The sequence below is a fragment of the Streptomyces atriruber genome, from assembly GCF_001418325.1.
Taxonomy (GTDB): Bacteria; Actinomycetota; Actinomycetes; order Streptomycetales; family Streptomycetaceae; genus Streptomyces; species Streptomyces atriruber.
This window is the reverse complement of sequence record NZ_LIPN01000261.1, coordinates 1-42,669: the sequence shown is the minus strand read 5'-3', so window position 1 is coordinate 42,669 and position 42,669 is coordinate 1. Positions and strand designations below refer to the sequence as shown.

Annotated in this window: 36 protein-coding genes; 16 read left to right on the top strand and 20 right to left on the bottom strand. The window is 69.7% G+C overall.

The features are described from left to right. Together AOK03_RS25930 and xylB are read right to left on the bottom strand one after the other, a co-directional pair. On the bottom strand, nt 1-357 hold a 357-nt coding region (locus tag AOK03_RS25930), incomplete at its 3' end, for a MarR family transcriptional regulator (protein ID WP_157869082.1). 7 nt (nt 358-364) lie between these two features. Next, entirely contained in the window at nt 365-1,825 is a 1,461-nt protein-coding gene (gene xylB, locus AOK03_RS25925) for a xylulokinase (RefSeq protein ID WP_055567759.1), read from the bottom strand. 123 nt (nt 1,826-1,948) lie between these two features. Here xylB and xylA point away from each other — a divergent pair, with 123 nt between their 5' ends. Both xylA and AOK03_RS43555 read left to right on the top strand, forming a co-directional pair. After that, on the top strand, nt 1,949-3,115 hold the full coding sequence (gene xylA, locus AOK03_RS25920) for a xylose isomerase (protein ID WP_055567758.1): 1,167 nt from the start codon (nt 1,949-1,951) through the stop codon (nt 3,113-3,115). 294 nt (nt 3,116-3,409) lie between these two features. Continuing rightward, complete coding sequence (locus AOK03_RS43555) at nt 3,410-3,997, top strand: hypothetical protein (protein ID WP_208609596.1); 588 nt, start codon at nt 3,410-3,412, stop codon at nt 3,995-3,997. A gap of 19 nt (nt 3,998-4,016) precedes the next feature. On the opposite strand, the gene AOK03_RS25910 is transcribed toward AOK03_RS43555, so the two are convergent. The 3 genes from AOK03_RS25910 to AOK03_RS25900 form a co-directional block, all read right to left on the bottom strand. Further along, nucleotides 4,017-5,366 (bottom strand): esterase-like activity of phytase family protein, encoded by a 1,350-nt coding sequence (locus tag AOK03_RS25910; protein WP_055567757.1) that lies wholly within the window; start codon nt 5,364-5,366, stop codon nt 4,017-4,019. Between the two features lie 501 nt (nt 5,367-5,867). Then, a complete protein-coding gene (locus tag AOK03_RS25905) occupies nt 5,868-7,187 on the bottom strand; it encodes an SWIM zinc finger family protein (RefSeq protein WP_055567756.1) in 1,320 nt (439 codons plus the stop codon). Further along, nucleotides 7,184-10,057, bottom strand: coding sequence for a DEAD/DEAH box helicase (locus AOK03_RS25900; protein ID WP_055567755.1), 2,874 nt, complete (start codon nt 10,055-10,057; stop codon nt 7,184-7,186). Before AOK03_RS25900 ends, AOK03_RS25905 begins: the two co-directional genes overlap by 4 nt. A gap of 247 nt (nt 10,058-10,304) precedes the next feature. Between AOK03_RS25900 and AOK03_RS25895 the strand changes: the two genes are divergently transcribed. Together AOK03_RS25895 and AOK03_RS25890 are read left to right on the top strand one after the other, a co-directional pair. Further along, nucleotides 10,305-11,357, top strand: coding sequence for a fatty acid desaturase family protein (locus AOK03_RS25895; RefSeq protein WP_055567754.1), 1,053 nt, complete (start codon nt 10,305-10,307; stop codon nt 11,355-11,357). A gap of 165 nt (nt 11,358-11,522) precedes the next feature. Next, complete coding sequence (locus AOK03_RS25890) at nt 11,523-11,705, top strand: hypothetical protein (protein ID WP_055567753.1); 183 nt, start codon at nt 11,523-11,525, stop codon at nt 11,703-11,705. 86 nt (nt 11,706-11,791) lie between these two features. Here AOK03_RS25890 and AOK03_RS25885 read toward each other — a convergent pair whose 3' ends face one another. Both AOK03_RS25885 and AOK03_RS25880 read right to left on the bottom strand, forming a co-directional pair. Further along, the gene (locus tag AOK03_RS25885) at nt 11,792-12,616 is read right to left on the bottom strand and encodes a hypothetical protein (RefSeq protein WP_055567752.1); all 825 of its coding nucleotides are present in this window, start codon (nt 12,614-12,616) and stop codon (nt 11,792-11,794) included. A gap of 128 nt (nt 12,617-12,744) precedes the next feature. Next, nucleotides 12,745-13,050, bottom strand: coding sequence for a hypothetical protein (locus tag AOK03_RS25880; RefSeq protein ID WP_055567751.1), 306 nt, complete (start codon nt 13,048-13,050; stop codon nt 12,745-12,747). Between the two features lie 102 nt (nt 13,051-13,152). On the opposite strand from AOK03_RS25880, the gene AOK03_RS25875 reads away from it, so the two are divergent. Next, nucleotides 13,153-14,058, top strand: coding sequence for an oxygenase MpaB family protein (locus AOK03_RS25875; RefSeq protein ID WP_055567750.1), 906 nt, complete (start codon nt 13,153-13,155; stop codon nt 14,056-14,058). Here the strand turns inward: AOK03_RS25875 and AOK03_RS25870 are convergent. Continuing rightward, on the bottom strand, nt 14,035-14,568 hold the full coding sequence (locus tag AOK03_RS25870) for a PadR family transcriptional regulator (protein ID WP_055567749.1): 534 nt from the start codon (nt 14,566-14,568) through the stop codon (nt 14,035-14,037). The genes AOK03_RS25875 and AOK03_RS25870 overlap by 24 nt on opposite strands. A 136-nt stretch (nt 14,569-14,704) precedes the next feature. Between AOK03_RS25870 and AOK03_RS25865 the strand changes: the two genes are divergently transcribed. After that, the gene (locus AOK03_RS25865; RefSeq protein WP_055567748.1) at nt 14,705-15,460 is read left to right on the top strand and encodes an alpha/beta fold hydrolase; all 756 of its coding nucleotides are present in this window, start codon (nt 14,705-14,707) and stop codon (nt 15,458-15,460) included. A gap of 118 nt (nt 15,461-15,578) precedes the next feature. Here the strand turns inward: AOK03_RS25865 and AOK03_RS25860 are convergent, their stop codons facing one another. Continuing rightward, on the bottom strand, nt 15,579-16,178 hold the full coding sequence (locus AOK03_RS25860; RefSeq protein WP_055567747.1) for a class I SAM-dependent methyltransferase: 600 nt from the start codon (nt 16,176-16,178) through the stop codon (nt 15,579-15,581). A 152-nt stretch (nt 16,179-16,330) separates the two neighbouring features. Here AOK03_RS25860 and AOK03_RS25855 point away from each other — a divergent pair, with 152 nt between their 5' ends. The 5 genes from AOK03_RS25855 to AOK03_RS25835 are packed head-to-tail and all read left to right on the top strand — an operon-like array spanning nt 16,331 to nt 21,249. Continuing rightward, entirely contained in the window at nt 16,331-17,104 is a 774-nt protein-coding gene (locus AOK03_RS25855; protein WP_055567746.1) for an MHYT domain-containing protein, read from the top strand. Nucleotides 17,105-17,162: 58 nt separating this feature from the next. Beyond that, on the top strand, nt 17,163-19,799 hold the full coding sequence (locus AOK03_RS25850) for a sensor histidine kinase (RefSeq protein WP_055567745.1): 2,637 nt from the start codon (nt 17,163-17,165) through the stop codon (nt 19,797-19,799). Beyond that, entirely contained in the window at nt 19,796-20,230 is a 435-nt protein-coding gene (locus tag AOK03_RS25845) for a roadblock/LC7 domain-containing protein (protein WP_055567744.1), read from the top strand. The genes AOK03_RS25850 and AOK03_RS25845 overlap by 4 nt, the downstream gene beginning before the upstream one ends. A gap of 19 nt (nt 20,231-20,249) precedes the next feature. After that, a complete protein-coding gene (locus tag AOK03_RS25840) occupies nt 20,250-20,663 on the top strand; it encodes a DUF742 domain-containing protein (RefSeq protein WP_055567743.1) in 414 nt (137 codons plus the stop codon). After that, on the top strand, nt 20,644-21,249 hold the full coding sequence (locus AOK03_RS25835) for a GTP-binding protein (RefSeq protein ID WP_055567742.1): 606 nt from the start codon (nt 20,644-20,646) through the stop codon (nt 21,247-21,249). Before AOK03_RS25840 ends, AOK03_RS25835 begins: the two co-directional genes overlap by 20 nt. Before the next feature lie 69 nt (nt 21,250-21,318). Here the strand turns inward: AOK03_RS25835 and AOK03_RS25830 are convergent, their stop codons facing one another. Further along, entirely contained in the window at nt 21,319-21,747 is a 429-nt protein-coding gene (locus AOK03_RS25830) for a PPOX class F420-dependent oxidoreductase (protein ID WP_055567741.1), read from the bottom strand. A gap of 114 nt (nt 21,748-21,861) precedes the next feature. On the opposite strand from AOK03_RS25830, the gene AOK03_RS25825 reads away from it, so the two are divergent. Beyond that, nucleotides 21,862-22,275: a roadblock/LC7 domain-containing protein gene (locus AOK03_RS25825; protein WP_055567740.1), complete on the top strand. Its 414-nt coding sequence runs from the start codon at nt 21,862-21,864 to the stop codon at nt 22,273-22,275. Nucleotides 22,276-22,385: 110 nt separating this feature from the next. Then, nucleotides 22,386-23,372 carry a DUF6397 family protein gene (locus tag AOK03_RS25820; RefSeq protein ID WP_055567739.1) on the top strand — a complete coding sequence of 329 codons (987 nt, stop codon included), beginning with the start codon at nt 22,386-22,388 and terminating at the stop codon, nt 23,370-23,372. Nucleotides 23,373-23,405: 33 nt separating this feature from the next. On the opposite strand, the gene AOK03_RS25815 is transcribed toward AOK03_RS25820, so the two are convergent. The 4 genes from AOK03_RS25815 to AOK03_RS25800 all read right to left on the bottom strand — a co-directional run bounded on the left by AOK03_RS25815 (nt 23,406) and on the right by AOK03_RS25800 (nt 28,833). Further along, nucleotides 23,406-23,915 carry a tetratricopeptide repeat protein gene (locus AOK03_RS25815; protein WP_055567738.1) on the bottom strand — a complete coding sequence of 170 codons (510 nt, stop codon included), beginning with the start codon at nt 23,913-23,915 and terminating at the stop codon, nt 23,406-23,408. A gap of 176 nt (nt 23,916-24,091) precedes the next feature. Continuing rightward, the gene (locus tag AOK03_RS25810) at nt 24,092-25,282 is read right to left on the bottom strand and encodes a winged helix DNA-binding domain-containing protein (RefSeq protein ID WP_055567737.1); all 1,191 of its coding nucleotides are present in this window, start codon (nt 25,280-25,282) and stop codon (nt 24,092-24,094) included. A gap of 28 nt (nt 25,283-25,310) precedes the next feature. After that, a complete protein-coding gene (locus tag AOK03_RS25805; protein WP_055567736.1) occupies nt 25,311-26,213 on the bottom strand; it encodes an acyl-CoA thioesterase in 903 nt (300 codons plus the stop codon). 46 nt (nt 26,214-26,259) lie between these two features. After that, nucleotides 26,260-28,833, bottom strand: coding sequence for a DEAD/DEAH box helicase (locus AOK03_RS25800; protein ID WP_208609595.1), 2,574 nt, complete (start codon nt 28,831-28,833; stop codon nt 26,260-26,262). 61 nt (nt 28,834-28,894) lie between these two features. Between AOK03_RS25800 and AOK03_RS25795 the strand changes: the two genes are divergently transcribed. Then, nucleotides 28,895-29,689: a metal-dependent hydrolase gene (locus AOK03_RS25795; protein WP_055567735.1), complete on the top strand. Its 795-nt coding sequence runs from the start codon at nt 28,895-28,897 to the stop codon at nt 29,687-29,689. A gap of 59 nt (nt 29,690-29,748) precedes the next feature. Here AOK03_RS25795 and AOK03_RS25790 read toward each other — a convergent pair whose 3' ends face one another. The 4 genes from AOK03_RS25790 to AOK03_RS25775 form a co-directional block, all read right to left on the bottom strand. Next, nucleotides 29,749-31,584, bottom strand: a complete 1,836-nt coding sequence (locus AOK03_RS25790; protein WP_055567734.1) for an ABC transporter ATP-binding protein — start codon at nt 31,582-31,584, stop codon at nt 29,749-29,751. Beyond that, nucleotides 31,581-33,377 (bottom strand): ABC transporter ATP-binding protein, encoded by a 1,797-nt coding sequence (locus AOK03_RS25785; RefSeq protein ID WP_079074962.1) that lies wholly within the window; start codon nt 33,375-33,377, stop codon nt 31,581-31,583. Before AOK03_RS25785 ends, AOK03_RS25790 begins: the two co-directional genes overlap by 4 nt. 84 nt (nt 33,378-33,461) lie before the next feature. After that, a complete protein-coding gene (locus AOK03_RS25780; RefSeq protein WP_055567733.1) occupies nt 33,462-35,243 on the bottom strand; it encodes an ABC transporter ATP-binding protein in 1,782 nt (593 codons plus the stop codon). Further along, nucleotides 35,240-37,162: an ABC transporter transmembrane domain-containing protein gene (locus tag AOK03_RS25775; protein ID WP_055567732.1), complete on the bottom strand. Its 1,923-nt coding sequence runs from the start codon at nt 37,160-37,162 to the stop codon at nt 35,240-35,242. Before AOK03_RS25775 ends, AOK03_RS25780 begins: the two co-directional genes overlap by 4 nt. 203 nt (nt 37,163-37,365) lie before the next feature. Here AOK03_RS25775 and AOK03_RS25770 point away from each other — a divergent pair, with 203 nt between their 5' ends. After that, nucleotides 37,366-38,106, top strand: a complete 741-nt coding sequence (locus tag AOK03_RS25770) for a L,D-transpeptidase family protein (protein ID WP_055567731.1) — start codon at nt 37,366-37,368, stop codon at nt 38,104-38,106. An 84-nt stretch (nt 38,107-38,190) separates the two neighbouring features. Beyond that, nucleotides 38,191-39,792, top strand: a complete 1,602-nt coding sequence (locus AOK03_RS25765; RefSeq protein ID WP_208609594.1) for a peptide-N4-asparagine amidase — start codon at nt 38,191-38,193, stop codon at nt 39,790-39,792. Nucleotides 39,793-39,879: 87 nt separating this feature from the next. Here the strand turns inward: AOK03_RS25765 and AOK03_RS25760 are convergent, their stop codons facing one another. Both AOK03_RS25760 and AOK03_RS25755 read right to left on the bottom strand, forming a co-directional pair. Then, entirely contained in the window at nt 39,880-41,358 is a 1,479-nt protein-coding gene (locus AOK03_RS25760; RefSeq protein WP_055567729.1) for a Gfo/Idh/MocA family protein, read from the bottom strand. 489 nt (nt 41,359-41,847) lie between these two features. Further along, on the bottom strand, nt 41,848-42,669 hold an 822-nt coding region (locus tag AOK03_RS25755; RefSeq protein ID WP_482256237.1), incomplete at its 5' end, for an alpha/beta hydrolase.

Here is a 42,669-nt window from a genome sequence, read left to right as displayed (position 1 = left end):
GATCTCCCCCCGCAGATCGACCGCGCACACCGAGAGATGGTCGACCCCCACCTCGGCACCGACTCCGACGGGCCCCAGCGCGCTGACGGCCAGGGCCGACCCCGGGCGGCCCACCCGCCCCGGACGCTCCGGCCCCAGCTCGTCCAGAAGCCCGGCACGGATCAACTCGTCCACCAACGTGGAGACGGCAGCCCGCGTCAGCCCGATGCGAGAGGCCACCGCAGCGCGGGACAGCGGGCCGTGCGTGGCCACGGCGTGCATCACCCGGGACAGATTGCGGCGGCGCATGCCCTGCTGGGTGTCGGGCAGCCGCGCGCCGGATGTTCCCCGTCGCTCGTCGTGCTGCGGTGCGGTCATTCCTCGGTCAGTCCTCACTCCCCATGGGGCCCCTGTCCAGGAGCGGCGCCGCGTCGGAGAGTACCCCGGAGATCCTGGACAGTGCCGCCTCGTCGCGTTCCACGGGGTCGAGTACTGGCCCCCGAGCAGTGTCCCAACGCCTCGCGATGGCGCTCGGGTCCTCCCCGGTCAGCAGGCCGGCTGCCTGCGCCGCGGCGCCGAGTGCCACCAGCTCCTGGGCTTCGGGCACCTGCACGGGACGTCCCGAAAGGCGCCGCACCGTATGCTGCCAGGCCTTGCCCCGTGCCCCGCCTCCGATGAGCAGCAGTGGGGACGAGCGGTCGGCGTCCGGATCCAGGACCACGTCGAGGGCGCCGAGCAGGGAGTGCACGGCTCCGTCGTACGCGGCCTGCAGCAACTGCCCGGGCGTCGTGTCGTGGCGCAGGCCGTGCAGTACTCCGGAGGAGCGCGGCAGGTTCGGCGTGCGCTCACCGTCCAGGTAGGGCAGGAGCGTGACCGAGCCGCCCGGTTCCACCGCCTCACGCTCCAGGTGGAGCAGCGCGGCCACTCGGTCGACGGCCTGTGTGCAGTTCAGGGTGCAGGCCAGCGGCAGCCATGCGCCGCGCGCGTCGGCGAAGCCCGCGACTGTGCCGGTCGGGTCCGCGGGGCGGCGCTCCGAGACGGCGTACACCGTGCCCGACGTGCCAAGGCTCAACACCGGTGAGCCGGGACGCAGCCCGAGCCCCAAGGCGGCCGCCGCATTGTCGCCGGTTCCGGGGGCGACCAGCGTGCCCTTGGAGAAGGGCAGTTCATCGCCGTCCCGGACCGTTCCGACGATCTCTCCGGGGCGTGCCACGCGGGGCAGCAGGGCCGGGTCGAGCCCCACCATGTCGAGAATGCCTTCGTCGTACTGCTCCGATCCTGATGCCCACCAGCCCGTTCCGGAGACGTCGCCGCGGTCGGTGGCGCCGAGGCCGGTCAGTCGTTCCGTGAGGTAGTCGTGCGGCAGGCGCACGGCCGTCGTGGCGCGGGCCGAGGCGGGCTCGTTCTCGGCGAGCCAGGCCCATTTCGTCACCGTGAAGGAGGGCCCCGGAACGCTCCCGACCCGATCGGCCCACACTTTGGGGCCGCCGAGCCGCTCCACGAGGCTCTGGGCCTGCGGGGCCGACCGCACGTCGTTCCAGAGCAGCGCCGGCCGTACCGGGTTGCCGTCCTTGCCGAGGGTGACGAGTCCGTGCTGCTGCCCACCGATGGACACGGCGGCGGCCTCCCGGGCCGAAGGGCCGCACTGTTCGAGGGCCGTGCGCAGAGCGTCCCACCACTCCTGGGGGTCGCTCTCGCGGTGCTCACCGGTGCTGACGTGGTGCGGAGCCTGCCCACGTGCGACGACCCGGCCGGTGGCCGAGTCGACGACCAGAACCTTGGTGGACTGGGTGGAGCTGTCCACCCCGACGACGAGGGGCCCCTGGGCAGTGGGTGCTGATGACATCACGGTCTCCGTTCCTGCGGCTGTCCCCGGGTGCGCTCCGGAGTTCACTCCTCGACCTTCCCAGCAGCGCCCTCGGATACTAATTTGTAAAGTGCCATGACGAAATAGGTGAGGGAGTCGCACATGAACTACCAGCCCACCACTGAGGACAAGTTCAGCTTCGGCCTGTGGACCGTCGGCTGGCAGGGCCGGGACCCGTTCGGAGAGGCCACCCGGGCCGCGCTCGACCCTGCCGACTCCGTGCGGCACCTCGCCGAACTGGGCGCCTACGGAGTGACGTTCCACGACGACGACCTGATCCCCTTCGGGTCCTCCGACTCGGAACGGGAGGGGCACATCAAGCGTTTCCGGCAGGCGCTGGACGCGACGGGACTGGTCGTGCCGATGGCCACCACGAACCTCTTCACGCACCCCGTCTTCAAGGACGGGGGGTTCACCGCCAACGACCGCGACGTGCGGCGCTACGCGCTGAGGAAGACGATTCGCAACATCGACCTCGCGGCAGAACTGGGCGCCCGCACCTATGTGGCGTGGGGCGGCAGGGAGGGGGCGGAGTCCGGCGCGGCGAAGGACGTGACCGATGCGCTCGACCGCATGAAGGAGGCCTTCGACCTGCTCGGCGAGTACGTGACCACGCAAGGCTACGACCTGCGTTTCGCGATCGAGCCAAAGCCGAACGAGCCGCGCGGCGACATCCTGCTGCCCACCGTCGGCCACGCCCTCGCGTTCATCGAGCGCCTGGAGCGCCCCGAACTGTTCGGCGTCAACCCCGAGGTGGGGCACGAACAGATGGCGGGCCTGAATTTCCCGCACTCCATCGCGCAGGCGTTGTGGACGGGCAAGCTCTTCCACATCGATCTCAATGGCCAGACCGGCATCAAGTACGACCAGGACCTGCGGTTCGGGGCGGGGGACCTGCGCAGCGCCTTCTGGCTGGTGGACCTCCTGGAGAGGGGTGGTTACGAGGGTCCGAGGCACTTCGACTTCAAGCCGCCGCGCACCGAGGACTTCGAGGGAGTGTGGGCGTCGGCTGCGGGGTGCATGCGCAACTACCTGATCCTGCGCGAGCGCTCGGCCGCCTTCCGGGCCGATCCCGAGGTGCGCGAGGCGCTGCGTGCCGCGCGCCTGGACGAGCTGGCCGTCCCCACGGCGGATGACGGGCTCGCCGGCCTGCTCGCCGACAGGAGCGCCTACGAGGCGTTCGACGTGGCGGAGGCCGCGGCACGCGGGATGGCCTTCGAGCGCCTCGACCAGCTGGCCATGGATCATCTCCTGGCAGCTCGGGGCTGAGCGCCTTTCCGGCTCCGGCTTCGTTCAACTCGCGCAGGGGGGTCGCCATGTGACCGGTTCGAGGCGACTCTTGATGGTATGGCCATGCCGCCCGTACCGCCGCAGCCGCCTCCACCGCCGCCCAGCGGTCCGCCGCCCGGCGGAGGCGGGTTCGGGCCCCCGCCCGGCGGCTACGGGCCGCCTCCGGGGAACGGGGGCTGGCAGCCGGGTCCGCCTCCTGGTGGGCCGCCAGGGCGGCGCACCGGTCTGTTCGTCCTGCTCGCGGTCATCGTGGCCGTGGGGGCCGTTGCCGCGGTGGTTCTGGTGGTCACCGGCGGCGACGGCAACGGCGACGACAAGAAGGAACCAACCGAGTCCAGCAGGAGCACGACACGCGAACCCACGCCTTCCTTGAGCATCCCGTCCCAGATCCCGAGCGAGCTGCCCACCGGTTTGCCGAGCGGTGTCCCGTCGTTGCCCACCGATTTCCCGACCTTGCCCACGGGCTTCCCGACTGACCTCGGCTCCGCCGTGCCCTCGCCGGCCGATGAGCAGGTCCCGTACTACCTGTTGAAGACAGGTGACTGCTTCGACGTCGACAGCAGCGAGCCGGGGCAGGCCGCGAAGAGGTCGTGCGACGCCCCGCACGACGCCGAAGTCGTCGAGTTCGCCGAACTGAACGGCTCCTACACGACCGACGCGGCCCTGAAACGGGCGGCGGCCGCGCTCTGCGACCGGCCGCTGGAACGCAAGGCGCGCAGCCAGCCGTCCGGAACGGTCCGAGGAACACTGGTGCAGTACCCGGATGCCACGGGCTACAAGGTCGGTATCGACAACGTCGCGTGCAGCCTGGCAGGGGACAGCGGACCGGGCAAGCACAAGCTCACCAAGCCGTTGTCCTGACCGTTCGGCCTCTCCGAAGTCAGTACTTCCGAGGGAGTCGTACGTACGTCACCGTGGTCTCCGTGCCGCTGTCCACCAGTCGGCCGTCCTTGTCGAAGGCCGCAGGCCCGTCGCTCATCCCGAAGTCGTTGTCGTTGATGAGGGCCAGAGTGCGACCGTCGACCCGGGCGACGCCCTCGATCTTGTCGGGCACGCCGTCGATGGTGTTCAGGTCGACCACCAGTCGCTTGTCGAGGACGGGCACTCCGGAGGCGGCGGGGTCGTCGAGCTCCTCCAAGGAGGGCCGTGTCGCGCTCTTGTCCCACTTGCCGCCCAGGATGTTCGCCTTGCGATCCAGTGTGACGGCCTGGAGGCGGGCGGCCTTGTCGGTGCGTTCCTGGACGAGGAGCTTGTCGCGCCCGATGGCGACAACGGACGAGATCTTGAGTTCGGAGGTGTCCTCCTCTCCGGGGTCGACGACGCCCACGGGGTCGAACCGGTAGGCGTACTCGGCGGTGACGGCCTGCTTCTTCGGCGAGAAGCGCAGCAGCCTCGAGGTGCGCGAAGCGTCGCCCGCGTCCTCGTCGGGCAGAGCGAGCGGGCTCTGCACGGCCATCACGAGTTCCCCGCCGGGGAGTTGGGTCAGCCCTTCGAAGCCGCGGTTCGTCTTGCGGTGCAGAAGGACGCCCGGCAGCGTCTCGACGACCGGGTAGTCGGCGCCGCGCAGCTTCAGCCCGCGCGGAACGTAGCGCTTGATGACCTTCCCGCGCGCGGAGACGTGGATCAGGGACGGCCCGTACTCGTCGACCAGCCAGAAGGAGCCGTCCGGGGCACGCACGAGCCCCTCCGTGTCGAGCCCGTTCGGGTTGTACGAGAGGGGGGTTTTCGCGTCGTACGAGTACGGCGCCTCGTCGCGCCCTTCCTGGTTCGGCAGGCCGGTGACCGGCTTCCCGGACGAGGTCGTGAGCGGCAGCGCGGAGAGGACCTTGACCTTGTCCCCACGGACCCGGATCTTCACGATCGCCGGGTCGAAGCCGGGGACCGGGAAGGTGCGGCGCTTCTTGCCGTCCACCTTGATCTGCCCGTTGGGCCCTCGGTCGGTCACCGTCCAGAACTCACCCTTGCGGCCCGCCGGGTAGAGGTCGCTGCCGATGCCACCGAGATCGACACCACGGTCGTTCTTCACCGTGCCCGGAAGCAGCGCGTTGCTGAAGGTGCCGAGCGGAACGTCGCCGAGAGTCGCGGTTGAGGTGACCCGCGCCTCGCCGTGTCCGCCGGTCGTGCGGCCTGTCGCGGTGCCGGCCACCGCAAGAGCGGCGATCAGGGCGAGCGGCAGACCAACGGCTGCAGAGCGGCGGACACGGCCCCTACGGGCGGCGTGCGGGGACATCGGGGCCTCCTGGTGCACGGATGCGTTGACAGCGGTCAGACTTCGCCGCCGCCACGAACGTGAGGGGACCTCTTGGTGAACTGCGGGAGACGTGCCGACGGCGCCTCCTGCGAGGGGCAGGAGGCGCCGCCGGCGACTACCGGTCCATCAGTACCCGTGCGGGCGCAGCGCCCCGGTCAACCCCCTTCAGATCGGTCACGCGAGCAGAGCTGACGAACCCGATGTCCCCGCTGGTGAGCTCGGGAAGGCCTGTGTCGGACCTCCCTGAACCGACGTGACCCACGATCGTGGACGGCTTGTCCGCGCTCAATCACCGGGCTGAGGGAGTGCACGCGCCGGTGTTCCCGGCGCGCGTGGACCGGACGGGAACGCGCCGGTGAGCGCTGGCCGGGGCCAGCCGTCACCACCGTGCAGACCTGCTCGATCTTCGTGATCACTGGCTGCGTCACTCTTCGGGATGATGTCCCACATCTCTACGGGACACGGGACAGACAGGCTCTGTCACTCGCTTCCGCTCGCCACGGCCAACGCCGTCGCAGGGTCGTGGGCCGCGGGCCCTGCGGGAGCCCAACGGCCGTGTTCCTTCCGGTAGGGCCACCAGCGGCCGTCGTGTCCGTGGCGGAGCTGCACATCGGAGCCGACCACGGTCCAGCGGTTGCGGGCTGCGCGCAGCTGGGGCTGCTCGTCCGCTTCCCAGGCCGTGTCCAGTGCGGCACGCGCGCGTGCCAGCACTTCCTCCTTCGGCGTCCATACCTCTTCGAGGACGTGGAGCGCGGCCCGGCCCCCGTACCTCCAGGCCCGGACGGCAAGAGCGAGGCCGTCGTGACCACGCTCCGATGCCACCGCGAGCCGTGCTTCGACTGCGGTTCCGGGCTGCGCGGCGGCCAGCCGCACAGCGTCCTCGCTGCCGGTCAACTCGTCCTCGACAGGGCAGTGTTCGTGACCGGGAGCGAGCGCGTCGGCGAGTATCCGGTACGCCTCGACGGCGGCCTGCGCGGCCAGGAACTCGACCGCCTGCACGTCTAGCCCCGGAGCGGGTTCAGCGTCCGTGTCGAGCGTCGGCGGCAGACCGGGTTCCGCGGGCAGCGGAGGGAGGGCAGGCAGCGGCGGGAGGATCGCGCCGTCTGCGTAGGCCTCCGCTGCGTCGACACCCGCTGGACCGCCCTCCTGGGTGCCCTCCAGGGCCTCTGGCGTGTCAGCCCTCGAAGCGCTGCGTTCCTGCAACTCGTCGAGGAGCATCCGCTCTCCGCGCCCCCGCATCAGCAGCAGCACGAAAGGGTCCTCATCGAGGAGACGTGCCACCTGGTAGCAGAGCGCGGCCGTGTGCCCGCAGTGGTCCCATGCCTCACAGTCGCACTCGGGCTCCAGATCGCCGATGCCGGGCAGCAGTTCGACGCCCGCCGCCGCGGAATCCTCCACCAAGTGCGGTGGCATGTCGCGGTCCAGGAGCGCGGCGATGTGCCCGGCCCGCTCGATGGCCATGTCCAAGAAGCGGTCCCATGCCTCCGGGCTCAGCTCCTGCAGCAGGACATCGGAACGGTGCGGTGTGCCGTCCCGGTCCTTGACCACTGCCGTGATGCGCCCGGGGCGTACGGAGACCGCGCCCACCGCACCCGCGCGCGCGAGCCTGCGGCCGGACTTCAGCTGCTGCAGGTCCAGAGCGGTGTCCTCAAGGGCCTTCAACCAGGCCTGGCCCCACCAGCTCTGAGCGAATCCCCGTCCGTGTGCGGGCGGCAACGCCGCGAACGTGCGTTCCTGCTCCTGCGCGCCCCCGTGCGCGTTGTCCGCGTGTTCGTACGTCTCGTCGTGGAATTCACTCATCGCGTGCCCCCTCGCAGCTCCACCAGATCCGACAGTTCGGCATCGGTCAGCTCGGTGAGAGCTGCCTCGCCCGACCCGAGGACTGCGTCCGCCAACTCCCGCTTCCGAAGCAGCATGTCGGCGATCCGGTCCTCGATCGTCCCCTCCGCGATGAGCCGGTGCACCTGCACCGGCTGTGTCTGCCCGATGCGGTACGCACGGTCGGTTGCCTGCGCCTCGACAGCGGGGTTCCACCAGCGGTCGTAGTGCACGACGTGCTCGGCGCGGGTCAGGTTCAAGCCCGTGCCTGCGGCCTTGAGTGACAACAGGAAGACGGGCACGTCGCCGTCCTGGAAGCGCTGCACCATGGCTTCCCGCTGCGCCACAGGGGTCCCCCCGTGCAGGAACTGCGAGGGAACCCCACGCGCCGACAGATGCTGCTCAATGAGGCGCGCCATCTGAACGTACTGCGTGAAGACGAGCACGCTCGAGTCCTCGGCGAGGATCGTGTCGAGCAACTCGTCGAGCAACTCCAGCTTTCCGGAGCGGCCAGGGATCCGGGGCTCGTCCTCCTTGAGGTACTGCGCGGGGTGGTTGCAGATCTGCTTGAGCCCGGTGAGGAGCTTGACGATCAGGCCCCTGCGCGCGATTCCGTCGGAGCCGGAGATGTCCGCGAGCGTCTCCCGCACGACTGCTTCGTAGAGGCCCGCTTGCTCCGCGCTGAGCGAGACGGCGCGGTCGGTCTCCGTCTTCGGCGGCAGCTCGGGCGCGATCCCCGGATCCGACTTGCGGCGTCGCAACAGGAACGGTCGCACGAGCTGTCCGAGCCGCTCGGCAGCGGCGGGATCCGTGCCGCCCTCAACGGCTTGGGCGTACCGCGTACGGAAGGTGCCGAGCCGGCCGAGCAGGCCAGGCGTCGTCCAGTCGAGGATGGCCCACAGCTCGGAGAGGTTGTTCTCCACAGGCGTGCCGGTGAGCGCCACGCGCGCGCGTGTGCCGATGGTGCGCAGCTGTTTGGCTGTCGCCGAGTACGGATTCTTGACGTGTTGTGCTTCGTCGGCAACGACCATGCCCCAGGAGGTCTGACCGAGCCTCTCCGCGTCGAGCCGCATCGTGCCGTAGGTGGTGAGGACGAACTCGCCGTCCACCAGGTCCTCTAGGTTGCGCTGGGAGCCGTGGAAGCGACGTACGCGCGTGCCCGGCGCGAACTTCTCGACCTCACGCTGCCAGTTGCCCATCAGTGATGTCGGGCAGACCACCAGCGTGGGCCCGGCCGACTCCTCCTGGGTCTGGCGGTGCAGATGCAAGGAGATCAGTGTGATCGTCTTGCCGAGCCCCATGTCGTCGGCGAGACAGCCACCGAGGCCGAGCGACGTCATCCGCGCCAACCAGTTCAGGCCGCGCAGCTGGTAGTCGCGCAACTCTGCCGCCAGGGCCTCGGGTTGCCCGACGGGCTCCATCCCCTCCGGGTCGGCCAGCCGCTCGCGCAAGGTGGCGAGCCAGCCCGTCGGCTGTACGTCGACTCGCTGCCCCCCGACCTCGGCCGTGCCGGTCAGCGCGGCGCCGAGGGCGTCGATAGGGGTGACCTTGTGATCCTGCTGTGCGCGGGCGCGCCGGATCTCCGAGGGGTCGACCAGCACCCACTGGTCGCGCAGCCGCACCACCGGACGGTTCGACTCCGCGAGCCGGTCCAGCTCTGCCCGGGTGAGCTGCTGATCACCCAACGCAAAACGCCAGTTGAAGGCGAGGAGGGCGTCGGCCGAGAGGAAGGACGGCGTGCCAGAGGAGAGCTTGTGCGGGCCCTTGTGGTCGTTCTCGCTGTCGTCGTCCGTCGGGCCGATGACCGCGTGTGCGGTGAGATTGCGCGCCAGCTCCTTGGGCCAGTGCACATCGACGCCAGCGGCCGCCAGCAAGCGGGCGCCCTCGCCGAGGAGCGCGGTGACGTCCTCGTCGGCCAGCTCGATCGCGTCGGGGACGGTGGCCGACAGCAGTGGGGCCAGCGGCGGCCACGCGCGCGTGGCACGACGCAGTGCGAGCAGGGCATCCATGCGTGCACGGGGCCCGAACGCCTGGCCCGAGGCACCGGCCCACACCTCGGCGGCATCCGCGACGAGCGAGGGATCGCTGACACTGTGCAACTGCAGTACGGCACGGAACGGCAGTCGCGTGCCGTCATCGGCGACCGTCGCGAGGCCGGGAATCTCCAGACGCAGCGAGATCCGCACCCCGGCGTCGTGTCCAGCGGCGACGTCCAGCGCCCAGGCACGCTGCTCCGGCACGTGCTGGGGCTCAGGAGCGGCGAAGACAGGTCCGCCCGAGGCCAGTGGCGCGGCGGGGGAGCGGGGGAGCGTGTCGGCCACGGCGTCGAGGAATTGACGCAGCAAACGCTCGGGCTCGGGCAGCCGCAGTGGCAGGTTGTCGTCCAGCGGCAGTGCGTGAGCGGCAGGCGGCATCGCCGCGGCAAGCTCCCGCAGCCGTTGCAGGTCCCCGGAGGTCAGCGGGCCGGTACGCCACGCATCGTGATCGCTCACGGTAAGTCCCGGCAACAGCAGGCCGCGAGCCGCCAATTGCAGGGCCAATACCCCTGCCGTACCCCAGAAGACACCCGTCGGATGCGTCTCCGTAGCGGCACGCCCGCGCGTGAGGACCGGCAGAGCGGCGCGGACGGGGATCAGCACTGCCGGCACGGTCGCGAGTTCGACACCCTCCTCCCCAGGCACGACGAGGGCCAGCTCTTCGTGCTCACCCGCAGCTGTGTCGGGGGGCTCGGTGCCGTCGGTGCGCCAGAAGGCGACACGTCCGTCACGCGGCGGGTCAGCAGGCACGAAGAGAACGGAACAGCGCGACAGTTCGGAGATCTCGGAGGGGGACACGACAGGGAGTCTGTGCACAGCGATGGCGCATTCCTCAAATTTGACTACTGAGACCGGAGCGGCCGAGAGTACAGCACGGTGAGGGTTCTGCGGGAGTGAATCGGTGGTGATCCGGGTCACTTCACCTCGGGGGGTGGAGCCAGCCCCCCTGTCGGGCGGTGCTGGCACCCGGTCGGACACGGGTGGTGCCGCCATGGTTGCCGAAGGTCACTGATCCGTACGTTCTATCAGGTCAGCCCGTCGTCATGAAGACCGGAGACCCACCATGTCCCAGGCCGCCGCAGTAGCGGAACGCTCCCCGTCCAGCACTGGCAAACCGAGTGCCGGAAGTGATTTCGCCCCTCTGCTGCGCACGGTCAAGGGGCAGGGCCTCCTGGAGCGGCGCATCGGTTGGTATACGCGAACCATCACGGTCAATGCCTTCGCGCTGGCGGCTGTGGGCGTGGGGATGTTCCTTCTGGGCACCTCGTGGTGGGTGTTGCTGCTTGCCCCGGTGCTGTCCGTCCTGTGCGCCCGCACGGCCTTCATCGGTCATGACGCGGGCCATTCGCAGATAACGGCGAACCGGTTCGTCGGCCGCGCCATCGGCCTCGTGCACGGCAATCTCCTGCTCGGTATGAGCTCGGCCTGGTGGAACGACAAACACAACAGGCACCACGCCAACCCCAACCACGTCGACAAGGACCCCGACGTCGCCGCGAACGTCCTGGTGTGGACCAGTAGGCAGGCCAAGGTCCGGGTCGGCTTCCGACGTTGGCTCACCCGCAACCAGTCCTGGCTCTTCTTCCCGCTGACGCTCCTCCAGGGCGTCGCCATGAAGATCTACGGCTTTCAGGATCTGCGGCGCCAGGCCCCGCGCGAGCGCGTCGTCGAAGGCCTTTTGCTGGTGGCCCACCTCGCCGGTTACACGACGCTGCTCCTCGTGGCCATGCCCCTCGGGCATGCAATCGCCTTCGCCGCGATCCACCAAGCGCTGTTCGGCCTGCACCTCGGCCTGGCCTTCGCGCCCAACCACAAGGGCATGGAAATGCCGGATCCGAACGGCGAGCGATGGGGACACCTGCAGCGCCAGGTGCTCACCTCTCGCAACATCCGCGGCGGCCCGGCGACCGACTGGTTCCTCGGCGGGCTCAACTACCAGATCGAGCACCATCTGTTTCCCAGCATGCCCCGGCCCCACCTGCGGCTCGCCCAGCCTGTCGTGCGCGCCCACTGCGCGGCTGTGGGCATGTCCTACACAGAGGCCGGATTCGTCGATTCCTACCGGCAGGTGCTGCGGCACATGTACGAAGTCGGTGAGCCGCTCCGGGTCGAGTAGGCCGGAGGCCCCTGGTCGAGCAGCTCGGCGCCGAGGCCGAGCAGGTCAGGGACCATTAGGGGTAGCGACTCAGGGGTCTCTCAGGGTTGCGACCAGGAACCGTGGGAGAGCAGTCCCCGTTTTCCAAGACAGAGAGCGGCACACGCCGCGAAGGAGGCGACGCACATGTCGAAGAAGGCGAAGATCGCCGCAGGTGGTGTGGCAGCCGGAATCATTCTGCTGTTCTGGTTGCCCTGGTGGGCCACACTCCTGATCGTGCTCGGAGTCCCCGCGGCGGCCTATCTCACGCTCGACTCGGGACAGCGGCGCCGACTGCGCCGCGTCACGCGCAAGGAGATAGGCCACTGAGCCAAGGAGACAGGGCGCCACTGAGCCCTGAAGTCGGTACGCGGCCGGTCGGACGGGTGGGGACGACGGGTGATCCGTCGGCCGACTCAGGAAGGACGGACCGCCATCTTGTCGAGGGCCTCCAGGAGCGCGGGAAGTTCGGGACCGCGGCCCACGGGAAGCACTTCTCCCGGCGCCTCGTCCAGCAGCACGAATGCGATGTCGTCGGTCCTGGCGACCAGTGACCAGCCAGGGCCGTCGGCCCGCAGGGTGCGTGCGTCGCCCGAGGCGAAGGCCGACCGCACCCGGCCCAGGGGCGGCGGCGTATCCACATAGGCGCGGGCTTCCGCCAGGACGCGCCTGACGCCGGTCAGGGGCGCTGCCCCGGCGTCTGTTGGGGGTGCCTCCTGGGTGCCGTCCGTCGCGAAGTCGCCGTCGTCGATCTGCCCCCGCCAAGCCGCCCACTGCAGCGCTATCTCGTCCGCTCCCAGCCGCCGCTGTGCCGGGCCCCAGGCGCCGGCCTCCGGTGGAGCGAGCGGCGTCCGGCTCGCGTCCTCGGGGGCGGGCTCCGGATCGTGCGGAGCGGGCACTCCCGGCGCCGCCACCGCGACCGCGAGGGGCCAGCCGGGCAGTGCGGCGACCACAGTCCGTTCATCGGGAGACAGGTCGTACTCCATGCCGCAGTCCCAGGAGGCGATCGCCACGGCCACGAGCGACACATCGTCGACGACGACCGTCCAGCGCGCGCCCTGGCCGTCCTGGCCGAGCACCAGTCCGTACCCAGCGGCCAGCGGCGCCAGGTCCAGCGTCGCGCAGGCCTCCGGATAGTCGTCTCCCAGCACGCTGGGGAACTTCGCGGGCGTCAGGAGCACCGCCGTGAGTACGTACAGCGCGTCGTCATCGGCGGCGACAGCGTCGTCCGTCCCGGCCATGCCAGCCTCCCCATCGCTTCATCCGTCGGCGCACCCTAACCACTGGCCCCAGAGATCGTCGAGAGGGGGATGACCAGGAAATTCACCAGCGGACCGCCCGGGGTGACGGGCACGCAACGGAAGCGTGCTCAGGCGGCGGGCAGCCCGAGGAGCAAACGGGCCACATCCCGTGGTGACTCGTCGCGCTCACGTGCCAGGGCTATGACAGCGCGGCACGCGAGCTCATTGACACCGAAGGACAGCGCCTCCGGAGAGACCCACTCCCTGGCTTCGTCCATTTTGGGTTGATCGTCCTCTGCGCACGCCGCCACATAGACGGCGGCCGCTTCGAAGAGGTTGTGGGGGCGCCCGTGCTTGTCGGGGCTGCTCGCGTTCCCGTCCGTGACCGTTGGGGGCTTGTCGGCTCGCCAGAACTTTCGGAGTGCGTCAAACATGCGGTCTACCTTCCCCCGGTGCGTGCCAACCACCGTTGATCCCTGCATCTGCCGTTCGTCAACGTAGAGTTAATGCTCCGGTGACAGAAGGGGGACCGCGCGGTGAAGCGTTTCGAGCGGCTCGAGCAGATCAGGCGCCTCGATCCGGAGCGGGACTTCCTCGAGATCTACCGGCTCACCACGACATTCGAGTTTCCGTGGGACTATACGCGCGCACTCGAACTCGCGCTCTACCGCACGTACGCGGTGCCCAGCATCGGTCGACTGCTCGCGCAGACAGCAGAGCTGACGGACCGTACGCAGAAGAGGTACGACGACACGGCCCTTCTGCTCGACACCATCGTGGAGCACGGTTTCGGCAGCGACGAGGGCCGCACCGCCATCCGTCGCATCAACCAGATGCACCGCAGCTACGACATCAGCGATGACGACATGCGATACGTGCTGTGCACGTTCGTAGTGGTGCCGAAGCGGTGGATCGACACCTATGGCTGGCGCAGGCTCTCGCGTCACGAATCGTCCGCCGCTGCCGCGTACTACCGCACACTCGGGCAGCACATGGGCATCAAGGAGATTCCGGGGTCCTACGAACAATTCGAGAAGTGCCTCGATGACTATGAAGAGGCCCACTTCGACTGGGACCAAGGGGGTCGTAGCGTGTCCGACGCGACCCTGGACCTGATGGCTTCCTGGTACCCGCGCCCGCTGGCGCCCATGCTGCGCAAGGCCACCGTCGCGCTGCTGGACGAGCCTTTGCTGCGGGCGTTCCGTTACGACGAGCCGGACGCCGTCACGCGATCTGTGGTTCGGGGTGCGGTGCGATTGCGGGGGCGCGCGGTGCGCCTCATGCCACCGCGCCGGACGCCGCACTACGCACGACAGAACCGGGAGATCAAGGGCTACCCCGACGGATACGAGATCGCCGAGCTTGGTTCCTTCCCCGCGCCGGGCGTTCGTGCGTGCCCGGTGCCGCACAAGGGCCGGTCAGCGGCGACGCCCGTCGAGTGACGCCAAGGTCTCCCGCAGCCACGTGAGTTCGGCCTGACTCGTCGCGCGGGCAATCGTGAGGATCCCGCGCCGGAAGGGGTCGTCGAGCTCCTCTGCGCTCATGGGCCGTTCGCCGTCGTAGAAGAAACTCGCGGGCTCCTCCAGGAAGGCCAAACGCCGCCGCAGCACTGCGGCCTGCGCACCTGCGTCGTCGAGGTGGCGCAGGAAAGCGAGCAGCGTGAACCAGCGGTTCTCGTCGGTGATGTCCCCGCGTGCCGGTTCCGCGAGCCGTTTCTGCAACTCCTGCCTTCCGGCCGGAGTCAGGGTCAGGACGTGGCGCGGCGCGGCCACGGCGCCGGGCTGGGTCTCCCTGGCCAGCAGCCCGGCCTTTTCGAGCCGCTTGATGGCGGGATACAGCGTGCTCTCCGCGACAGGGCGCACGTGCCCGGTCAGCGCCGTGATGCGCTTACGCAGTTCATAGCCGTGCAGGGCGTCGTCGTAGAGGAATCCGAGGATGGCCAGTTCGAGCATGGGCTGCATTCTGCCGTATCCCGACTCCTCACCCGCTGTACCACGTATGCGCAATACATCGGCACCGATGTATTGTCTCTGGAGTCCGCTCACGGCGGGCGAGAGGGACGACGCGACGAGGAATCGAGGTACGGCGATGAAGGAGGCGCGGTTCGATGCGCGAGGCAGCCGTGTGCGGTGGACCGAGGTGGACGGGGACGGGCCGGCGCGGGTCTACGTCCACGGCCTCGGAGCGGCGTCCACCGTCTACCACGCACACATAGCCGCCAGACCGGAACTGGCGGGCAGGCGCTCGCTGTTCGTGGACCTACCCGGACACGGACTCAGCGACCGGCCGGCCGACTTCGCCTACTCCCTGGAGAGCCACGCCTACGCACTGGCCGCCGCCCTCGACGAGGCCCGGGTGGTCGGGGCGGAGATCGTCGCGCACAGCATGGGCGGCTCTGTGTCCATCGTGCTCGCGTACAGGCGCCCCGAGCTGGTGGCGAGGCTGGTCCTCACGGAGGCCAACCTCGATCCGCGTCCTCCTGCCACGGCGGGCAGTAGCGGCATCGCCGCGTACACGGAGGAGGAGTTCGTCGCGGGCGGTTACGCGCGCGTGCTCGAGAACATCGGTGCCACCTGGGCGGCCACCATGCGTCTCGCGGGCCCCCTCGCGCTCCATCGGAGCGCGGCCGGACTCGTCGCGGGTACTCGCCCGACCATGCGTCGGATGCTGATGGAACTCCCGATCGACCGCGTCTACTTGCAAGGTGCTGCGAGCGGAGACCTCGCCGGGTGCGATGAACTGGTGGCGTCTGGGGTGCGCGTGGTGACAGTGCCGGGAGCGGGGCACAACGTCATGTTCGACAACGCGGACGCTTTCGTCGCCGCGATCGCCGACCACGTCTGACCGGCCGGTCGGACCTGCCCGGTGGGTCGGACCTGCCCGGTCGGTCGGCTGTCGTCCGTCGCGCCTGTCACGTCTTGTGCGTCTGATGCGTCCGTTGCATCTACCGAAGGGCGTGGGCTCAGCCCTGGCGTACCGCCAGGGCGAGGAAGCGGGCGTCCTCGTCGACGTACGAGGTCATGTGCCAGCCGGACACCGCGAGCAGCGGGCCGAGGTTGGCCTCCGCCCTCAGGTCGTCCGGAGTGATCTGCCGCCCCTGACGCGCCGCGAGCGCAGCCCTGCCGATGGGGTGGAAGAGCGCGAGCAGCCCTCCTGGGCGCACGATCCGCCGCAACTCCCTGAGGTTCTCCGCGGGATCGGGCAGATGCGAAATCAGCCCGGCGCCGAACACGGCGTCGATTGACTCCGTGCGCACCGGCAGACGGGTCACGTCGGCGAGCAGGAGCTGTCCGTCAAGGCCTCTGCCCGCTCGTGTCGCGGCTTCCAGCATGGCCGGTGTGAGATCGGCGCCGAGCACCACGCCCGAAGGGCCCACGGCGTCCCTGAGCGCAGGCAGAGCCCGCCCCGTTCCGCACCCGGCGTCGAGCACGGCCGAGCCTGGGCTGAGGGCGAGTTCGGCGACGGCGGCCCGATAGGCCGGCCCGTCATCGGGGAAACGGGTGTCCCAGTCGGCCGCGCGGGCCGTGAAGAACTCCTGGACCTGCGTGTGATCGTCGCTCATACGACCCATGATCCCGCAAAGTGCCGCACGTGCGTTGGGTGCACTCGTTCGAGCGTGACGCGATCGTTCAAGGCCGTCTCTCTGTCACATTGCAGCAGCTTTCGAAATGCGCCCCCGTCGTGCGCCCTCCGTCGGACTAGCGTCCCGGGGCCATGGGACACCTGGACCACGCCACCTTCGGCTGGCTGACCCCCGTGCTGTCGTACGCGATGGCCTGTATCGGCGCCGCACTCGGGCTGCGTTGCACCGTCCGCGCCCTGGGCACCTCGGGCCGATCGCGGCGCAACTGGCTCATCACCGCCGCCTCCGCCATCGGCACCGGCATTTGGACGATGCATTTCGTCGCCATGCTCGGCTTCGGCGTCACCGGGACGGAGATCCGCTACCACGTGCCCCTGACCTTCCTGAGCCTCCTGGTTGCGATGGCTGTCGTCGGCGCCGGTATCTTCGCTGTCGGATACGGCCGCGATCGAAGGGGAGCCCTGGCGCTGGGCGGGCTCACCACGGGGCTCGGCGTCGCGAGCATGCACTACCTCGGGATGGCGGCGCTGCGCCTCCACGGCGACGTGCGGTACGACCCCTTACTCGTCGGGCTCTCCGTAGTCATCGCGGTGGTCGCGGCGACCGCAGCCCTGTGGGCCGGTCTCAACATCAAGTCCCCACTCGCGGTCGCCGTGGCCTCCCTGGTCATGGGTGGCGCGGTGACAAGCATGCATTACACCGGAATGCTCGCGGTCAGCGTGCGCGTGACCCCCTCCGATGCCGCTCTGTCCGGAGCCGCCACGATGCAGTTCATCTTTCCCCTCGCAGTCGGCCTCGGGTCCTATCTCTTCCTGACCTCGGCCTTCGTGGCGCTGTCCCCGACCAGGGGCGAGCGTGAGGCCTCCGTTTCGGCCCAGCGACCGGTGGATGGTGTCGCTTCCTGAAGAGGCCCCGGGTACGGCCGGGACACCCCCCACCCGCAGCAAACCGAGCGAGGAGGCCATGGACACCACCCGAAGCACCCCCGATCCCGCCGCAGGCGCCGCACCTCGGCCTCGATCTCCGGAGCACCCGGCGCGTGGCCGCCGTGCCCATGCAGGCCCGCCCGCCGACGAACGCTCGGACCGAGAGGACCAGTTCGCGGGACCTCCGACGAACACGGGCTCAACGCGCGCGGGGTGGTGGAGGCTGCGTCCCCGGACCGTGCGGGCCAAGATCGTCTGTCTGCTGATGGTGCCGGTCATCTCGCTGCTCGCCCTATGGGGGTACGCGACCGTCAGTACGGCGCAGGACGTGGCGCGCCTGCGGCAGGTGCACCGTGCCGACACCGATGTGCGAGGCCCGGTCGAAACAGCCGTCGCAGCACTCCAAGCCGAACGCGTCGCTGCCGTACGCCACGCGGTCGACCCCGGAGCCCGCCACAGGGACGCGTTGGAGCGGCAGGCGAGGAGGACCGACCGCGCTGTGGCCGAACTGCGCCTGGGGGAGAAACAGACCGTCGCCGCAGGAGCGGGGCTCCCCGAAGGGGTGGCCGACCGACTGGAAGCATTCGTGGCCGGAGCCGAAGGACTGGGATCCCTGCGCGGCGAAGTGCTGCACGGGCGGACGGGCTGGGACACGGCGTACGGCCAGTACACGAGGACGATCTCCCAGGCCTTTGCGGTGTGCGGTGCCCTGACCGGCATGCAGGGTGCCACGCAGGGGTCCCACGCGCGCGTGCTGCTCGAATTCTCCAGGGCGGGCGAAATGTTGGCCCGCGAGGACGTAGTGCTTGCCTCGGCCCGGAAGTCCGGCGGCCTGGACGGCGAGCGGCTGCGGTTGTTCACCGGCGCCGTCGACACACGCCGGACCCTGACCGAAACGGCCGTGGAGGACTTGCGCGGTCCTGAGCGAGCGGCCTGGCGCGAACTCGAGGAGGCAAGGGCGTACGGGAACGTTCGTGCAGCCGAGGACAAGGTCCTTGTGGCCGAGCCCGGCCGAAAGGCCCTCGCCGCGGTCCCGGCGCAGACCTGGGACGGGTCCTACACGGCGGTGAGGGACGAGCTCCATGCGATCCAGAAGGGGGCGGACCGAGGTGCCGCAGACCGTGCCGACCCCTTCACCCACGGGGTGCTCACCCCGGCGGGGGCCGCGGTTCTCCTCGGACTGGCAGCCGTCGCCGCCTCACTCGTCATCTCCGTACGCATCGGGCGAGGCCTCGTCGTCGAGCTGGTGAGCCTTCGTAACGGAGCCCTTGAAATCGCACGACGGAAGCTCCCGCACGCCATGCACCGGTTGCGCGCGGGCGAAGAGATCGAGATCCGCGCCGAGGCACCGCCGGGGCCACCTGCGGAGGACGAGATCGGACAGGTCACCGAAGCCCTCGGCACGGTCCACCGAGCGGCCTTGCGCGCCGCGATCGAGCGTGCGCAGCTCGCAAGCGGCGTCTCCGGAGTGTTCGTCAATCTGGCCCGGAGGACCCAGGTACTCGTCCACCGTCAGCTCAGCCTGCTCGACAGCATGGAGCGCAGGGCCGACGACCCCAACGAGCTCAGCGACCTCTTCAGGCTGGACCACCTGACCACCAGGATGAGGCGTCACGCGGAGAGCCTGATCATCCTCTCCGGAGCCGCACCCGGCCGGGCTTGGCGGATGCCCGTCTCCCTGACGAACGTCGTGCGCGCGGCAGTCTCCGAAGTCGAGGACTATGCGCGCGTGGAGGTGCGACAACTCCCGGAGGCATCGGTCGTCGGGACCGCGGTGGCCGACCTCACCCACCTCTTGGCCGAACTCGTTGAGAACGCCGCCCAGTTCTCGCCCCCACACACCAAAGTCCGCGTAAGCGGCGAGCCGGTGGGCAACGGCTATGCCTTGGAGATCGAAGACCGCGGGCTCGGCATGGGCAAGGAGATGCTCGTGGAGGCCAACCGTCGCGTCGAGCAGTCCGAGGCTCTCGACCTGTTCGACAACGATCAACTCGGCCTCTTCGTGGTCAGCAGGCTCGCGGCACACCACGACATCAAGGTGCATCTGCGCACGTCCCCCTACGGAGGGACCACTGCGGTCGTGCTGCTGCCCACGGCCCTCCTGCACAGCGGCACAGCGGACAGCCAAGAGGCCCACACCGGCGAGGCCCGCCTCTTGGCGCGTGGTGCCGCCCTCGCCAAGGAGCACGCGCGCGTGCAGGGAACGACAGGCCAACACATGAACGCCCACTCCATTCCGGACGCCTCCTCCCGCCCCGTTCTGGCCGCCGCGGTCGAAGCCCCGGCGCCACCCGGTGTCACCACGTTGCGGTTGCACCACGGCCGGGACGCCGCCGACAACCCGGGCGCGCCGCCCACACACACCGGCGCCCTCGACGTCGCCGGTGCCGATGCCGAGGACACCTCGCAGGACGCCGCGAACGCCCTGCCGCGTCGAGTACGCCAGGCGAGCCTCGCCCCGCAATTGCGCGAATGCCACCCCTCGAACAGCGGTGGTGAGGCAGCAGACACCGGGAGGGGCGAGCGCAGTCCGGAGCAGGTGCGCGACCGCATGACCGCCTATCGCAACGGCTGGGCACGCGGGGGCGGTCGGCTCCCGGGCACCGGCGGCTCGGCCCCCGCACCTTCGGGGCCCGTACCGGGCAGTGACAGCATCGAAGGAGATCCCGCATGATCCAGGACCAGAGCATCCCCACCGGACGGACCGGCGAACTCGACTGGTTGCTGGACGACTTGGTGCTGCGCGTCGGCGAGGTGCGGCACGCCGTGGTGCTGTCCAACGACGGACTGCCGGTCGGCGCGTCGACTGCCCTCAGCCGCGAGGATGCCGAGCACCTCGCCGCCGTGGCCTCGGGCTTCCACAGCCTCGCCAAGGGCGCGGGCCGACACTTCGGTGCGGGGGGCGTGCGCCAGACCATGGTCGAAATGGATGACGCATTCCTGTTCGTGGCGGCCGCGGGCGACGGCTCCTGCCTCACCGTTCTGACTGCGGTGACAGCCGACATCGGCCTGGTGGCGTACGAGATGGCCCGCATGGTCAAGCGGGTGGGCGAGCACCTCTCCACTCCGGCGCGCTTCGCGGAGCGACCGCCGGCCGTCGGATGACCGAGGGCCGGTGGTACCCATGACGCAGGACACGAACGGCTGCCCGGAGCAGCTGGGCAGCCAGTGGTACGACGACGAAGCCGGTCCACTCGTCCGGCCCTACGCGATGACGGGTGGACGGACCAGGCCGGGACCCCGTGGAGTCCGCTTCGATCTGATCGCCCTCGTGACGCTGGACGAGGGTGCTCCAGGACCCGGCGACAGCACGGCACTCGGCCCCGAACACCGTGCGCTGATCGAACTGTGCCGTGGCGAGACGCAGTCCGTGGCCGAGCTCGCCGCGGGCGCGGACCTGCCCGTCGGCGTGGTCCGGGTGCTCCTCGGCGACCTGCTGGAGATGGGGTGCGTCAGAGTCAGCAGACCCGTGCCGCCCGCACAGCTTCCCGACGAAAAGATCCTCCGAGAGGTGATCGATGGGCTCCGAGCACTCTGACGCCGTGGGCGCCGACACAACGGCCATGGCGCTGAAGATTCTGGTCGCGGGCGGCTTCGGGGTGGGAAAGACCACCCTGGTCGGCGCGGTGAGTGAGATCCGCCCGCTGCGCACCGAAGAACTGCTGAGCGAGGTGGGCCAGTCGGTGGACGACATCGAGGGCGTCGACCGGAAGACCACGACGACCGTGGCCATGGACTTCGGCCGCATCACCATTCGGTCCGGCTTGGCGCTGTACTTGTTCGGCACTCCGGGGCAGGACCGGTTCTGGTTCCTGTGGGACGAGCTGTCACAAGGTGCCCTCGGTGCCGTGGTCCTCGCGGACACCCGGAGGCTCGAGGACTGCTTCCCCGCCGTGGACTACTTCGAGCACCGACAGATTCCGTTCGTCGTGGCGGTCAACTGCTTCGCGAACGCACGTGCGTACGGCGCGCAAGAAGTGTCACGAGCCTTGGACCTCGACCGCGGAACGCCCGTGGTGCTGTGCGACGCCCGCGATCGCGATTCGGGGAAGGAGGTGCTGGTACGGCTGGTCGAGTACGCCGGGCGGTTCCACACGGCCCGGCTGCTCGACTCCGTCGGATGAGCCATCAGCTGACGAGCGGTGGGTGGGGCGCATGAGCCCCATCGCGGCGACATCCGTGGCGTGGATTCGTCAGTCGGAGACTCCGGCATACGCGAGTACTTTGCCGATCGGCACGCGGACCAGGAGCTCTCCAGCGACGCCGTTGCGCTTGCCGAACTCCTCGGCGCGGTCCTCGCCCATGTAGCGTGCGGCGATCCGGCCGGCCCAGTGCTGGAGCTGGTCGACGTCCTCGCTCAGCTCCGCGCGCCCTTGCAGCACGACGAACGCGAACGGCGGCTGATCGTCGTCGACGCACAGGGCCACCCGCCCGTCCCGTGCGAGGTTGCGTCCCTTGACGGTTTCCTTGCCGGTGTTGAAGACCAGGTCGTCCCCATCGAGAAGGAACCAGATCGGCGCGATGTGCGGGCTGCCGTCCGCCCGGACGGTCGAGAGCTTGCCGGTGCGGGTGCCGTGTGAGACGAACGCCCGCCATTGGTCATCGGTCATCTTCTGTGCCATGTCCTCATCATGCTTGCCGGGGCGCCGGTCGTGGGGAAGGCTGGCAGGTCAGATCCTCCAGCCAGGCGGATCAGATCCTCCAGCCAGGGGGACCGGACACGGGGAGACGGGAACATGGGGCAGAGCACGGGGCTCGGCTGGCTGCTGGACGACCTGACCCAGCGGATGGAACACGTACGACACGCGCTGGTGCTGTCCAACGACGGCCTGGTGACGGGCGCGAGCTCGGACTTGAAGCGAGAGGACGCGGAGCATCTGGCTGCGGTCTCATCGGGGCTGCACAGTCTCGCCAAGGGATCAGGGCGCCACTTCCACGCCGGTAACGTCCGGCAGACGATGATCGAGTTCGACGACGCGGTTCTCTTTGTCACCGCGGCGGGCGACGGCAGTTGCCTGTGCGTCCTGAGCTCGGCGGAGGCGGATATCGGCCAGGTCGCCTATGAGATGACGCTGCTCGTGAACCGTGTCGGAGAGCACCTCGGCGTGGACGCCCGGCAGCCGGAGCGCACTCCGGTCGTGGACCTCTGACCTGCACTGACGCTGTCACGTCAAGAGTTATCCACAGGCTCAACGCGGATCGTGGTGATCGGTCTACGGTTTTTCCCGAGAGCAATCACATCTCACGGGGGAGAGCCACCATGACCGGTGACACCATCACGCAAGACGTCGGGGCGACGACCGCCCGGCCGACCGTCACGCCGGGCTGGGCAGCCAGAGAACTGGGCCTGAAGCGCGGGGAGTTCGACCTGGCGGTGATGCTCGGGCGCATCCGGACGGTCGGGGAGACACCGGGTGGCCGACGCCGCGTCACCCGGGAAGAGATCGACCGCGTGCGCGGGAGTGACGGCAGTGTCGAGGCGTTGCGCGAAGGCGTCAGAGCTGTGGGCACCGCGGAGGGCGCGGAGCTCATGCACATCAGCTCGGCTCGCTTCACCCGACTCGCCCGCGCCGGATTCCTGACGCCCGTGAAGTTCTACCTGAATCGGTACAGGGCCGTCGTCTGGCAATATCTCGCCGAGGAGCTGAAGCACTTCGCTGAATCCGAACTTCACGGCGCACTCCTCAAGGGACGCATGCCCGAGACGATGCGAGGGCAGCTCCAAGAAGGCCAGGACCTGCGAGCACGCAACTGGCGGGGGCGGCACGCCGGATTTCTGCTGCGCCAGTCGGAGGACGCATGGGAGCGCGCCGCGACCATGGCTTCGCTGCTCGACCCGGTCCAGATCGCGGAGATCGTCAGGGACCCCTACGAACGTGCCTATCTCAACCGGCTCAGGCCCGTGCCCCGCAGCAGCCAGGGCGGATCGGACTCACCCGGAGCGCACATCGTGGAGAAGATCATGACGGCGGACGACCCCGACGAGATCCGATGGCTGCGCTCCAGCCTCCTGATCGGTCTCGTTCAGGCCCGCGCAGAACGCCCTGCGCCGCGACCGGCACCACGAACTGCCCCCGAACCGGTCACTCCCGCGATGGAATGGAGGTCCCCGAGCGACGCCGCGGCGACAGACACAGGAGCGGCCCCGTCCCCAGCAACCGCCGCGGCCGTGGCCATGGCTTCTGCCTCTGATTCTGTGCATGAGCCGCGCGGCCTGATGAAGTGGTTGCGTCGCCGGAGGCCGTAGGCGGTACGGGCCGTCCGATCCGCGACGATGCCATCACATCGTCGCGTCCAGGTCCTTGGCGTACTCCTCGATGGCGGGACGGTAACCCGCGATCTCTGGGTCCTTGGTCGTGGTGACGAGCAGCGTCAGAAGGATTTCCATGGCGTCGTGTGTCCGGCCGATGTTGTACAGGGCCATGGCCAGGAACGTCTTGAGTCCGCCGTCGTCGGGGAACTCTGCTGCCCCGCCCCTGAGGGTGGCCACGGCTTCTTCATGGCGCCCCAGGATTCGGTAGGTGCTGCCCAGGCCCAGAAGTGCTCCGCGACGGTCGTCGTCCGACAGTCCCGACCCGGCGAGGGCGCGCTCGTAATACGGCACGGCTTCGGCTTCCAGGCCGAGCGTGTCGTGGACCCACGCGGCCTGGTACGACACCTCCGCATCCAGAGGAAGTTCTGCAGAGAGGGCGACGAGTCGCTCCCTGGCCTCTTCGCGCCGACCCGTCTCGCGAAGCCGCACGGCCTCCGCCAGCAGCCGATCCCTGTCCACAGCCGAATGCCCGCTCAATTCCCCGTCCCCTTCGAAGCATGCGCAGCCGTGCCGATCGTGCTGTCAGCCCAGCTCACGCCCGCACCTGTACCCGCTCCTGGCCTCTTGCCCATGCGGGTGTGCGTGTCCGGAACATATCCCGAACGGAGACCCAGATGCCCGTCGAATACCACCGCGTGCCTGCCCTGCGGTCCTCAGCCCGCCAGTTCGTCCTCGAGCCACGTCCGGCCCCTGGTGCGAGCAGTGAGCCGTACGGACCCCAGCCGCACGGCGAGGCGCTCGGCTTCCGCCTGCACCGCGGCCCGCGCATCAGCGCCCACATCGTCGAGGAACCTGCACACGATCTCGCCCGTACTGTCCTGGGCCCAGCCACCGACGATGCGACCGTTCCACCAGAGGGACGGGCCGATGTTGCCGTTCCTGTCGAAGAGGCGCGGGCCGTGCTCCCCGAGAAACCAGCCGCGGTACTGCCAGCCCATCGGGGTGGAGTCGAGCGCCGGCAACAGAGCCGCCCAAGGGGCAGGGGGAGACGTCTCCTCGGTGTCGTCGCGGAGCAGCACCCCAGGGACTCCGTCCAAGTCGACCTCAACGGGGCGCAGTTCGGTCAGCGCCCGCTTCGTCTGGGTCTTGGTCCACCCGGCCCACCAGCGCAGATCATCCGCGGTGGCCGGACCGAACGCGCGAAGCCACCGTCGGGCAAGCTCCGTCTCGGCCGCCTGGGTGTCCCAGTCGGCGAGCCCATCGGGAAACCAGTCGGTGAGTGGCGCCCAGCGGTACTGGTGGGACGTCCACGTGCCACGAGGCCTTGCACGCACCACGCGTCCCTCGGCGGCGAGCAGCAGAAGGAGCCGACTGGCCAGCTTCTGCCGACCCTCGTAGCTCTTGCCGCGCGCCATGACCAGTTCGGTCGCCAACCGTGGGTCGTCGCTCGCAAGCTCGGCCGCCGTCGCTTCGCCGCGCCCCTTGAGAGCCCGCAGCGCCACATCCTCCGCCTGCGCGAGCCAAGCCTCCACCCCGGCGGCGTCATCCGCTGCACCGGACTCGGTGAGCATCTTCAGGACGAGGCGGCGCTCCCGAGCAGCGACGGCGCGCGAGCAGGCCGCCTGCAAAACCGGGGCCACATCCAGGGACGTCACGAAGACCGTGCGTCGCATCCCCATCAGACGGATCAGCGACCGATCCTCATACAGGGCACGCTCCACATCCGCCACGCTGCCGTCCCGCATGCGCGCCCAGGCGCCGACGTACACGGACGACGGGTCCGTGCCGTGCAGGGCCAGCACGGACCGCGCCACTTCGACCGGATCGTCCGACTTGGTGTCCGCCGTCAGCCGATGGCGCAGCGCCAGCCGCGCTCGCCGCTCCGCCGCATCAATCCGTCGCATCGCGCTCCCCGTCCAGTGCCTGCGCCGGTCACGCGCCGGCTGTCGGACCGTCCATGTGGTGCTCCCCGTACGGACGGAACAGCCCCTCCTGGACCACCGACACCAGGAGGCGTCCCTCGGTGTCGTAGATACGGCCCCGGGCGAGGCCGCGGCCCCCCGTGATGATCGGGGACTCCTGGTCGTAGAGGAACCACTCGTCGGCGCGGAAGGGGCGGTGGAACCACATGGCGTGGTCGAGCGATGCCATGTCGAAGCTGCGCGGGCCCCAGAGCGGTTCGACCGGGATGCGGACGGCGTCCAGGAGTGTCATGTCGCTCGCGTAGGTCAGCGCGCACGTGTGCACGAGCGGATCGTCGCCCAGCGGTCCTACGGCACGCATCCACACCGCGCTGCGCGGCTCGGCGTCCTTGATCTCCTCGGCGGTCCAGCGCAGCCGGTCGACATAGCGGATGTCGAACGGCTGGCGTCGGGCCATCCGTTCCAACTGCTCGGGGAGCGCGCCGAGGTGTTCCTTGATCTCCTCGGCGACCGTCGGCAGCGACTCCGGGGCGGGAGCTGCCAGGCGCGGCGGCAGCTGGTGTTCGAAGGCGCCCTGCTCGGGCTGATGGAAGGAGGCGGTGAGGTTGAAGATGGTGCGACCCTGCTGGACAGCGGTGACGCGGCGCGTGGTGAAGGAGCGCCCGTCCCTGACCCGCTCGACCTGGTACACGATCGGCACGCCCGGGCGCCCCGGGCGCAGGAAGTACGCGTGCAGCGAGTGCACCGGGCGGTCGCCCTCAGTGGTGCGGCCCGCAGCCACCAGGGCCTGGCCGGCGACCTGCCCGCCGAACACACGTTGCAAGGACTCGTTCGGGCTGCGGCCCCGGAAGATGTTGACCTCGATCTGCTCCAGGTCCAGCAGATCGACCAACTTGTCGGCGGGATTGTTCATGGCAGTTCCTCGACTCCTGTCCGGGGCACGCGGATCCTCGGGGCCCTCAGAGCTGACCGACGTCCGTGACCCGGATGACGGCGAGGCCCTCCTCGTCGGAAGCGGCGAGATCGACCTCCGCGCTGATGCCCCAGTCATGGTCGCCGTTCGGGTCGGCGAAGGTCTGCCGGACGCGCCACAGACCGTGCTCGGGATCCTCCTCGATGAGCAACAGCTTGGGGCCGCGGGCGTCGGGACCGGTGCCGAGATCTTCGTACTCGTCCCAGTACTTGTCCATGGCCTCACCCCAGGCATCCGCGTCCCAGCCGGACTCCGAGTCGAGCTCGCCCAGCTCCTCGACGTGGTCGAGGGCGGCCAGCTCGACCCTGCGGAACAGCGCGTTGCGCACCAGGACGCGGAAGGCGCGGGCGTTCGCCGTGACCGGCTTGACCTGGTCGGCCTTCTCCTGGGCTTCCTCGGCCGTCATGACCTCGGGGTTGGCCAGCTGCTCCCACTCGTCGAGGAGGCTGGAGTCGACCTGCCGGACCATCTCGCCGAGCCAGGCGATCAGGTCTTCCAGGTCCTCGGACTTCAGGTCGTCCGGGATGGTGTGCTCCAAGGCCTTGTACGCGCCGGCGAGGTAGCGCAGCACAATGCCCTCGGTACGGGCGAGCTCGTAGAAGGACGTGAACTCCGTGAAGGTCAGCGCCCGTTCGTACATGTCGCGGATGACCGACTTCGGGGACAGCGGATGGTCGCCGACCCACGGGTGGCTCGTGCGGTACGTGTTGTACGCGTGGAAGAGCAGCTCCTCCAGGGGCTTGGGGTACGTGATGTCCTGGAGCCGCTCCATGCGGTCCTCGTACTCGACGCCGTCCGCCTTCATCAGCGCCACGGCCTCTCCCCGTGCCTTGTTCTGCTGGGCCGCGAGGATCTGACGCGGGTCGTCGAGGGTGGACTCGACGACGGACACCATGTCCAGGGCGTACGAGGGGGACTCGGGGTCGAGGACCTCGAAGGAGGCGAGGGCGAACGTCGACAGCGGCTGGTTGAGCGCGAAGTCCTGCTGCAGGTCGACGGTCAGGCGCACGATTCGGCCCGTGGAGTCCGGCTCGTCGAGCTTCTCCACGACGCCGCCGTCCAGCAGGGAGCGGTAGATCGCGATGGCCCGACGGATGTGCCGGAGCTGCTGCTTGCGCGGCTCGTGGTTGTCCTCGAGGAGGTGACGCATCGCTTCGAAGGCGTTGCCGGGCCGGGCGATCACGGACAGAAGCATGGTGTGCGTGACCCGGAAGCGGGAGGTCAGCGGCTCCGGCTCGGAGGCGATGAGCTTCTCGAAGGTACTCTCGGACCACGCGATGAAGCCCTCGGGTGCCTTCTTGCGGACCACCTTGCGCCGCTTCTTGGCGTCGTCGCCGGCTTTCGCCAGCGCCTTCTCGTTCTCGATGACGTGCTCGGGTGCCTGCGCGACCACGAAGCCCGCCGTGTCGAAGCCCGCTCGCCCGGCACGCCCGGCGATCTGATGGAACTCCCGCGCGCGCAGTGTGCGGACACGGGTGCCGTCGTACTTGGTGAGGGCGGTGAACAGCACGGTGCGGATCGGGACGTTGACGCCGACGCCCAGGGTGTCCGTGCCGCAGATGACCTTGAGGAGCCCGGCCTGCGCGAGCTTCTCCACGAGACGGCGGTATTTGGGCAGCATGCCCGCGTGGTGCACGCCGATTCCGTGGCGCACGTAGCGGGACAGGTTGCGGCCGAACTTGGTGGTGAAGCGGAAGTTGCCGATCAGATCGGCGATCTTGTCCTTCTCCTCACGCGTGCACATGTTGATGCTCATCAGCGACTGCGCACGTTCGACCGCCTGGGCCTGGGTGAAGTGCACGATGTAGACCGGCGCCTGCTTGGTCTCCAGGAGCTCGGTGAGCGTCTCGGTGATGGGCGTGAGCCGGTACTCGTACGAGAGCGGCACCGGGCGTGTCGCGGACCGCACGACCGAGGTGGGGCGGCCGGTGCGGCGCGTCAGGTCCTTCTCGAACATGGAGACGTCGCCGAGCGTCGCCGACATGAGGATGAACTGCGCCTGCGGAAGCTCGAGCAGCGGGATCTGCCAGGCCCAGCCGCGGTCCGGTTCGGCGTAGAAGTGGAACTCGTCCATCACGACCTGGCCGATGTCTGCGTCCTTGCCGTCCCGCAAGGCGATCGAGGCCAGCACCTCGGCCGTGCAGCAGATGACGGGGGCGTCGGAGTTGACGGACGCGTCGCCCGTCAGCATGCCGACGTTCTCGGTGCCGAAGAGCTTGCACAGGTCGAAGAACTTCTCCGACACCAGAGCCTTGATGGGCGCCGTGTAGAAGGTGACCTTGTCCTGGGCGAGCGCCGTGAAGTGGGCTCCCGCCGCGACCAGACTCTTGCCGGAGCCGGTGGGCGTGGACAAGATCACGTTCGCCCCGGAGACCACCTCGATCAGCGCCTCCTCCTGGGCCGGGTAGAGAGTGATGCCCTGGTCCTCGGCCCACGACGAGAAGGCTTCGAAGAGGGCATCGGGGTCGGCGTCGGGCGGCAGCTGATCGATAAGGGTCACACCCCCATCTTGCCTTCCTTCCCACTCGATCAGGGAACCGGAGGTCCCTACGAAGATCACGAACGCTACGCTGTGTCGCCGACGGGGCGTCAGACCAATCGAAATGGGGCGGGCAAGAACAATGATGGGACCGGCACACTCACTGTCGGGAGCGGCGGCCTGGCTCGGGGTCGGCGCTGCCGCAGCGGCCGCGGGGCACACGATGCCCTGGCCGGTCCTCCTCGTAGGGGCTCTGATCTGCGCAGGAGCGGCGCTCGCGCCCGACCTCGACCACAAGTCGGCGACGATCTCCAGAGCTTTCGGGCCCCTTTCCCGGGGCTTGTGCGAAATCGTCGACAAACTCTCGTACGCCGTCTACAAGGCGACCCGCAAACAGGGGGACCCACGCCGCTCAGGCGGGCACCGTACGCTCACGCACACCTGGCTGTGGGCGGTGCTGATCGGAGCGGGCACCTCAGCCCTGGCGATCTTCGGCGGGCGCTGGGCGGTGCTCGGGATCCTCTTCGTCCACATGGTGCTGGCCATCGAGGGCCTGCTGTGGCGGGCCGCCCGCGGGTCGAGCAGCGATGTCCTCGTGTGGCTGCTCGCCGCGACGAGCGCCTGGATCCTCGCCGGGGTCCTGGACAAGCCGGGCAACGGTGCGGACTGGCTGTTCACCGAGCCCGGCCAGGAGTACCTGTGGCTGGGGCTGCCGATCGTGCTCGGTGCCCTGGTGCACGACATCGGAGACGCGCTGACTGTCTCCGGGTGCCCGATCCTGTGGCCCATCCCCATCGGCCGCAAGCGCTGGTACCCGATCGGGCCGCCGAAGGCGCTGCGGTTCCGGGCCGGGAGCTGGATCGAGCTCAAGGTGCTGATGCCGGTGTTCATGCTGCTCGGAGGAGTGGGCGGCGCGGCCGCGCTCAACTTCATCTGACGGGGCTCCCTCGCTATGGGGAGCACCTCCGTCCGCAGGGCGGCCGCGCTGCCCCTGGCTCACGACGGGCCCGGCTGTTCACCGTGCCAGGAGTGCCACAGCGCGGCGTAGACGCCATCGGCTTCGACGAGCTCCTCATGGGGACCCAGCTCGGTCACCAGGCCGTCCTGCATGACCGCCACGCGGTCCGCGTCGTGGGCCGTCTGCAGACGGTGGGCGATGGCGATGACGGTGCGTCCTTGGAGGACCGCGGCCAGAGCCCGCTCCGTGTGCCGTGCTGTCGTCGGGTCCAGAAGCGCGGTGGCTTCGTCGAGGAGCAGCGTGTGCGGGTCGGCGAGCACGACGCGGGCCAGCGCCAATTGCTGGGCCTGCGCCCCGTGCAACCGGTGGCCTCCGGGGCCGAGCTCCGTGTCGAGACCGTCCGGCAGGCTCTGCGACCAGTCGGCGCCGACTGCGGTGAGGGCTGCTCCGAGCTCGGCGTCCGTGGCGGTCTCCGCCGCTATCAGGAGGTTGTCCCGGACGGTGCCCAGGAACACGTGGTGCTCCTGGGTGACGAGGACGACCTGCCGGCGCAGCCGGTCCGGGGGCAGATCGGCGATGGGTACGCCGCCGACGGTCACCGTTCCGTCGACGGGAGTGTCGATCCCTGCCAGCAGACGACTGAGCGTGCTCTTGCCCGCCCCCGAGGGCCCGACGATCGCGAGGCGCTCGCCAGGCTGCACGGAAAGGGTGACTCCGCGCAGGACATCGGACCCGCGGTCGTAGGCGAAGCGCACTCCCTGAACCTCGATGCGGTCGTTCTCGGGAGCACCGTCGAGGGAGGGGACTGGGGCGGTCTCGTTCTCGGCGGTGGGCCCGGAGGGATCGGACGGTCCCTTGGGGGCGACGGCGAGGCCCTCGACGCGGGCGAAGGAGGCGCCGCTGCTCTGCAGCTGTTCGACCTGCTGAAGGATCGTGTCCAAGGGCTGGGAGAGCTGCTGCAGGTACAGGGCTGCGGCGACCACGGTGCCGAGGCTCAGGGAGCCCTGTTCGTGCAGCACTCCGCCGAGGAGCAGCACGGCGACGACGGGGACGGCGTACGAAACGTCGATGGAGGGGAACAGGACGCTGCGCAGGAACAGCGTCCGGTCGTGGGCGGTGACGCACCGTTCGATCTCCGCCTCGCTGTCCGCGACACGGCGCTCGCGCAGGCGAAGGGCCTCGACGGTCCGTGCTCCGGAGGCGGTCGCCGCGAGCACCTCTGCCAGTGCGGAGTGTGCCGTGCCCTGCTCGAGGTACGCGGATCGTGCACGACGCAGGTACCACCGGGTGGCGAACCAGATACCGCTGAGGCCGAGTACGCCGCACACACCGAGCAGAGGGTCGAGAAGGAAGACCGCGCAGAGGATGAACAGTGCCTGCACGGCCGCGACGAACACATCGGGTCCGGTGTCGCGCAGCATCTGTCCGGCGGTCGCCACGTCGGTGGTGCCGCGGGCCGTCAGATCTCCCGCACCGGCCCGTTCCACGACGGAGGCGGGGAGCGCCAGCGCCCGGTCGACGAACTGTTCACGAATGCGGGCGAGGGTCCGCTCGCCGAAGCGGTGGGCGAGGTAGCGGGCGTGGCGAGCCAGGACGAGCTGGGCGAGTGCGCCGGCCAGGATGCCCAGGGCGAGGCGGTCGACGGCGTCGACGCCTCCGCCGTCCTTGACGGTGTTGATGATGCGTCCGAGGAGCCAGGGACCTGCGAGGCCTGCTGCCGCCGCGAGCGCATTGAAAGCGATCATCGTGATGAAGGCGCCGGTGTCCTGCCGGATGAGGTGGACGGCGGCGCGGCGGACCTGGCGGCGGTCGGCGACGGGCAGCTGTCCGGATGCGGGTGTTTCGGCAGCGGGGCCTCGGTGGGTCGACGTCATCGGAGGGCCTCATGACTCGGCTCGGCAGCAGGGTCAGGGAGTGTGGGGCGTTGTGCTGTGCGCTGCTCCTCCGCCTGGTCGTCCTCGGTGGTGCCGCGCGACACCAGGCGCCGGTAGTCAGGGTCGGCCGCGAGGAGGTCGGCGTGGCTGCCGATCGCGGTCACCCGGCCGTCGACCAGGTGGTACACGGTGTCGGCCTGGTCGAGTACGAGGGGAGACGTGCTGGTGACGAGGGTGGTGCGGCCCTTGCGGGCGGCGCGGAGCTGGGCCGCCATGTTCGCCTCGGTGTGGGAGTCGACCGCCGATGTGGGGTCGACGGCCAAGAGCACTTCGGGGTCGGCGAGGATGGCCCGAGCCAGGCGGACACGCTGACGCTGGCCACCGGACAGGTTGCGGCCGTGGGAGTCGAGCGGGGCATCGAGCCCGTCCGGCAGGCCGAGGACGACGTCACGGGCCACGGCCGCGTCGACCGCATGGGCAATGGCCTCCTCGTCCGGAGCGCATCGACCGGAGATGGCCGCGCGCAACGTACCGGCGAAGAGGTCGGCTTCGTTGTCCGCCACCAGGATCCGGCTGCGGACCTCGTCCAGGGCGACGGCGTCGAGGCGCACGGCTCCCCAGGTGGCAGGGGAAGGAGCGAACCGGCCCAGACGGTCGACGACGTCCGCGGCGTCGGAGGCACGAGTGCTGACGAGCGCGGTGAGGAGTCCGGGTACGACCTCCACACCGGACAGCGGGTCACGGAGCACGGACGGTTCTTTCGGACCCTGCACCGGCTCCGTACGAGGGGCGGACTCCCATTCACCCGGAGCCAGGTTCAAGAAGTCCACGACCCGCCGCGCGGCGACCAGGCCTCGGCCGATGTCGTAGGCGCCTTCGATCAGGAACGTCACCGGCAGGACGAGAACGGCGACGTAGCCGTAGACGGCCACCAACTCGCCGACCGTGATGGTGCCCTGGGCGGCCATGCGTGCGGCGAGCCAGGTCACGGCGGCCAGGAACAGGGTGGGCAGCCCGAGCCCGAAGGCCTGGACCCAGCTCATGCTCGACCCGACCCGGTAGCCCTCGTCCCGCAGCCGACGCGACCCTTCGCGGTAACGGGCCGCGAACACCCCCTTGCCGCCCAACCCGTTGAGGACACGCAGACCGCCGGCGAGGTCGCTGAGTATCGCGGCGAGTGTGCCCTGACGTTCCCGGTAGGCCGTCTCGGCGCCCTGCAGACGGCCGAGGAAAGGACCGATCAGCACGGCGAGCAGGGGCACGCCGATCAGGACGACCACGGCCAGCAGCGCGGAGACGGACAGCAGCAGCGCCGCCACCACGAAGTAGGCGATCACCGCACCCACACCGGGCCCCGTCACAGTGAGGGTCTGGCTGATCACTCTCACATCGGAGTGACCGATCGTGACGACCTCACCGGCCGAGAGCCGGCGAGGCAGCGCCGCGCCGAGTCGGGTCGCGTGGTCGACGACGACACGCACGGTACGGAAGTAGGCGTTGAGCCGGATCCGGGTCATGGTGCGGTGCCTCATGATCGCCAGCCAGGCGTTGAGGAGCCCGATGCCGAACAGGGCCGCACACCAGCCCATCAGGGCGGTTCGGTTGCCCGGCCGGAGTCCGTCGTCGATGGCCCGCGACAGGATGTATGGGGGCAGAGTGAGGCAGACCATCCATACGCTGCCCAACAGGGCACCGAGAGCGATGCGTTGCGGCTGGCTGACGATCACCCACCAGAGGTAACGGGCAGGCCCGCGCCGGTCGGGGGCGCCGGTATTCGTGGAGGGTGCAGTCATTCTCGTACCCTAACTACCCCCGTACGAGCGACATCAGGACACCGGGTGTCGCTCGCCGTCCACACGCTCGGCAGGCGTCCCTTCCTACCCGTGCCAGGACCGCCACAGCGCCGCGTAGGCACCGTCCGCCGCCACCAGTTCGTCGTGGCTGCCCAGTTCCGCGATCCGGCCGCTCTCGACCACCGCGATGACGTCCGCGTCGTGCGCGGTGTGCAGCCGGTGGGCGATCGCCACGACCGTGCGGCCGTCCAGCACGCGGGCGAGGGAGCGTTCCAGGTGCCGCGCCGCTCGGGGGTCGAGGAGCGATGTCGCCTCGTCCAGAACCAGCGTGTGCGGGTCGGCGAGGACAAGGCGCGCCAGGGCGATCTGCTGGGCCTGCGCGGGCGTCAGCGCGAACCCGCCCGAGCCGACCTCGGTGTCGAGCCCCTCGTCGAGGCCGCGCGCCCAGTCGGCCGCGTCGACCGCGCCGAGCGCCGCCCACAGCTCGGCGTCCCGGGCCCCGGTCCTGGCCAGGAGCAGGTTGTCGCGCAGCGAGCCCACGAAGACGTGGTGTTCCTGGTTGACCAGGGCCACATGTGCGCGGACCTGCTCGGCGGGCATCGCCGACAGTGCGGCGCCGCCCAGGGTGACATGACCGGTGCGCGGACCGTAGATCCCGGCGAGGAGCCTGCCCAAGGTGGACTTGCCCGCGCCCGAAGGGCCGACGAGGGCGACACGCGAACCGGGTTCGACGGCGAGAGACACCTCGCGGAGCACGTCGACGCCCGCGCGGTAGCCGAAGTGCACGTCGTCGGCGCGGACATGGCGCCCGTCCGGAGCCACGGAGGAGTCGCCGGCGTCCGGCTCGATGTCACGCACACCGACGAGCCGGGCCAGCGACACCTGGGCGACCTGAAGCTCGTCGTACCAGCGCAGAATGATGCCCAGCGGGTCGACGAGCATCTGGGCGATCAGGACGCCCGTGGTCAGCTGCCCCACTCCGATCCAGCCCTGGAGGACGAAGACCCCGCCGATCATCAGTGTCGAGCACAGCACGGCCGTGTGCGTGAAGTTGATGACCGGGAAGAGCACCGACCGCAGATAGAGGGTGTACCGCTCCCACGCGGTCCACTCCTTGATGCGGCGTTCCGACAGCTCGATGCGGCGACGGCCGAGGCGGTGGGCCTCCACCGTCCGGCCCGCGTCGACGGTCTCGGTGAGGGCGGCGGCCACGGCGGCGTATCCGGCGGCCTCCGAACGGTAGGCGGCGGGGGCCCGCTTGAAGTACCAGCGGCAGCCCACGACGAGGAGCGGCACGGCGACGAGTACGGCGGGCGCCAGCGGCGGCGCCGTCACGACGAGCCCGCCGAGCAGCAGAGCCACCCACACCACGCCGATGGCGAGCTGCGGCACAGCCTCGCGCATGGCGTTGGCGAGACGGTCGATGTCCGTGGTGATGCGCGAGAGCAGGTCGCCGGTGCCGGCCCGCTCGAGGACACCCGGCGGCAGCCCGATGGACCGGACGAGGAAGTCCTCCCGCAGATCCGCCAGCATCCGCTCACCGAGCATCGCACCGCGCAGCCGCACCTCACGTACGAAGAGGGCCTGCACGAGGAGCGCCGTCGCGAACAGGGCGATGGTGAGTTCCAGGTGGAGGTCACGCGCGCCGTCCGAGACCTTCTCGACCAGGTCGCCGAGCAGATAGGGGCCGACCATCGAGGCGACGACGGCAAGCGTGTTCACCAGGATGAGCAGGAGGAAGGACCGGCGGTGGCGCTGGAACAGTTCGCGTACGTACGTGCGCACGGTCGCGGCCGAACCGACGGGGAGGGTCTCCGCCGTCGTGGGGGCCGCCGGATCGTATGCCGGGGGCGCCAGGCCGATCATGCCGTCTCCTCGATGTCGAAATCGGTCAGGGTGTGCGTGTCTGCCCGGGCGTCCGCGGCGATGCGTTCCGCGTCGGTCTCGCGCGTCACGACCGCGCGGTACCGCGGCTCGGTGTGCACCAGTTCGCGGTGCGCGCCCACCGCCGTGACCTCGCCGTCGGCCAGGAAGACGACGCGTTCGGCGCGGTCGAGGAGCAGCGGCGACGACGTGAGCACCACGGTGGTGCGTCCTGCGCGCAGGTGCCGGATACCGTCGGCGACCCGGGCCTCGGTGTGCGAGTCGACGGCAGAGGTCGGCTCGTCGAGTACCAGTGCCTCGGGGTCGGTGACCAGGGAGCGGGCCAGCGCGAGGCGTTGGCGTTGGCCTCCGGAGAGGGAGCGGCCGCGCTCCGTGAGGTGGGCGGCCATCGGGTCGTCGTCCAGCGATGCCTGCGCAAGGGCGTCCAGGACGTCGGAGCACTGCGCCGCGTCCAGCGCCTCCTCGGGGCTGACTGCTCCCGAGGCCGGGACGTCGAGGAGATCACGGAGCGTTCCGGAGAGGAGGATGGGGTCCTTGTCCTGGACGAGGACGGCGGTTCGTGCGGCAGCCAGCGGCAGGTCGTCCAGGGGGACGTCGCCGAGGCGTACGGACGGCAGGCCCGCGGCCTCGTCGAAGGCGGGATGTCCCCCCAGCCGTTCGGCGAGGCGTCCTGCCTCGTCCGGATCGCCGCAGACCACGGCGGTGAGGCGTCCGGCCGGGGCGAGGAGCCCCGTTGCCGGGTCGTACAGGTCTCCGGTGGGCGTGAGCGAGCCGTCCGACGAGGGCTGCGCCTCCGTGGACCCGGTCGTACCGAAGCGATCACGCTCGGCGCCCGCGTTCCCATGTTCTGCGCCCACAGGTGCCGCACCCGAAGGCTCCGCGTCCCGCGATCCCGCAGGCTCGGCCGTCCGCTGCAGGGAGAGCACGCGGGCCGCCCGCTTCGCGGAGGGGCGAGAGAAGGAGTACGCCATGGCGATCTCTTCGAAGTGCCGCAGCGGATAGTTGAGGATCATGATGGCGCTGTAGACGGTGACGAGCTCACCCACCGTGATCCGCCCCTCGCGGGCGAGGTGCACCCCCTGCCAGACGACGGCGATCAGCAGCAGCCCCGGCATCAGGACCTGAATGGCCGAGATCACTGCCCACATCCGGGCGCTGCGCACGGCGGCCGTGCGGACCTCCTGGGACGCGCTGCGGTAGCGGTCGAGGAAGAGTTCCTCGCCGCCGATGCCGCGCAGCACGCGCAGCCCGGCGACGGTGTCCGACGCCAGTTCGGTGGCCCGCCCCGCCTTCTCGCGCTGGAAGTCCGCCCGGCGCGTGGCGCGGGGCAGCAGCGGCAGGACGGCGAGAGCGAGCACCGGGATGCCCACGGCGACGATGACGCCGAGGGCGGGCTGGTACACGACGAGGCCGACACAGACGAGGACGACGGTGAGCGCGGCAGCCGCGAACCGCGACAGTGCCTCCACGAACCATCCAATCTTCTCGACGTCGCCCGTGGAGACGGCCACGACCTCGCCTGCGGCGACGCGCCGGGTGAGCGCGGAGCCGAGCGCGGCGGTCTTGCGGGCGAGGAGCTGCTGCACGCGCGCCGCGGCCGTGATCCAGTTGGTGACCGCGGTGCGGTGCAGCATCGTGTCGCCCACCGCGATGGCGATGCCGAGGAGGCCGATCAGCGCGCCCGAGAGCGCGAGCCGCCCGCCGGAACGGTCGAGCACGGCCTCGACGGCGACGCCGACCATGTAGGGCAGGCCCGCGATGGCGCCGAAGTGGAGCAGGCCCCAGGCGAGGGACTTGAGTTGCCCGCCGAGCTGGTTGCGGCCCAGCCACAGCAGGAAGCGTGGCCCCGACCGGGCATCGGGGACACCGGGGTCGGGAAACGGAAGGTCGCGAATCTGCATGACGTCCCAGGAATCGGTGCGGCGGCCGTTGCTCCGGCGAGGTGACGGTGGGAGCGGACGGCGGTTACAAACCGTGAAAGGTTCGCCTCGCGCGGTGGTCCGAGGCAAACGGTTTTCCGCCCTGAGGTAAAGAATCGGCCCGGTCCCGGCGTGTGCCGCGGGGCTTGGCGAGGGTTCCGCGGGCCGGGTGCGACCATGGACGGATGCGAATAGCAGGTGCGGTGCGAGTGGTGGTCGCGGCAGCGGCCTGCGGTGTCCTTCTGACGTCCTGCGCGGGCGGGGGCGACGACGGCTCGGAGAAGGACGACGCGGGTGCCGACCACGGCAAGCGTGCCCAGGCCGGGGCCGTCGACCTTCGGCGCATCCCCGACGTGGGCGACCGGCTGCAGTCCAAGATCCCCGAGCAGGCCCGTCAGGTCGTCGCGGTCTACGGCGACGGCGAGGACTCGGCGAAGTCCACCGTCGTGCTCTACACGAAGTCGGGGGACAAGGACACCACCTGGGACAAGGCCCGCAGCTGGCCCGCGCACAACGGCAAGAAGGGCTGGACGACCGACCACCGCGAGAACGACAAGCGCAGCCCGGTCGGCGTGTTCACGCTCACCGACGCCGGGGGCGTCCTCGCGGACCCGGGCGCCAAGTTCCCGTACACGAAGTCGGCGTCCATGCAGGCCCCGCACTACTGGCCCAAGACGCACTGGCACGACTTCGACTACGTCATCGCCATCGACTACAACCGTGCCAAGGGCACCCCGCCGAACGACCCGACGCGCCCGCAGGGCCAGTCCAAGGGCGGCAGCATCTGGCTGCACATGGACCACGGCAGCGGTACGTCGGGCTGTGTGAGCCTGTCGAAGCCGGGCATGGAGTACCTCCTGCGCACGCTCGACCCGAAGCAGCATCCGGTCGTGGTCATGGGTGACAAGGCGAACCTGGAGGCGTGAGGGCCGCCGGGCAGTACCACTGCGGTTGCTGGTGTGGCGGTTGCCGGCATTGCGGTGATCGGCGACTGCCCATAGAAATCCCCCATGAGAAGACGCGTCATGTCCATGCTCGCCGGGGCGATCCTCGGGGCGAGCACCCTCCTCGGTGCCGGACCGGCAACGGCCGACACGCCCCCGGCGGAGTTCGGTGACGACTGGCACGACCCGGTCACTGCCGCGCCGCCCGTATCGAAACCGCACACCAAGTCCTGCGAAGTGACGGTCGCCGAAGCGCAGTTCAAGGACTTCACGCCGTACAAAGGCGACTACACGCCTCCGACGAAGTGCGGCAAGGGGCGTTGGGGCAAGGTGGTCCTGCGCCTCGACGGGAAGGTCAAGGGGCGGCAGTACGACCGTCTCGGATACCTCCGCATCGGCGGGGTCGAAGTTCTGCGCACATCGACCCCGGAGCCGTCGGTCGACGGCATCACCTGGTCCGTGGAGAAGGACGTCACCCGCTACCGCGAGACGCTGAGCCGCGGCCGGCAGGTCGAGATGCTCATCGGGAACGTCGTCAACGACACGTACACCGGCATCATCGACGTCAAGGCGACGCTGACGTTCTACGCGCCGCAGAAGTCCACGAACACGCCGGACCGGGTCATCCCCCTCGGGGACACCAAGGGCAGCACCACCCTCACGACCCCGCGCAACAGCGAACGCATCGTCGCCGAGGTGTACGCCACCGGCTCCGGCGGCGGCTGCGAGGAGTACTGGTATCTGACCGTGCCGGACGCCGCGCCCTACTCCTGCAAGGCCGACCACGGCCCCTACCGGGAGGTGCAGGTCAAGGTGGACGGACAACTGGCAGGCATCGCCGCGCCGTTCCCGCCCGTCTGGACCGGCGGCTGGTCCAACCCCTTCCTCTGGTACGTCGTCCCGGGGCCCCGTGTCTTCGACATCAAGCCCATCGAGTACGACCTGACCCCCTTCGCGAGCGTCCTCAACGACGGCCGCCCGCACCAGGTGGAGGTCTCCGTCGTCGGCGTCCCCGAGGCGCAGGCCGGCTGGAGCACGCCGGTCAACGTGCTGGTCTGGCAGGACGAGAAGAGCGACCGCGTCACGGGCAGGCTGACCGGCCACAAGGAGGGCACGCCCGCCAACACGTCGAAGTACACGCCCGGGACGGGGGAGGAGGCGCACCGGCTGGACACGGAGGGCGGCCACCGGCTCAGCGTGTCGGGGTACGTGAACACCTCGCACGGCCGTGTCGCGACGACCGTGACCCGAAGCCTTCGGAACACGTCCGTCCATCGCTGGACCGAGGGCGAGTCGATGGACGCGCTCAAGGCCGGGTGGACGGACCGGGAGACGGTCACGACGGGCCACCGGTCGGTGCGCACCGACCGGACGTACACCATGGACGGCACGACGACGCTCGGCGCCGGTGACCGGCTGCGCACCAAGATCTCGCTCGGCGACCGCGCCGAGAGCGTCACGAAGAGCGGAGACCGGCGCACCGGCTGGTCCGTGCTGGACGACCGTTACGACGGCGACGCGACGTACACGGCGAACGTCCCGCGCGATCAGCGGCACGCCGTGGGCACCTCGCGCGAGCGCTACCGGCTGATCGGCGACACCGGCTGCTACGACCGGACGATCGCCACCGTGCAGGGAATCCTGACGCAGGACCGCCGCAACTGCTGACCTGGAAGGGCTCGGTGGTGACGCGAGTGCGACGACCACCGAGCCCTTCCCAAGTCCCTTATGCCTTGGTGCCTTACGTCATGGCCCCTACGCCTTGGGCTTCTCCGAGTCCATTCCCGGCCGCTCCTTCTTCCACAGACCGCGGGTGAAGTCGGGTATGGCCTGCGGCGCGCCCTTCGCCTTGATCGACAGATGGCTCAGCGGCACGGGGGCCGTCCAGGTGGCGGCGTCGTACACATCGAAGTCGGGCACCAGGCCGAGCTGCATGGTCTGCATCAGACGGAAGATCATGATGTAGTCCATGCCGCCGTGCCCGCCGGGCGGGTTGGCGTGCTCCTTCCACAACCAGTGGTCGAAGTCGGCGTACTTGGCGAAGTCGCCCCACTCGTCGTTCGTGTGGTCCGGCTCGATGTAGATGCGCTCCGGATAGTCCTCGAAGACGCCCCGCGTGCCGCCCAGGCTGTTGATGCGGCTGTACGGGTGGGGCGTGCTGACGTCGTGTTCGAGGCGGATCACCCGGCCCTTCGCCGTCTGGACCAGGCTGATGGTGCGGTCGCTCTCGATGTACGTCTCCTTCCAGCTCGGGTCGCCCGCGGGCATGTGCTCCTTGCGGTACTCGGCGAGGCCGAGGGAGGGCGTGCCGAAGCTGGATATGTGCGTGGCGCGGTCACCGCGGTTGACGTCCATGTAGTTGGCGACCGGGCCGAAGCCGTGGTTGGGGTAGAGGTCGCCGCGCAGCCGGGTGTGCCACAGGCGCCGCCACGGACCCTCGTAGTAATCGGGGTCGAACATCAGGCCGCGCAGGTCGTGGTTGTACGCTCCGGCGCCGTGCAGCAGGTCGCCGAACTTGCCCGCGTGCGCCATCCGCAGGACACGCATCTCGTTCTTGCCGTAGCAGCAGTTCTCCAGCTGCATGCAGTGCCTGCGGGTGCGCTCGGAGAGGTCGACCAGCTCCCACAGCTCGTCGAGGCGCAGGGCGATGGGACACTCCACGCCCACGTGCTTGCCGTTGAGCATCGCCGTCTTCGCCATGGCGAAGTGGAAGTCCCAGGGCGTCGCCACGTAGACGAAGTCGATGTCGCCGCGCTTGCACAGGTTCTCGTAGTCGTTTTCGCCCTTGGTGTACGTCGCCGGGGCGGGCTGGCCCGCGGCCGTCACCTTCTTCGCGGCGGCCGCGGTCTTGTCCTTGACCGGGTCGCAGAGCGCGACGACGCGGACGCCGGGGATCGCGAGGAACAGGTCGATCATGCTGCCGCCGCGGTTGCCGAGTCCGATGATCCCGACCCGGACCGTCGAGCGGCGCTGGAACGGCACGCCGATCATGGTGCCGCCCTTGCGGGCGGGTGCCTTCGCCGTGTCGACCGTGGCGTCGGCCCCGGTGGCCGCGGAGCCGGAGGCGTCGGCGTGCGCCGTGCCGCTCGCGAAGGCGCCGACTCCGAGCCCCGCGCCGGCGAGTCCCGCCGTGCGGAGCACCGTGCGACGCGAATGACCGTCACCCGCCCTGCTCTCGGTGCCGTCGTCCGGGGTGGTGCCTTCAGGGTTCGGTGTGACGTTCTCGTCGTGCATCGGACCTCCGTAGCTGAATGGCGGCTGGGCTCTACCACTGGGGCGAGAGCCACCCTGGTCGGGGGTGGGACCGGGGCGCAAGAGACAGGAGGTGCCGAGGAGTTGGATTTATCGAGGGGTGCGGTCGTTCAGGGAGCAGCGGTGGTGGCGTGCACATCTGTGATGGCCGCGTCGGGAAACCGCGCACCCTTCAGTACCTGGTTCTGTCCGGTGTCGCGGAGGAGGTAGCGGCGGAAGAAGGCGCCGAGGTATGTGGCGGCGACATGGCGCTGCTGCGGCTCGGTCAGTTGCCTGACCGGCGCTCCACCCTCACGGTCTGTGCACTGCCCGGGATGTCCTTTCACCGGCGTGGCGTCGTCGAAGGCCGCGACCTGACCGCTCTGGGGCGACCACTGCGTGTTGAAGTAGTTGTGGTTCGCGCCGCGGACCGAGAACTGGTGGAAGCCGCTCCGGTTCCCCTTGGCCGCGTCGGCCGCGAACGAGAGCGCCTCACCGCCGACCTGTCCGTCGCATGTTCCCCGGAAGACGGCGAAGGGGGGTCTTCGCGATCGCGTAGTTCGACATGTCCTCCGTCATCACGTTGTAGGCGGGCGCCAGCGCTGCCACCGCCTTGACGGTGACGTCCTTGGGCCACTTCCCGCGATGGTTGTCAGCCGCCTGCCAGGTGGCCCCGGCCCCCGCCCTGGAATGCCCCATGATCCCCACGTTGCCCATGTTCACGTGGTGGGCGAAGCCGACGCGTCGCGCCGCTCCGGTCGCCGGGTCGGTGAACTTCCCGGTGAGCTCACCGTTGCCCTTGGAGCTGAGCTGCTGCCACATGCGCAGATGCCGGTTGATGAGATCCGCCCGTGCGGCGGCATTGTCATCCCCCATCACGCAGGAGGCGTTGATGCCGTTGGCACCGAGCGAGACCACGACGAACCCCCGAGCGGCCAGCTTGCGGCCCAGATAGTCATATCCGCGCTCGCTCGGCAGGGCGGGCGTGCCCGGTGCACACGGCCAGGCGGCCAGCTTGGCGTTGGCGGCTTCGTACGCGGCATCGTCCCCACTGGCTTCGGCGGCGGTGCGCGCCGCGGCGGCCTTCCGATCGGCGCAGGTGTCGTGCAAGCCGTGCAGCATCACGATCAGGGGATGCCGCCCCGTGCCCAGGTCGGCGGGGTAGTGCACCACCCCGGTCAGCTCGCCCGGTTCACCCGTCTGTGGCAGGTGCCAGGCCTCGTTGCCCAGGTCGTAGCGGACTGTCCTGGTGGCCTTGGACGAAGGCGCCGCACTCTGTCCCGTCGCCTCGTTCGGTGCCGCGGCACCGGTCGC

What these genes read in the sequence shown, in the direction of transcription:
- xylB (WP_055567759.1), bottom strand. Translation starts at nt 1,825, where the DNA reads ATGTCATCAGCACCCACTGCCCAGGGGCCCCTCGTCGTCGGGGTGGAC.
- xylA (WP_055567758.1), top strand. Translation starts at nt 1,949, where the DNA reads ATGAACTACCAGCCCACCACTGAGGACAAGTTCAGCTTCGGCCTGTGG.
- AOK03_RS25910 (WP_055567757.1), bottom strand. Translation starts at nt 5,366, where the DNA reads ATGTCCCCGCACGCCGCCCGTAGGGGCCGTGTCCGCCGCTCTGCAGCC.
- AOK03_RS25905 (WP_055567756.1), bottom strand. Translation starts at nt 7,187, where the DNA reads ATGAGTGAATTCCACGACGAGACGTACGAACACGCGGACAACGCGCAC.
- AOK03_RS25895 (WP_055567754.1), top strand. Translation starts at nt 10,305, where the DNA reads ATGTCCCAGGCCGCCGCAGTAGCGGAACGCTCCCCGTCCAGCACTGGC.
- AOK03_RS25890 (WP_055567753.1), top strand. Translation starts at nt 11,523, where the DNA reads ATGTCGAAGAAGGCGAAGATCGCCGCAGGTGGTGTGGCAGCCGGAATC.
- AOK03_RS25885 (WP_055567752.1), bottom strand. Translation starts at nt 12,616, where the DNA reads ATGGCCGGGACGGACGACGCTGTCGCCGCCGATGACGACGCGCTGTAC.
- AOK03_RS25880 (WP_055567751.1), bottom strand. Translation starts at nt 13,050, where the DNA reads ATGTTTGACGCACTCCGAAAGTTCTGGCGAGCCGACAAGCCCCCAACG.
- AOK03_RS25870 (WP_055567749.1), bottom strand. Translation starts at nt 14,568, where the DNA reads ATGCTCGAACTGGCCATCCTCGGATTCCTCTACGACGACGCCCTGCAC.
- AOK03_RS25865 (WP_055567748.1), top strand. Translation starts at nt 14,705, where the DNA reads ATGAAGGAGGCGCGGTTCGATGCGCGAGGCAGCCGTGTGCGGTGGACC.
- AOK03_RS25860 (WP_055567747.1), bottom strand. Translation starts at nt 16,178, where the DNA reads ATGAGCGACGATCACACGCAGGTCCAGGAGTTCTTCACGGCCCGCGCG.
- AOK03_RS25855 (WP_055567746.1), top strand. Translation starts at nt 16,331, where the DNA reads ATGGGACACCTGGACCACGCCACCTTCGGCTGGCTGACCCCCGTGCTG.
- AOK03_RS25850 (WP_055567745.1), top strand. Translation starts at nt 17,163, where the DNA reads ATGGACACCACCCGAAGCACCCCCGATCCCGCCGCAGGCGCCGCACCT.
- AOK03_RS25845 (WP_055567744.1), top strand. Translation starts at nt 19,796, where the DNA reads ATGATCCAGGACCAGAGCATCCCCACCGGACGGACCGGCGAACTCGAC.
- AOK03_RS25840 (WP_055567743.1), top strand. Translation starts at nt 20,250, where the DNA reads ATGACGCAGGACACGAACGGCTGCCCGGAGCAGCTGGGCAGCCAGTGG.
- AOK03_RS25835 (WP_055567742.1), top strand. Translation starts at nt 20,644, where the DNA reads ATGGGCTCCGAGCACTCTGACGCCGTGGGCGCCGACACAACGGCCATG.
- AOK03_RS25830 (WP_055567741.1), bottom strand. Translation starts at nt 21,747, where the DNA reads ATGGCACAGAAGATGACCGATGACCAATGGCGGGCGTTCGTCTCACAC.
- AOK03_RS25825 (WP_055567740.1), top strand. Translation starts at nt 21,862, where the DNA reads ATGGGGCAGAGCACGGGGCTCGGCTGGCTGCTGGACGACCTGACCCAG.
- AOK03_RS25820 (WP_055567739.1), top strand. Translation starts at nt 22,386, where the DNA reads ATGACCGGTGACACCATCACGCAAGACGTCGGGGCGACGACCGCCCGG.
- AOK03_RS25810 (WP_055567737.1), bottom strand. Translation starts at nt 25,282, where the DNA reads ATGCGACGGATTGATGCGGCGGAGCGGCGAGCGCGGCTGGCGCTGCGC.
- AOK03_RS25805 (WP_055567736.1), bottom strand. Translation starts at nt 26,213, where the DNA reads ATGAACAATCCCGCCGACAAGTTGGTCGATCTGCTGGACCTGGAGCAG.
- AOK03_RS25795 (WP_055567735.1), top strand. Translation starts at nt 28,895, where the DNA reads ATGATGGGACCGGCACACTCACTGTCGGGAGCGGCGGCCTGGCTCGGG.
- AOK03_RS25790 (WP_055567734.1), bottom strand. Translation starts at nt 31,584, where the DNA reads ATGACGTCGACCCACCGAGGCCCCGCTGCCGAAACACCCGCATCCGGA.
- AOK03_RS25785 (WP_079074962.1), bottom strand. Translation starts at nt 33,377, where the DNA reads ATGACTGCACCCTCCACGAATACCGGCGCCCCCGACCGGCGCGGGCCT.
- AOK03_RS25780 (WP_055567733.1), bottom strand. Translation starts at nt 35,243, where the DNA reads ATGATCGGCCTGGCGCCCCCGGCATACGATCCGGCGGCCCCCACGACG.
- AOK03_RS25775 (WP_055567732.1), bottom strand. Translation starts at nt 37,162, where the DNA reads ATGCAGATTCGCGACCTTCCGTTTCCCGACCCCGGTGTCCCCGATGCC.
- AOK03_RS25770 (WP_055567731.1), top strand. Translation starts at nt 37,366, where the DNA reads ATGCGAATAGCAGGTGCGGTGCGAGTGGTGGTCGCGGCAGCGGCCTGC.
- AOK03_RS25765 (WP_208609594.1), top strand. Translation starts at nt 38,191, where the DNA reads ATGAGAAGACGCGTCATGTCCATGCTCGCCGGGGCGATCCTCGGGGCG.
- AOK03_RS25760 (WP_055567729.1), bottom strand. Translation starts at nt 41,358, where the DNA reads ATGCACGACGAGAACGTCACACCGAACCCTGAAGGCACCACCCCGGAC.